Source organism: Tenacibaculum sp. ZH5_bin.1, assembly GCF_042865525.1.
Lineage (GTDB): Bacteria > Bacteroidota > Bacteroidia > Flavobacteriales > Flavobacteriaceae > Polaribacter > Polaribacter mesophilus.
The window spans coordinates 462948-520618 of the sequence record NZ_JBEGIO010000001.1; the positions used below are offsets into that span (position 1 = coordinate 462948).

General features: G+C 32.1%; 41 protein-coding genes (1 of these 41 only partly in view). 21 read left to right on the plus strand and 20 right to left on the minus strand.

Translation table 11 applies throughout. The annotated features are described in order from the left end of the window. The 4 genes from ABHQ57_RS02155 to ABHQ57_RS02170 all read right to left on the minus strand — a co-directional run. A protein-coding gene (locus ABHQ57_RS02155; protein WP_389862108.1) for a class I SAM-dependent methyltransferase crosses the window boundary here: on the minus strand, window positions 1-176 show its beginning. 718 nt of this gene lie to the left of the window's left edge; 176 of the gene's 894 nt are visible here — the first part of the coding sequence; its start codon is at window positions 174-176; the stop codon falls past the left edge of the window. A gap of 61 nt (window positions 177-237) precedes the next feature. After that, a complete protein-coding gene (mnmG, locus tag ABHQ57_RS02160) occupies window positions 238-2115 on the minus strand; it encodes a tRNA uridine-5-carboxymethylaminomethyl(34) synthesis enzyme MnmG (RefSeq protein ID WP_167712600.1) in 1878 nt (625 codons plus the stop codon). Window positions 2116-2146: 31 nt separating this feature from the next. Further along, on the minus strand, window positions 2147-2563 hold the full coding sequence (gene ybeY / locus ABHQ57_RS02165; RefSeq protein WP_159488693.1) for an rRNA maturation RNase YbeY: 417 nt from the start codon (window positions 2561-2563) through the stop codon (window positions 2147-2149). Window positions 2564-2593: 30 nt separating this feature from the next. Next, window positions 2594-5887: a DUF4175 family protein gene (locus tag ABHQ57_RS02170; protein ID WP_389862112.1), complete on the minus strand. Its 3294-nt coding sequence runs from the start codon at window positions 5885-5887 to the stop codon at window positions 2594-2596. 200 nt (window positions 5888-6087) lie between these two features. Between ABHQ57_RS02170 and ABHQ57_RS02175 the strand changes: the two genes are divergently transcribed. From ABHQ57_RS02175 to gltX, 3 genes are all read left to right on the plus strand, one after another. Then, window positions 6088-6321, plus strand: coding sequence for a hypothetical protein (locus ABHQ57_RS02175; RefSeq protein WP_167712602.1), 234 nt, complete (start codon window positions 6088-6090; stop codon window positions 6319-6321). A gap of 129 nt (window positions 6322-6450) precedes the next feature. Further along, complete coding sequence (locus ABHQ57_RS02180; protein WP_167712603.1) at window positions 6451-7296, plus strand: hypothetical protein; 846 nt, start codon at window positions 6451-6453, stop codon at window positions 7294-7296. Between the two features lie 354 nt (window positions 7297-7650). After that, window positions 7651-9168 carry a glutamate--tRNA ligase gene (gene gltX / locus ABHQ57_RS02185; RefSeq protein WP_389862115.1) on the plus strand — a complete coding sequence of 506 codons (1518 nt, stop codon included), beginning with the start codon at window positions 7651-7653 and terminating at the stop codon, window positions 9166-9168. 52 nt (window positions 9169-9220) lie between these two features. Here gltX and ABHQ57_RS02190 read toward each other — a convergent pair whose 3' ends face one another. Further along, a complete protein-coding gene (locus tag ABHQ57_RS02190; RefSeq protein WP_047788046.1) occupies window positions 9221-9814 on the minus strand; it encodes an outer membrane beta-barrel protein in 594 nt (197 codons plus the stop codon). 56 nt (window positions 9815-9870) lie between these two features. Beyond that, window positions 9871-10305 (minus strand): hypothetical protein, encoded by a 435-nt coding sequence (locus tag ABHQ57_RS02195; protein WP_047788045.1) that lies wholly within the window; start codon window positions 10303-10305, stop codon window positions 9871-9873. 404 nt (window positions 10306-10709) lie between these two features. Between ABHQ57_RS02195 and ABHQ57_RS02200 the strand changes: the two genes are divergently transcribed. The 10 genes from ABHQ57_RS02200 to ABHQ57_RS02245 all read left to right on the plus strand — a co-directional run bounded on the left by ABHQ57_RS02200 (window position 10710) and on the right by ABHQ57_RS02245 (window position 24298). Beyond that, window positions 10710-11207 carry a nuclear transport factor 2 family protein gene (locus tag ABHQ57_RS02200; RefSeq protein ID WP_159610582.1) on the plus strand — a complete coding sequence of 166 codons (498 nt, stop codon included), beginning with the start codon at window positions 10710-10712 and terminating at the stop codon, window positions 11205-11207. Between the two features lie 367 nt (window positions 11208-11574). Then, complete coding sequence (locus tag ABHQ57_RS02205; protein ID WP_389862119.1) at window positions 11575-15144, plus strand: hypothetical protein; 3570 nt, start codon at window positions 11575-11577, stop codon at window positions 15142-15144. 244 nt (window positions 15145-15388) lie between these two features. Further along, window positions 15389-16618 carry an RNA methylase gene (locus ABHQ57_RS02210; RefSeq protein WP_389862121.1) on the plus strand — a complete coding sequence of 410 codons (1230 nt, stop codon included), beginning with the start codon at window positions 15389-15391 and terminating at the stop codon, window positions 16616-16618. 153 nt (window positions 16619-16771) lie between these two features. Continuing rightward, window positions 16772-17071 (plus strand): GIY-YIG nuclease family protein, encoded by a 300-nt coding sequence (locus tag ABHQ57_RS02215; RefSeq protein ID WP_073182345.1) that lies wholly within the window; start codon window positions 16772-16774, stop codon window positions 17069-17071. 417 nt (window positions 17072-17488) lie between these two features. Next, window positions 17489-18181: a hypothetical protein gene (locus ABHQ57_RS02220; RefSeq protein WP_389862125.1), complete on the plus strand. Its 693-nt coding sequence runs from the start codon at window positions 17489-17491 to the stop codon at window positions 18179-18181. A 25-nt stretch (window positions 18182-18206) separates the two neighbouring features. Beyond that, complete coding sequence (locus tag ABHQ57_RS02225; protein WP_389862127.1) at window positions 18207-18347, plus strand: hypothetical protein; 141 nt, start codon at window positions 18207-18209, stop codon at window positions 18345-18347. A 41-nt stretch (window positions 18348-18388) separates the two neighbouring features. Beyond that, window positions 18389-19042, plus strand: coding sequence for an SLATT domain-containing protein (locus ABHQ57_RS02230; RefSeq protein ID WP_389862130.1), 654 nt, complete (start codon window positions 18389-18391; stop codon window positions 19040-19042). A 67-nt stretch (window positions 19043-19109) separates the two neighbouring features. Continuing rightward, on the plus strand, window positions 19110-22484 hold the full coding sequence (mfd, locus tag ABHQ57_RS02235) for a transcription-repair coupling factor (RefSeq protein WP_389862133.1): 3375 nt from the start codon (window positions 19110-19112) through the stop codon (window positions 22482-22484). Window positions 22485-22743: 259 nt separating this feature from the next. Next, window positions 22744-23037, plus strand: a complete 294-nt coding sequence (locus ABHQ57_RS02240; RefSeq protein ID WP_239178297.1) for a GIY-YIG nuclease family protein — start codon at window positions 22744-22746, stop codon at window positions 23035-23037. A 400-nt stretch (window positions 23038-23437) separates the two neighbouring features. Then, the gene (locus ABHQ57_RS02245) at window positions 23438-24298 is read left to right on the plus strand and encodes a DMT family transporter (protein WP_047788037.1); all 861 of its coding nucleotides are present in this window, start codon (window positions 23438-23440) and stop codon (window positions 24296-24298) included. On the opposite strand, the gene ABHQ57_RS02250 is transcribed toward ABHQ57_RS02245, so the two are convergent. Both ABHQ57_RS02250 and dprA read right to left on the minus strand, forming a co-directional pair. Beyond that, a complete protein-coding gene (locus ABHQ57_RS02250) occupies window positions 24295-25380 on the minus strand; it encodes a hypothetical protein (protein ID WP_047788036.1) in 1086 nt (361 codons plus the stop codon). The genes ABHQ57_RS02245 and ABHQ57_RS02250 overlap by 4 nt on opposite strands. A 12-nt stretch (window positions 25381-25392) precedes the next feature. Then, window positions 25393-26490, minus strand: coding sequence for a DNA-processing protein DprA (gene dprA / locus ABHQ57_RS02255; protein ID WP_196781597.1), 1098 nt, complete (start codon window positions 26488-26490; stop codon window positions 25393-25395). Between the two features lie 95 nt (window positions 26491-26585). Between dprA and ABHQ57_RS02260 the strand changes: the two genes are divergently transcribed. Beyond that, on the plus strand, window positions 26586-27476 hold the full coding sequence (locus tag ABHQ57_RS02260; RefSeq protein WP_047788034.1) for an SPOR domain-containing protein: 891 nt from the start codon (window positions 26586-26588) through the stop codon (window positions 27474-27476). A gap of 59 nt (window positions 27477-27535) precedes the next feature. Continuing rightward, window positions 27536-28048, plus strand: a complete 513-nt coding sequence (locus ABHQ57_RS02265) for an acyl-CoA thioesterase (protein ID WP_047788033.1) — start codon at window positions 27536-27538, stop codon at window positions 28046-28048. A gap of 6 nt (window positions 28049-28054) precedes the next feature. On the opposite strand, the gene ABHQ57_RS02270 is transcribed toward ABHQ57_RS02265, so the two are convergent. Genes ABHQ57_RS02270 through ABHQ57_RS02295 form a run of 6 tightly spaced genes read right to left on the minus strand, consistent with a single transcriptional unit; the run spans window position 28055 to window position 34863 of the window. Next, window positions 28055-29089: an AI-2E family transporter gene (locus ABHQ57_RS02270; protein ID WP_073182341.1), complete on the minus strand. Its 1035-nt coding sequence runs from the start codon at window positions 29087-29089 to the stop codon at window positions 28055-28057. Between the two features lie 54 nt (window positions 29090-29143). Next, window positions 29144-30361: a murein hydrolase activator EnvC family protein gene (locus ABHQ57_RS02275; RefSeq protein ID WP_389862140.1), complete on the minus strand. Its 1218-nt coding sequence runs from the start codon at window positions 30359-30361 to the stop codon at window positions 29144-29146. A gap of 2 nt (window positions 30362-30363) precedes the next feature. Further along, window positions 30364-31131 carry a DUF4292 domain-containing protein gene (locus ABHQ57_RS02280; protein WP_167712613.1) on the minus strand — a complete coding sequence of 256 codons (768 nt, stop codon included), beginning with the start codon at window positions 31129-31131 and terminating at the stop codon, window positions 30364-30366. Between the two features lie 20 nt (window positions 31132-31151). Next, the gene (locus ABHQ57_RS02285) at window positions 31152-32150 is read right to left on the minus strand and encodes a lipopolysaccharide assembly protein LapB (RefSeq protein WP_167712614.1); all 999 of its coding nucleotides are present in this window, start codon (window positions 32148-32150) and stop codon (window positions 31152-31154) included. After that, complete coding sequence (locus ABHQ57_RS02290; protein ID WP_125343892.1) at window positions 32128-33144, minus strand: sugar phosphate nucleotidyltransferase; 1017 nt, start codon at window positions 33142-33144, stop codon at window positions 32128-32130. Before ABHQ57_RS02290 ends, ABHQ57_RS02285 begins: the two co-directional genes overlap by 23 nt. Before the next feature lie 57 nt (window positions 33145-33201). Beyond that, entirely contained in the window at window positions 33202-34863 is a 1662-nt protein-coding gene (locus tag ABHQ57_RS02295) for an ABC transporter ATP-binding protein (RefSeq protein ID WP_159488671.1), read from the minus strand. Window positions 34864-35168: 305 nt separating this feature from the next. Here ABHQ57_RS02295 and ABHQ57_RS02300 point away from each other — a divergent pair, with 305 nt between their 5' ends. The 4 genes from ABHQ57_RS02300 to ABHQ57_RS02315 all read left to right on the plus strand — a co-directional run bounded on the left by ABHQ57_RS02300 (window position 35169) and on the right by ABHQ57_RS02315 (window position 47847). After that, a complete protein-coding gene (locus ABHQ57_RS02300) occupies window positions 35169-37865 on the plus strand; it encodes a GEVED domain-containing protein (protein WP_167712615.1) in 2697 nt (898 codons plus the stop codon). Between the two features lie 67 nt (window positions 37866-37932). Continuing rightward, complete coding sequence (locus tag ABHQ57_RS02305; RefSeq protein WP_167712616.1) at window positions 37933-41421, plus strand: M4 family metallopeptidase; 3489 nt, start codon at window positions 37933-37935, stop codon at window positions 41419-41421. A gap of 240 nt (window positions 41422-41661) precedes the next feature. Continuing rightward, the gene (locus ABHQ57_RS02310; protein WP_167712617.1) at window positions 41662-45909 is read left to right on the plus strand and encodes a GEVED domain-containing protein; all 4248 of its coding nucleotides are present in this window, start codon (window positions 41662-41664) and stop codon (window positions 45907-45909) included. A gap of 75 nt (window positions 45910-45984) precedes the next feature. Beyond that, a complete protein-coding gene (locus tag ABHQ57_RS02315) occupies window positions 45985-47847 on the plus strand; it encodes an ABC-F family ATP-binding cassette domain-containing protein (protein WP_167712618.1) in 1863 nt (620 codons plus the stop codon). 7 nt (window positions 47848-47854) lie between these two features. On the opposite strand, the gene ABHQ57_RS02320 is transcribed toward ABHQ57_RS02315, so the two are convergent. Together ABHQ57_RS02320 and ABHQ57_RS02325 are read right to left on the minus strand one after the other, a co-directional pair. After that, complete coding sequence (locus ABHQ57_RS02320) at window positions 47855-48571, minus strand: 3'-5' exonuclease (protein ID WP_073182336.1); 717 nt, start codon at window positions 48569-48571, stop codon at window positions 47855-47857. After that, the gene (locus tag ABHQ57_RS02325; protein ID WP_167712619.1) at window positions 48561-50318 is read right to left on the minus strand and encodes a DUF4153 domain-containing protein; all 1758 of its coding nucleotides are present in this window, start codon (window positions 50316-50318) and stop codon (window positions 48561-48563) included. Before ABHQ57_RS02325 ends, ABHQ57_RS02320 begins: the two co-directional genes overlap by 11 nt. A 172-nt stretch (window positions 50319-50490) precedes the next feature. Between ABHQ57_RS02325 and ABHQ57_RS02330 the strand changes: the two genes are divergently transcribed. After that, the gene (locus tag ABHQ57_RS02330; RefSeq protein WP_047788022.1) at window positions 50491-51189 is read left to right on the plus strand and encodes a response regulator transcription factor; all 699 of its coding nucleotides are present in this window, start codon (window positions 50491-50493) and stop codon (window positions 51187-51189) included. Window positions 51190-51334: 145 nt separating this feature from the next. Further along, window positions 51335-52381: a cell wall metabolism sensor histidine kinase WalK gene (locus ABHQ57_RS02335; protein WP_167712620.1), complete on the plus strand. Its 1047-nt coding sequence runs from the start codon at window positions 51335-51337 to the stop codon at window positions 52379-52381. A gap of 39 nt (window positions 52382-52420) precedes the next feature. Here the strand turns inward: ABHQ57_RS02335 and purD are convergent, their stop codons facing one another. The 4 genes from purD to rnpA form a co-directional block, all read right to left on the minus strand. After that, complete coding sequence (purD, locus tag ABHQ57_RS02340; RefSeq protein WP_159488658.1) at window positions 52421-53695, minus strand: phosphoribosylamine--glycine ligase; 1275 nt, start codon at window positions 53693-53695, stop codon at window positions 52421-52423. A gap of 150 nt (window positions 53696-53845) precedes the next feature. Beyond that, window positions 53846-55525 (minus strand): DUF6909 family protein, encoded by a 1680-nt coding sequence (locus ABHQ57_RS02345; RefSeq protein ID WP_047788019.1) that lies wholly within the window; start codon window positions 55523-55525, stop codon window positions 53846-53848. Window positions 55526-55565: 40 nt separating this feature from the next. Then, window positions 55566-57191, minus strand: coding sequence for a S41 family peptidase (locus ABHQ57_RS02350; RefSeq protein ID WP_167712621.1), 1626 nt, complete (start codon window positions 57189-57191; stop codon window positions 55566-55568). Next, a complete protein-coding gene (rnpA, locus tag ABHQ57_RS02355) occupies window positions 57181-57600 on the minus strand; it encodes a ribonuclease P protein component (protein WP_231128366.1) in 420 nt (139 codons plus the stop codon). Before rnpA ends, ABHQ57_RS02350 begins: the two co-directional genes overlap by 11 nt. Between the last annotated feature and the right edge of the window lie 71 nt (window positions 57601-57671).

Here is a 57671-nt window from a genome sequence, read left to right on the forward strand (position 1 = left end):
AAATTATTAGGTACAGGTGAAGTTACTAATATATCGTATTCTTCATTTTTCATTACCTCATAACTTTCTTTAGATACTGTATGATCGATACAATTTAAAAAAGGTTTTAAGTCTTTATATAACTTTTTTTCTGTAATCAAATTAATATGTTGTGTTGAGTGTTCCTTGTGGAACATTAGTTTTAATCGAACAATTATACATAAAAAAATAAAACGTTCCACATGGAACGTTTTATTTTTATCTACCCATATATACAAGTAATACAGATATATCACTTGGTGATACGCCACTTATTCTACTTGCTTGTGATATTGAAGTAGGTTGTATTTTAGATAACTTTTCTCTAGCTTCATATGATAAAGATTTCACTTTACTATAATCAAAAGTAGCGGGAATAGGCACGTTTTCTAATCTATTTAATTTGTCTGCATTATTCTTTTCTTTTTCGATATAACCAGAGTATTTTAAGTGGATTTCAACTTGCTCTATAATTTCATTATCAATTTCGTTTTCCTGAATATAATTTTCAAGCCTATCAATAGATCTAAAATCAGAAAACGTTAATTGAGGTCTAGCAGCAATTTTATACAATTTCATAGATTGATTAATTGTTGCTAAATTTTTCTCTTCTAGAATAGGGTTGATATCCTCTTTTGTTACACTCAATCCTTTAATATAATCGATTAAGTTTTGAGTCTTATTTTTCTTCTCTTCTACTCTATCCATTCTTTCTTGAGAAGCCAATCCTAATTTATAAGATTTTTCTGTTAAGCGTAAATCTGCATTATCTTGTCGTAAAAGAGTTCTATATTCTGCACGAGAAGTAAACATACGATAAGGTTCCTCGGTTCCTTTTGTGATTAAATCATCAATTAAAACACCTATATAGGCTTCGCTTCTTTTTAGAATAAAAGGCTCTTTATTTTGAGTTTTTAATGCTGCATTTACACCTGCCATTAAACCTTGAGCAGCTGCTTCTTCATAACCTGTTGTACCATTAATTTGACCAGCAAAAAATAAGTTCTCAATTAATTTAGTTTCTAAGTTGTGTTTTAATTGTGTTGGTGGAAAATAATCGTACTCAATTGCATAACCGTATCTAAAGAATTTTACGTTTTCAAATCCAGGAATAGAACGAATGGCTTTGTCTTGAATATCTTCAGGAAGTGATGTTGAGAATCCATTTACATAAATCTCAACAGTGTTCCACCCTTCTGGTTCAACAAAAATTTGATGACGTTCTTTCTCTGCAAAACGATTGATTTTGTCTTCCACAGATGGACAATAACGTGGTCCTGTAGATTTAATTCTACCATTAAACATTGGTGAGCGTTCAAAACCTTCACGAAGTAAATCGTGTACTTCAGGATTGGTGTAAGTAAGATAACAAGAACGTTGTTTTGTTAATGTTTTTGTAATTGGTAAATAAGAGAATTTTTCTGGAGCATCATCACCAGGTTGTTCGGTCATTTTACTATAATCTAATGAGCGACCATCTACTCGAGGAGGAGTTCCTGTTTTCATTCTGCCAGCTTCAAAACCTTTAGCTACTAAATCTTCAGTTATACCAGTTGAAGCTCCTTCTCCTGCTCTACCACCACCAAACGTTTTTTCACCAATATGAATCAATCCGTTTAAAAAAGTACCTGCTGTAACAATTACTGTTTTAGCTTTTATTTCTAAACCTAAGGCAGTTTTAACACCAATAATTGTATCGCCATCAAATAATAATCCATTAACAGAATCTTGATAAAAATCCAAATTATCAGTTTGCTCTAACATGGTTCTCCAGCACTCTGCGAATTGCATTCTGTCTGATTGAGCTCTTGGGCTCCACATAGCTGGCCCTTTAGATTTATTTAGCATTTTAAATTGAATCGCTGTCTTGTCAGTTACAATAGCGCTATAACCTCCTAATGCATCAATTTCACGAACTATTTGCCCTTTTGCAATTCCACCCATAGCAGGATTACAACTCATTTGAGCAATGTTTTGTAAGTTCATTGTAATTAACAAAGTGTGTGCTCCCATGTTTGCACTTGCCGCAGCTGCTTCGCTACCAGCATGTCCACCTCCTACTACAATTACATCGTATGTTGTATTAAATAAACTCATTTTTTTACAATCAGTTCCACGTGGAACTCTTTTATTTTTTATCTAAAATTTCTAAACATTCATTTTCTTTAGAGCGCATAATTTGCTTCTCTTCATCAGTCTTATCTTTGTATTTCATGTAATGTAAAATACCATGAATTATTACGCGGTGTAATTCATTTTCAAAAGAAGTATTAAACTCCTTTGCATTCTCTTCTACTCTTTCTACTGAAATAAAAATATCACCTCCAACTAACTTACCTAACGTGTAATCAAAACTAATAATATCAGTTAATGTATCGTGTTGTAAAAACTCAACATTTATTTTATGTAAATAAGCGTCATCACAAAAAATATAGTTGATTTCTCCCAATTCAAAACCTTCTCTTTCGATACATTCTTGTATCCATTTAGAAGTATTTTCTTCATTGTTTAATTGAAACTCGGTTTCGTAATTAAATGCGATCATTTTTTTATAATCTAAAGGCTTTTTAATACGTTATTTTCTATCCTTTGGAAGGCTAAAGTACTCTTGCACCTTCTTTTTGTAATTTTGGCGCAAAGGTAGTGATTGTCTGTTTAATATCTCAGTTTGGTTATAAAACAACTTTTTAAACTTCAATTCCTTAGTTGTATTGTTATTAAACTCTTGTAAATTGGTGTTTGATTTGCGTTGTTTATCTCTGTTTTGTTCAAATGTAGCTTTGTCTAATTTAAGTAGCTCGTAGTTTAATTGCTGCATTCTATTAATACTCTCTTGTGTAAAACCTTTTTCCAAAATTTGATTTTCTAACTCCTCCATCTTTTTTAAAGCTTTTTTAGCTTCTTTATTTCCTGCATTTCCTTCGTTAATAGCATTCTTTAATTGTTCTCTAAGTTGTGATTGTTCTTTGTAAATTTGATACAATTCACCATCTAAATCATCACTTTGTTCACCGTTTTGCCCTTCTTTTTCACCTTTATTTTTACCGTCCTTTCCATCCTTTGGGTTTCCTTGATTTTTCTTTTGCATGCCTTGTTTCATCTTTTCCATTAATTCACTTTGCTTTTGAATGATGTCTGGCAAGCTAAACGATTTACCTTTCCTCTTCCCTTTTCCATTTCCAGGTTTAGGATTTTGCATAGCATCTAAAGTATTACTCAACATATCCGCTAATGTATTTGCTGAAGTCATTACATACTGTTGATTAGAGATTCCGTTTTGAAAATAATTATCTGCAAAATTTTCTAAAGATTGATCTAAGTTATAATGTGCTTGTGCTAAGTGATCTTGAATTTTTGAAGATATACTAGGAACTCGCATTGAAAGCACAAATAAGCTATCATCAATATGTTCAAAATAGGTTTTAAGTTGGTGTTGTTTCTGAAGGTTTTTACCAAAGTTAGGATGTGATGAATTTGAGGAAGAAAACTCATTCATTAAAGCTTCCTGATCAAATGAAAAAGTAATAAGGTTTTCTAATATTTGGCGTAAACCTTCCATGTTTTCTTCTTCCATTTCTGCACTCATCGATTGCATTGATTGTTGCATCTTCTGACTCATTTGCTGCATTTTTTTAGCAGCTTTTTTTTGATTTTTCTTTGTTTCAGAAGCGTTATTTTTATCTAAATTTTCTTCAGCTTTATTAAGCTCTTCTTGAGTTTGTTTTTCTAAATCTTCCATAGAAGGCATTTCCATGGGTTGTTTTAAACCTTGATTATCTTTTTCTAAATCATCTAACTCTTTCTTTGCCTTTTGAAACTCTTCATTAATTTGTTGCTGTTCTTCTTTACTAGATTCTTTGTTACTTAACTCTTCTTGTTTTTTTGATAAATCTTCTAGTTTGTTTGCTAATTGATTCATCTTTTGTTCTACATAAAAGCGCTTAGTCATTTCTAAAATACGTTCCAAACTACGTTCTTGTTGTTTGTTTTGTTCAGCTAGTTCTTTTGTCTTTTTAATTAAATCTTCTTTTTTAAGTTTATCTGCTAGCTTGTGTAATTCATCTAATAATTTTTGTTGCTTTTCTAACTTTTTAAGTTCTTCAATACGTTTTTTAAGGTTTTCTTTTTTCTGCTCAAGAGTTTCATTTTCCTCTTTCTTTTCAGAAAAATTCTCTTGTAATTTTTGTGTTTGACGTTGCATCATTTGCTTGTATTTTTCCTGACGCTTTATTAAACTCTGAATTTTCTTTTGATCGTTCCAGTTAATATTCTTTTTGTTTTGTAAATCAAACTGTATTTTCTCTAAATCTTTCTTATTTTTTTGTTGTTGATCTAGTGAGTTAGTTATGTTTTCTATGTAGTTTTTTTGTTCTTGTAATAGCTCTTCCTCTATTTCTTCTTTTGTTTTTTGTTGGTAGCTAAACTTTCTACTCATGGCTTTTTTACTACCATTTACAAGATCATTATCGTATACTTGAAAGTACATTTCATAGTCTATTCCCTCTTTTAAATCCAAACTTCCAGGAAATTCAAAATAAAAGGTTTGAATGTTCTCTTTATTTATTTTAATTACTTGATTATTAATATTTTGATTATTTTTTTTATCATAATAAACTAATTCTAACCTCTTAAAACCATAATCATCAGCAATTTGACCAACAAACTGGGCATTTCCACGAGAAATACTATCAATATTTGAATTTACATTGATAGTTGGATATTCATCTTTAGTTACATTAATAGAAAACTGTAGCTGTTCGTAATCTGTTAGATTTTTGTTAGATGTTGTAATTTGATAATTAGTATTATTCAGTACACGTTTAGAAAGCTCAAATTCGTTATTTTCTTTTTGTTTAAAAATTGTTCTTTTTTCTTTTTCTATAAAGGTAACTGTATCGGTTTCAGAAGTTTTAATATCCCATTTTATAATTGTTCCTTGTGGAACATTTAAGTTTCCGGTGTTGTTAATTGTTTCAGAAGCTTTTCCTATGTATGATGGATAGGTTAGATTTAATGAAATATTTTGAATCGATGGGGTTTTAATAATCGTTATAGTATACTCATTAGATTCAATTCCATTGGCACTTGCATAAAATAAAATAGGATTTTGGACTTCAGAAAAGGTATATGAAAACAAACCATTTCCTTCATTTTCCATAAAATATTGTTGACCATTAAAATGAATTTTGGTTTCCTGTGGTATTACCTCCCCTTCTGTTTGTATATATACAGTTATATCTTTTCCTTTAATAACACGTAAATCTTTTGCGGTTAAATTAAAATAAAAAGGAGCTGGAGGATTATATGCTACTGAATGATTTACTACACGATTAAAACTTTGTGAGAGCTTTTTAGAGGTTCCTGTAAGTAATGAAATTCCCCAAATTAAGAAAGGAATTAAAACATATTTTACATACTTTCTATTTCTACTAAAGTCAATGGCCTTATTAAAAGAAACAGGTTGTAATTCTTTCGATTTTTGTTCAATACTAGCAGCTAATAAATCAGACTGCTGATTGTTTTGTTGTAGCTGTAAAACATTTAATAATTTATCTTTTACTTCAGGAAAGTGATTTCCGATAATTTTAGAAGCTTCTTCAAAAGAAATTCCTTTTTGTAAACCTACAATTTTAAAAATAGGAAAACAAATAAAACGGAAAAATAAGAACACTTCTACTATAATAAATAACCAAAATAAAAAAGTTCTGGCGGTTGGTTTTAACCACAAAAAGTATTCAATAAACAGAGTAAAGAGCAAATAAATTAATCCTAAAGAAACAAATAAAATGCTTCCTTTTATCAATTCATTTGTGTAAAATTTCTTACTAAACTGCTTTAGCTTTTGCTGTATTTTATTAAAATCTTCCATATCTAAGTATAAAAATACGTGTTTTAAGAGAGAATTTTAGTTAAAGATTTATTTAAACCCCTATTTTTCATTAATAACCCCCTTTAAATATGTTATTTGAAGAAAAAATAAGGATTTACCATACCTTTTATAAGGGAAAAAAGACGAAGAGTTTTTAAAGTTGAATTAAATTGCTGGTACTAATTTTAAAAACTTTAAAGATGTTAAAAAACATTTCAAGCTTAGGTGTTTTACTTAATAACGTAGCACAAAAAAACATAAAAGGAGGTTTCTTTTCAGGAAATAATGGATGTGATATTACAGGTTGTCATGAAAGGTATCCGGGAGGAAATGGATATGTAGGTTTTGGAGAAGGTAATCCATGTGCGTTTGATACACCGACAGGAATAAGTTGTACAGGGATTATACAAAATGATTTATGTTGTATAAGCTAAGATCCAGAAAATGTATGAAAGTAGTGTTAATTAAAATACTACTTTATTTTTTAGAAAGGTATTATAAAAAATAATGTCCTTTTGTAAGGAATGAAAGCTTTTGTAAACTAATTATAAAATCTTTTAAGCATGAAACAACTAATTTTACCAGCATTATTTTTAATTACATTTAATGCTTTTTCTCAAAGTCCATGGACAAAAAATAAAAATGAAGGATATCTTCAAGCTTCATTTACTACTATTGGAAGTTATGATAAAATCTATGGTAATCCAGACTACAAACCCCAACGAGAAATCACCGACAATACATTACAACTGTACGGAGAATATGGTGTAACAGACAAAACAACACTATTTGCTAACATTCCTTTGAAAATGGTTAAAACAGGTGACTTTACTGAAGATATGTCTGTAATTTTTCCTTCTTTTACTATTGAAGAAACTTCTGAAACCTTATTAGGAAATATTCAATTAGGAATAAAACACAACTTTTCTAATAACAAATGGTTGTTATCAGGACAACTTTCTATTGAAGCGAATACAAGCAGTTATAAAGAAAATTCAGGAATACGAAGTGGCTATGATGCGTGGACATTCACACCGTTGTTTTTAACAGGAAGAGGTTTTGATTCATGGTATATACAAGCATTTACAGGATTTGATATTAGAACAAACGACTATAGCTCTAACTATAAATTAGGAGGAGAAATTGGTTATAAAGCACTAAATTGGTTATGGGTAGCAGGCTTTTTAGACGGTGTTGCTTCTTTAAAAAATGGAGACGTTATATTGCCTCAAGAAAATTTGGCTACAGGTTTGTATGTAAACGATCAAAGCTATGCTGCCTTTGGACTTAAGTTTATAGGTGAGTTCAATAAATCTTTTGGAGCTAATGTTGGTTTCGGAGGTGCTTTTGCGGGAAGAAATGTAGCTAAAGCTCCAGCATTGAGTTTTGGATTGTATCATAAGTTTTAAAAAAGTAAGGCTTTTCCTTACATTTTGTAAGGTAAAATAAACGAAGAATTTTTAAAGTTAAATTAAATTGCTACTACTAATTTTAAAAACTTTAAAGATGTTAAAACACATTTCAAATTTAGGTACTACCTTAAAAAAGACAGAGCAGAAAAATATTAATGGAGGTTTCGGACTTACCAGGTGTAAATATGATCAAGACTGTCCAAGAAGAGATATGTATTGTTTTCATGGCTACTGCCAGTATAAATAAAATTTTAAAAGCGAGTTTAACTCGCTTTTTTCTTTTTTTCTCTTACCTCCCTTTTCTTTTCTATTAACATAAAACTATCTTTGCGCTTTCAAATCAATAAAAAAATGACTGAGAACGTAAGAGTACGCTTTGCTCCGAGTCCGACAGGACCATTACACATAGGTGGTGTAAGAACTGCTTTATTCAATTATTTATTTGCTAAAAAACATAACGGAACCTTTGTTTTACGTATTGAAGATACCGATCAAACACGTTATGTAGCTAATGCAGAAAAATACATAATCGATTCTTTAGAATGGTGTAACATTCCGTTTGATGAAGGTCCAGGTAAAAACGAAAAATTCGGACCCTATCGTCAGTCAGAACGTAAAGATTTGTATAAAAAATACGCAGATCAGTTAATTGAATCTGGTTGGGCATATTATGCTTTTGATACAGCTGAAGAATTAGATGCACACCGTAAAGATCATGAAGAAAAAGGAAAAACCTTTATTTATAATTGGCATAATCGTTTAAAGTTAAACAATTCGTTGGCTCTTTCTGCTAATGAAGTTTCAGAAAAAATAAATGCAGGAGAAAAGTATGTGATCCGTTTTAAAACTCCACAAGACGAGACCTTAATTTTACAAGATGAAATCCGTGGTACGATTAAAGTGGAAACAAATACCTTAGATGATAAAGTATTATTTAAATCTGATGGTATGCCAACATATCATTTAGCAAATATTGTAGATGACCATTTAATGGAAATTTCACATGTAATTCGTGGTGAAGAGTGGTTACCTTCTCTCCCTCTTCATGAGTTATTATATCGTGCATTTGATTGGAAAGCACCAAAATTTGCACACTTACCATTAATTTTAAAACCAGTAGGAAAAGGAAAATTAAGTAAGCGTGATGGTGATAAACTAGGTTTTCCAGTATTCCCATTAGAATATACTAATGAGCAAACAGGTGATGTTTCACGTGGATACAAAGAAGACGGTTATTTTGCTGATGCATTTATAAATATGTTAGCATTCTTAGGATGGAACCCAGGAACAGAACAAGAAATTTTTAGTTTAGAGGAATTAACAGAAGCGTTCGATTTAGCGCGTGTAAGTAAATCAGGAGCTAAGTTTAGTCCAGATAAAACAAAATGGTTTAACCAACAGTATTTACAACAAAAGTCTAACAAAGAGCTTACAGCCTTATTTATACCTATTCTTGAAGAAAAAGGCATAACAAAAGATAAAGATCAGGCAGAAAAAGTAGTTTCTTTAATAAAAGAACGTGCGACGTTTGTAGCTGATTTCTGGGAGTTATCTAACTTTTTCTTTGAAAACCCTTCAGAATATGATGAAAAAGCGGTTAAAAAACAATGGAAAGATACTACGAGTGAATTAATGCAAGAATTAGTAGAAGTAATTTCTAAAATAGAAGATTTTTCAATTGAAAATACTCAAACAGAAATCAAAGGATGGATTACTTCTAAAGAAATAGGATTTGGTAAAGTAATGCAACCACTTCGTTTAAGTTTGGTAGGAAAACTAGCAGGTCCAGATTTGTTTGATATCATGACAATGATAGGCAAAGAAACTACTATTACCAGAATACAAAACGCGACTAATGCGTTATCATAAAGCAAAAAAAAGCCGCTTTTAAAGCGGCTTTTTTGTATATTAAATTAGAAGATTAAAACATACAACCTCCTAAATGTTTTGCAGCATTACGAGCATTGTTATCACCTCCATTGTTCCAATTTAGTTTAAATACAACACCTAGAGTTCCTTGAATATGTGAACGCATACTTTCATAACCTTCAAAAGAATGTTTGTAGTATAGTTGTGGGTTAATACCAATATTATCACTAACCCAATAAATTCCACCAGCACCAACATTAAGTGTAGGTGTCATTTTACGTTCAGAATCTACTACACTACCTCCTATAAAAACATACGGAGCAAACTTGTTAAAAATAGCATTTAAGTTATAACGAAATGAAGCATCCATAGAAAAATACTTTGCAGAGTTTTTGATAAAACCAACGTCATCAATAGTATTAAAAGATACAGCACCATCTAAAGAAAAACGATCGCCAATAGGCATGGTTAAACTTACAGTAGGCACTTGAAATAAATATTGATCACCAATAAAAGCGGCGTCACTTTCACTAAATTTTGTTATTCCAAAACCTACACCTATTTGCCAAGAGTCGTTTAAATTTTGTGAAAAAACAGACGTTGTTAAACAGGTAAGTATTGCTATGAATAAAATTTTATGTTTCATCGGGAGATAAGTGTTTAGAGTAATAACTGGTTTAATAAGTTTTTAGTATAATTATTTTAATTGGCATTTACCTTTTTAATAGCTTCGGTAAAATTATCTAAGTCGTTATTGTTTAAAACTAAATGAACGGCTTCATCGCAAACTTTCTCAGCATTATCAGTAGAGAAATGTAAAGCTATAGCTATTTTACGTAGTATACCAACTTCTTCTTTGGCTACATTTTCATCAGCAAAAATCATTTTTGTTAAATGAAATAAACGTTCAATACGCTCTTCGTAACTAATAGGTGCATTTATTGGATACTTCTCAGGATTTTTTAAAATACCTTTATATTCTTCCTCGTTAATATTTAATTTTTTTGCAGCTCTGTCCAATAGCAATTGTTCTCCTTCAGAAATTACTCCATCAGTTTTAGCAATTTTAACTATACTAGCAAAGTGTCCTATTTCTTGTTTATGTTTTCCACTTGAATATAAATCTGATATTGACATAATTTTTTTTAAATTTTTTTAATTGAAAGTAAAGTGTATTTATTTAAAAACAAGTTTTAAATAAAGTCACAAAAATATCGCCGAAAGTTAACAATTCTAGTCAAAAACGAAGTATTATTTTTTCTTATCGTAATTTATAAATACATAAGATATGTTAATTTAAAACAGTGTTTTTTTATCTGATTTAAAGGCTTTTTATTTTTAGCTAATACAAATCCTTAGGGCAGCTTTTTTAAACCCTTTAAAACACCGATTACGTTAGTTTAAATAAAAAAGATAGAGAAAAAATAAAAGAATAAATAATACTTATAAAACTAAAAATAACAATTGATAAAACTTAAAGTAGTTTTTACTCTTTAAAAATCACTAACTTGTTAACAAATGAAATTCTAATCTTATCAAAAATGAAAACGGTATATACTATTTTAATTTTATTAGTTTCGGTTGCGTTGAGTTTTTCACAAAACAATGGAATAATAGAAAAAGAAGTTAATCAACAAATATGGCAACCATTTAAAAAATCTTTTGAAGCTAGAGATTGGGAATCATTTAATAATTTACATACTAACGATGTGTTAAGAGTAAATAAGTATGGAATTCGTATAGGAGAGGAATACAAGAATTCAATACAAACATCCTATCAAAAAACAACAACAAAAAAAAGACAAATAGATTTTTGTTTTAATCAAAGAATCTATAAAGAAAACACAGGTTATGAAGTAGGGTATTATCGGGTCATATATACTGAAAAATATAAAGAACCTCGCACAGTATATGGTAGGTTCCACGTGGTACTAAAAAAAAAGGAAAATACTTGGTTAATTACACAAGATTGGGATACTGACACTATAAATGGAAAATCAATTACCAAAGAAGATTTTGAGTCAGGTAAATGTTTGTGAATTAGATAATAACTTTTAAGTTCTCTTATTCTACATTTTTTATTTCGACTTTAAAGAGAAGTCTGTTTTAATTTTTAGTAGCAAACATCCTATGAAAACTGAAGCTGGCTTAAAAAAATGTATCTAATTCAAAACTAAATAACTAAGAAAAACACCTTTTTTTCATCTGTTAAAGTATTGTAAAATTTGAATTTTATTAAGTGTAAAACCTGAACGAAAACGTAAATTTGTGTAGAGTTTTGCGCAGAGTTCCCCACGATTGTTAATTACTTCAGCTTAAAAAAAGAATAGCAAAAACATTGCTGTAGTTTCTATTCAGTCACTCTTCTCAAAAAAATTGAAAAGAAAACTAAAAATTTTATTGTAAATGAATCAATTTGATAAGCATCAAATCATTCCTTTTTATTTAGGAAACGAAACCTCTATTAAAGAAGCTCTAGTAAAGTACAAAGAACTATTAGACAGCAATAAAGCAGTCGTAAACCAGGTGTTTGATGTAGAGTTTAAAATTATTGAAAACGATACTCAACGTCGTATTCAAGTAGCAGATACCAACAATCAAAAGTTGGTAAAAAATGCACTGAACATGGGACCAGATGGAGGTCCAAGCTATTACCCAAACCATATTAGAGATACTGATGAAATTTATATTTCAGAAGTACTCTTTTTTGCCATTGTACTAGAGTATCCTTCATTAAAAGAAGCGGTAGTTACCACCGCAAAAGCAATAGTAGCACACAGTAGGCGTTTTAATGATACTTGGAATTTATGGATAGACGATATGCGTGTTTTTGGTATCGAGGCGTTGTATATGCTAGCGCTAACAGATGCTAATTATACCTACTTATTATCGCAATTTTTAATTCCTTATTGGGATGATGAACACGCTGTAGGTTACGAAGAGTATTTACGCGATTTATTCCAAAAAAATGGATGGAATAGACCTATGATTAAAGCTTTTATTTGGTGTGATAATAGTTATTTTAGACAAGCAATTGTAACATCACAAGAAAAATCATTAGGAAATTATTTAAAAGCAAATCCAGAAGAATATACCTATTTTAAACGAGCGCTTCAAGAGCGATTTGTAGAAGAACCAGTACTATTACCTTACAGTGATGATGACCCAGAAGAAACACATCCTGTATTAGATATTTACTTCAGTTTAGTAGTTGTTGCTGAAGAATGGGCTGAGTCGATAGAGGATAATGAAGAGGTATTACAAGAACATTTTATTGAAGACACCTTAGAAAATGAGGCATTTGATTTAGAAAAAAAGATTAAAAATACACTTCAAAAACCTTTAAGTAAAATTAATGAAGAGGCGCAAAGAGAAAAGGACGAAGACGAAGAAAGAGAAGCCTATTTTGATAATTATGAATATGGAGACGGTTTAAAAAGTGTAAAAGAGTTAATCTTACATTTACATCGTGGTGCGGATCTTTGGAAATATGTACAAACAGGTCAACATAAAGAAGCTTTAAACGATTTACCACAGACAGATTTATTACCCTTAGCTAAAGAGCATGCTCGTGTTATGTACTTACGAATGCTGTATTTCACAGGTGGTTATCGTGATGAAAATGAAGTTCGTGAATCTCTAGAAAATATTATTAGCGATGTTACAGCAGAATTACTGTCATTAGAAGAAGAAGATGTTGAAGAAATTTATCAAAACGGTCTAATTCTTACCATTAAAACACGACCTACAGGTACACCAGAAGATACAGAAGTAGCACAAAGACAACAAGAACGTAACGCTATGTATTTACGTATACTAGATGTGTTTTATTACGCCTTTGGTAAAAAACCGTTTGATGACGATATTAAAGATGTTGTAACTAAAAACGATCCTTTATTAAGTGTCGAAGAGTATCAGCAACGTTATCATCCGCAGCTTTCAAAAGAAGCAACACCAGAAGAGAAAGAAAAGCATGAAAAAAATATCATAATAGAAGTATTACGAGAGTTTGTAGATCTTGATACAAAACTTTCTAAAAAGAATTTTGACGATGCAGCTTTTGTTTTTGAAGAAAAAAGAGAACGACGCGATTGCTCTTGGTGGCCAAAAGACAATTTAGGATGTTGTGCTTTAGCAACGCACCTACTCTTTCAAGACTTTCAACAACGTGTTGGAGATGATTATACACAAAGACTTTTTAACTACGTTAATGAAAATGTTTGGACGTTGATAGCTAAAATGGTAGAAGAATCATTGGTAAATCCTATTGATGAAAAAAATAAAGACTTAGATCCTATTAAGGAGCAAGCTTTAGGATATATCACTGAGGCAAATACCACGTTAACAGAAGAAGAAGCGTTAGAAGCTTTTAGTAGAATACTTTTGGTAGAAGAAGGAAAAGAAGCAAGTACTAAACAAAAAAAGTACGATTTATTCGATAATGCCTACGAAGACAATCAACGTACAGTACTTATTTGTTATTGGTTATCACAAATGCCATTACCAAGTCAGCATCAAGCAAAGCGATTGTGGAAACTATGGGTTGCTTTAGCTCCACAAAAAGTAATACAATTATTAGCAAAAATAACAGCAGACGATGAATACGACTATTCATTTGAAAACCCATTAAAAGAAATTGATTTTTACGACAGAATTGAAAAAAATGGAGTACCAAAATCACAAAGTATTGCTTTTCAAATGGTAGTAGCTCAAAAAATGTTTCATAATAGTTGGGAAGGAGATAAAGCCCCATATTTAGTATGGTTAGATAAATATAATGAAATAGACAGTACTGCAACAGGTATGTTTGATGTAATAGATAAAAAGCGTGCACTAGCCTTAGATGAAGGAATGCACTACATTGATGCATATAGACGAATTGAATATTTTATTGATTTATCGTTACAAAATGAACGTTTTCCTTTCAATCAACCAGAAGCATTTAAAGAAACAGTAAGTAAATTATTTCAAGAAAACCTAGTACCGTGGTATAAAAGATTGGCTACATACAATGCCACCGTCTGCAAAAGTTTTTATAATTACTACAACGATGAAAATAAAGAAACTTCTGCTTTAGAAAAATTACCAATATCATTTCATCCAAACGCAGTTACTAACCTTTCCACAAAAATTAACGACTATAACCAAGTTCAATTACTTCAAAAGAAAGGAGAAGAACTTGTTATTTTACAGTTAGATAAATCGTATAATGACCATAGGCTTGAAGACTCACAAATAACATCAAAAAAAGTATCATTACCATACGGTCAGTTTGTGTTATTTCCAGAAGAAATAGATACAGAAGCAATTTTAAACTCCATTCATAATAAAAATACTGATAAGGAAGATGTTGAAATGTTAGTTACCAAATTACAAGAATATTTAGATGATGAGGTGAGTTATGCAGATATGGCATCATTATGTAATAAAATGCTCAAAAAAGAAGATTTCAACGCCTATGATAGAAATTATTCAGCGATGACAATTCAGCAATTTATTTGGATGCTATCTGAGGAAAAACAACATCGTTTTATCAAACTTTTTGCAAATCACAGCCTCGAAGGAACCAAAATGTTGACGAGAGACTTTACCAAAGCATTTTTACGAATGAAAGTACGTGAAAAAGAAGTTAGTTTAGAAGAAATAAGAGAAAAATCAGAAGAAGAAGAGTACAAAGAAGCAGCATTTACATACCTACTAAACCTTTTGGATAGTTTAGAAGTTAATCCATTATACATTGCAGATATAGCACTTGATGAATATAATGAAGCCTCAAAACATTGGTTTATTGCTTTAGGAGCAGAAAAACTGTTTGATTTATCACAAAACTTTTCAGTTGACAAACGTGTAGAACTAATAGAAATGCTTTCCGAATCTGAAGAAGCTACAAATGTTTTAAAACCTTTTTTAGAAGATGTATCCAGAATGGTAAGAGATGCTGCAGAAAGTGTCTTAAATACTTCAGAAACGATGTAAAAACAAAAAGCTGTCTATTTTAGACAGCTTTTTTATTCATACCTTTATTGTCATTTAAACCGTCATTGCGAGTGCTAACGAAGCAATCTTTCAGTCGTTTGTTCCAAACAAACAAATTACTTCACCCCTCACCTACATCATAATAACATAGAGCAGGTATAACTGATTAAAATAAAGGAATAAAAGCGTAAAAATAATTTTCAAAATACCTTATTTTTATCAACATAAGCTCTAAAACCAGACTATGAATAACGAGAAAAACTCTGAAACTTGGAAAAAACTCTACCAAAACTCACAAGAACTCACCAAACCAACCTCTGTAGATAACATACTTTCTGATGACGATGTAATCTTTTTAAAACAAGAATTAAAAAACATCATCAATCGGTTTTTAGACAGAGGAGAATTGCACAAAGGCATCAAAGTATATATAAACCACGAACTTCAAAACGGAATAGCAGAAGAAATGGTAGCCAATAGACCAAAAGAAGAGGAAACTATTGAGCAATGGTGTAAGAAGCTCTTCGAAGATCAAAAATTCGGAGTTGTTTTTAATAGCTTGGAAAGCTTTAGTAATAAATTTACCGAGAGAATGTGTCACATTGTAGCTCCCTTACTTCAAAAAGCAGGAATGCCTTTAGGCGGACTCTCTTTTTTGTTTTTTATGGGAAACTATGGTTTTACACCTTTCGGAATTCATAAAGAAGCCAAAGGAGAAGAAGGTTTTTTGTTTCATTTAGGCCCCAACCATAAAGATTTTTACACTTGGGATATTGAAGAATACAACCAAATAGAACACAATACTCAGGTGTTCCACGAAGTAGATGCAATGTTACCAACATCTACAACATATCCGTTAAAAGCAAAATCGGCCATGTTTATTCCGCATCATGTATACCATATTGCAAAAACCGATGAGTTTTCACTAAGTGTAGTAATGGATTATATAAATCTGTCGAGAGATTATTTAGAAAAAACAATTGCCACACAAATAGCCTCAAAAGAGCTACAAAAAAATCCGAATGTAGGGTATTTACCACCAGTAGATGTAACCACCGAAGAATTGGATTGGAATAGCTTATTAAACCGTAAAACGTGGGAACAGCAATACAAAAAAACACTTTCAAAATATATTACTAGGCTAAAAAGTAACGCAGGAGTTTTACAACCTTCAATAGTTGAGAACAAAGAAAGTTTACCCAACCCGCCATTTCAAATTAAGGGAAAGACAATTTTTCCGTTGTTAATACATACAGAAAACACAGAGAAAACCTGTATAATGGCAAGAGGAAATGAAGTTGTTGTTAGCAACAACTCACAACTAAGCACAATTATAGAAAAACTAAATACAGGAGAAACCATAAGCTTTGAAGAATTACAAAACCACCTCACTCCTACTTGGGAATTGATGGATGTATTTGATTTTGTAAGTCAGTTAGCACGAGTTGAAGCGATTGTTATTCATAAGGGATAACCTTACTGTCATTTCGAGCGATAGCGAGAAATCTCTCTCAAGGGAGTCAGAAATACCTGTGAAAGTACCTAACACGCAATTTTAAGATTTCTCACTTTTGTTGCACTTCAGTTCGAAATGACGTTTAGAATTTTTCATATCTTTAAAAGAAAAATGCTAAACAAATACGTTGTATACATCATTACAAACAAGAATAAAACCACATTGTATATTGGTGTTACCAACAATCTTCAAAAACGATTATCTCAACATTATTTTGATAGCGAGCATGCTAAAAAATCATTTGCAGGAAAATATAATTGCTATTATTTGATTTATTATGAAGCTTTTGAAACGATAAACGAAGCAATTCACAGAGAAAAAGAATTAAAAAAATGGAGTAGAGAAAAAAAAGAAAACTTGATTAACAGTTTCAATCCTGAGTGGCGTTTTTTGAATAATGAAGTGTTTTAATTAATACTGTCATTTCGACCGCAGGGAGAAATCTCACTCACGGGAGTTACAAATACACTTGAAAGTGCTCAATACACAATTATAAGATTTCTCACTTCCGTTGCACTCCAGTTCGAAATGACGTTGAAGTTGCATGGTGTCCTGTCATTTCGACCGCAGGGAGAAATCTTTTTAAAGAGAGTTACAAATACTCTTAAAAGTAATAAATACCCTTACAAACTCACACACAAATAAATAACCCTTGCCTCTCTCCTCTTTTTTTACTATGTTTAACACGCTAAAAAAGTAAAAAGTAGTACAACCCCTTATCTCAACTATTTTTTTATTTAAAAAGTAACAACAAACACTTCTTTATGGATTGTCGTAAAGAATAGTGGTTGTATGTGTTTAATTTTGAATAATTTAAATGTTATAATTATGGAGAAGATAAGAGTTGTGGAATTAATAGATTTTAGGAATAAATCAGACAAAAGAAAGAAATCATTTGCTTTTAAATTAAAAAATAGAGAAGCAAAAATTAAAACAGAAACTAAAGAGACTGGAGGAGGTAATTATTGGGTTACAAGTACAAGTTGTATATACAATGTTTTTAAATATGAAAAGAAGGAGTTATATGATGTAAAAACAGAGGAATTATTTTCTAAATATAATGATTCTGAAGACAGAAGAATAAAGTCAATGTATCAAAGAAATATTGATATTTTAAATAGTTTTATTGATTTTGATCTTGAAAATTTAAAACCAAACTCTGAAATTAAATATGAAAAAATTCCTAAATCATATAAGGTTTTTAGAATAAATGAACTTCCTATTTATGTTAACCCAAGTGTAATTTACACTTTTGAAGAAAAAGGTATTTCTATGATTGGAGCATTGTGGTTGGTTCCTAAACTTTATGGATTTAAAAAAAGTGAGTTGGGGATGTTTTGTGAAATACTATACAGTTTCCTTGTTAGAAACTATTCCGATAACTATCAAATTTCTGAAGAGTTCAGTATAGTAGTGGATACCTTTAATGCACAAGAAATAAATTATAAAGAGTTAAAAGAAGGAGAAATTCCTTTTTTAGTAAACAAGACAATAGATGAAATAAACTCATTTTTTAGATAAAAAATTATACAATAAGATTAATAATATGGAAATTAAAGCAATCAAACCAGGACCAAAAAGAACAGCAAAAACAACCGGAAAACCAGATAGACGTCAGAGAGACAATAAGAAAACTCCTGGAAATACACCATCATTAAAACCGCACAAACATAAGAAAGGGGATTAAAATGAACCTGTTATAAAAAACATTTAAATATATTACGATAGATGACTAAAAGTTTTGAAAAAGGTAAAGGTAAGGAACATTTAGATAAGGATTTTTTAGAGGAACTTAAACACAAAATTTGGTCAACAAAGGGGACTAGGTTTACAGCAGACACAAGATTGAAGACAATAGCAAAATTTTCAACATTAAGTATTAGTTTTCTATCAGCTTACCTTATTATTTTTGGTTTAGTTTCTGTTTATAATCTTTATAACCCAGATACAATTAATCAGAATATTATTGCTTTTACTATTACAGCTCTTTCAATTTTAGTTTTAGTTTTTTCTTTAATTGAAAATGCTCAAAATTATCCAGTAAAAGCAAAAAACTTTCATGATTGTGCACTTGATTTAGCTGACCTCTATAACGAACTTCAGAATTTTAAATCTTACAAAACTGAATCTGATGAAAACGAAAAGTTAGAATTTTGCATGAATTTGCAAAAAGAATATCAAAATGTGCTTCGGAGATACTCTAACCATGACCCAATTGACAATAAAAAATTTAGATTAAAACACCCAGATTATTACAAAATTGATTGGTATGAGTGGGTTTTGACACCTATAATGTATTTTACTAATACTAGATTGGTTTATTTAGCAACAATGATTGTTCCTGGAATAATACTTTTTTTAATTTTAAAAAATTTAACTTAAAAAAGGCAAAAAACAAAACTCCCACACAAAAAATAATCCTCGTACATTTGCGTAAAATTTTTGTACGTTGAGCAAGCAAGCAATTGTAAATCACTATCAACAATCTGAGAATGTAAAACAGATTGTTCATCAGCTTCAACAAGATCCACACCATTTTCAAATTACGAATTTGGTCGGTTCTTCGTTGTCTTTTGTCATTTCCGAAACTTTTAAACAAGCCGACAAACCCTACTTGTTAATTTTTAACGACAAGGAAGAAGCTGCTTATTACCTTAACGATTTAGAGCAGTTATTGGGCGATAAAAACGTGTTGTTTTATCCGGGTTCGTATCGCAGACCCTACCAGATAGAAGAAACCGACAATGCCAATGTACTTTTGCGTTCAGAGGTGTTAAACCGTATCAATTCTCGTAAAAAACCTGCGATTATTGTTACCTATCCTACTGCCCTGTTCGAAAAGGTAGTCACCAAAAAAGAGCTGGAAAAAAACACACTTAAAGTGGTGGTGGGCGAGCAAGTATCGCTCGATTTTGTCAACGAAGTACTGTTCGAATATCATTTTAAACGTGTCGATTTTGTGACCGAACCAGGAGAGTTTTCGGTACGTGGTGGAATTATCGACGTGTTTTCGTTTTCACACGACGAACCCTATCGTATTGAGTTTTTTGGTGATGAGGTAGACAGCATCCGAACTTTTGATGTAGAAACGCAACTTTCTAAAGAAAAACTGAAGAAAGTGAGCATTATGCCCAATGTAGAAAACAAAACACTACAAGAAAGCAGAGAAAGCTTTTTAAAATACATATCAGCAAAAACCGCTGTTTTCGTTAAGAATTTAGATTTACTAAGTGATTCACTAGATAAATTCTATCGAAAAGCAGAACTATCGTTTAACGAATTATCTACCGAAATCAAACACGCAAAACCAGAAGAATTGTTTTGCAACGGAGAACTCATACGTAATCAACTACAAGATTTTACAACGGTTGACATTGGTAAAAACCGTCATTCTGAACGAAGTGAGAAACCGCAAGGTTCAGCGGAGCTAAATCTCACTAACGTAAGCATCAACTTCGATACCCACCCCCAACCCTCTTTCAACAAAAAATTCGACCTGTTAATTCAGAATTTCAATGAGTTTTCGGCCAAAGGATTTACCAATTATATTTTATGTTCTAACGAACAGCAAGCACAACGTTTCCACGATATTTTTGACGACCATGAAGAAGAGGTTTCTTATGAAACCATTGTGTTTCCGTTGTATCAAGGATTTGTGGATATTGATAGCAAAATTGTTTGTTATACTGATCATCAAATCTTTGAGCGTTATTACAAATTCCGACTCAAAAACGGATATGCGAAAAAGCAATCCATCACCCTACAAGAGCTCACCAAATTAGACGTAGGCGACTATGTAACCCATATCGACCATGGTATTGGAAAGTTTGGCGGACTTCAAAAAATAGATGTAGAAGGCAAAAAACAAGAGGCCATTAAGTTAATTTATGGCGATCGCGATATTTTATACGTGAGTATTCACTCGCTACACAAAATTTCCAAATTCAACGGAAAAGACGGAAAACCGCCTAAAGTATATAAACTAGGGTCGAATGCTTGGAAAAAAGTCAAGCAAAAAACCAAAGCCCGTGTAAAACATATTGCGTTCAACTTAATTCAGTTATACGCAAAACGAAAACTACAAAAAGGATTTGCTTTCGGACCCGACACGCATATGCAACACGAGTTGGAAGCGAGTTTCTTATACGAAGACACACCCGATCAGTTCTCTTCTACCCAAGAAGTAAAAGCTGATATGGAAAAAGAACAACCGATGGATCGTTTGGTGTGTGGTGATGTTGGTTTTGGAAAAACAGAAATTGCCATTAGAGCGGCTTTTAAAGCGGTAGATAACGGAAAACAGGTTGCGGTGCTTGTACCAACTACAGTTTTAGCATTTCAGCACTTTAAAACCTTTTCTAAGCGATTAAAAGACTTTCCGGTTACGATTGACTACCTAAACCGTTTTAGAACCACAAAACAGCGTAAAGGCGTGTTAGAAGGGGTTGCTGATGGAAGTGTAGATATTGTGATAGGAACGCACCAGTTAACCAATAAAGCAGTTCAGTTTAAAGATTTGGGATTGTTGGTTATTGATGAAGAACAAAAATTTGGGGTAGCAGCAAAAGACAAACTAAAAACCATTAAAGAAAATGTAGATACGTTGACTTTAACGGCAACGCCAATTCCGCGTACTTTACAATTCAGTTTAATGGCGGCGCGAGATTTATCGGTGATTAAAACGCCACCACCTAACCGTCATCCCATAGAAACCAATGTAATTCGCTTTAGTGAAGAAACCATTCGCGATGCGATTTCGTACGAGATTTCTCGTGGTGGACAGGTGTTTTTTATCCATAACCGTATTGAAAACATCAAAGAAGTAGCAGGATTGTTACAACGTTTGGTGCCAAGTGCTAAAATTGGTATTGGTCACGGGCAAATGGAAGGAAAAAAGCTAGAAGAACTTATGCTAGGTTTTATGAATAATGAGTTTGATGTATTGGTTTCTACCACCATTATTGAAAGTGGATTGGATGTACCGAATGCGAATACGATTTTCATCAACAACGCCAACAATTTTGGACTGTCTGATTTACACCAAATGCGTGGTCGTGTAGGACGTTCGAACAAAAAAGCCTTCTGTTATTTTATCACGCCACCGTATCATCACATGACCGATGATGCACGTAAACGAATTCAGGCATTAGAACTGTTTTCTGATTTAGGAAGCGGATTGAACATTGCCATGAAAGACTTGGAAATTCGTGGTGCTGGAGATTTATTAGGTGGAGAACAAAGTGGATTTATCAACGATATTGGTTTTGATACCTATCAGAAAATCTTACATGAAGCCATTGAAGAACTGAAGGAAAATGAGTTTAAAGATTTATATCCAACAGATGAAAATGCACCGAAAGAGTATGTGAAAGAGGTGCAAATTGATACCGATTTTGAAATTTTGTTCCCAGATGATTATGTCAACTCAGTTACCGAACGTTTGAGTTTATACAACAAATTAGGAACCTTAACTACGGAAGAGGAATTACAAACTTTTGAGACTGAAATTATCGATCGTTTTGGAGAATATCCAACGCAAGTAGCCGATTTATTAGACAGTGTTCGTATTAAATGGTTAGCGAAAGAACTAGGTTTAGAAAAGGTGATTTTAAAGCAAAAACGTATGTTGGGTTATTTTGTATCCGATCAGCAAAGCGCTTTTTATCAAACCGAAGCGTTTACCAAAATGTTGAGGTACGTACAGCAAAATCCGAAGAGTTGTGTAATGAAAGAAAAGAAAACCAAAAACGGATTGCGCTTACTCATCACGTTTATTAAAATTGATAGTGTACACAAGGCGTTAGAAACCTTACAGAAAGTATAAAACGTCATTTCTCGCTCGCAATGACGGTACAAAGAAGTTGTCAGTTCGAGTGGTTTTCACGATTAGAATGAGTGAAAATTGTATCGAGAACTAGTTTGTATACATCTCGATACAAATTTCTTCCTTCTATCGAAAAAGAAATTCACTCGATGTGACAATGTAAACTCATAACCAAAATATGGGCACGCTACTTCAGCAATAAAGGAATAAAGAATTGTCATTTTTGTAAAAAGTAACTAGTTTGTTGAAAAATTTTAAAATGAAAATATACTTTGTTTACATATTACAATGTTCAGACAAAACCTATTACACAGGAGTAACTTCAAACCTATCTCAACGAATATTTCAGCACCAAAATGGAACTTTTAAAGATAGTTATACTTCAAAAAGAAGACCTGTTGAATTGGTTTTTTATTGTGAGTTTACTAACGTAGAAATGGCTATTGAAAAAGAAAAACAAATTAAAAAATGGTCTAGAGCAAAAAAAGAAGCTCTTATAAATAATGAGTTTGAAAAACTACCGAACTTAGCAAAGAAGAAGTTTAATAATTAAGCTCTGTCTGTTCGAGTGGTTTTCACGATTAGAATGAGTGAAAATTGTATCGAGAACCAGCTTATATGCATCTCGATACAAATTTCTTTCCTCTATCGAAAAAAGAAATTCACTCGATGTGACAATGTAAGCTCATAACCGAAAGGTTACCGCGCTCCGCTCGCAATGACGAAAAAAGCAAACCATCATTACGAAGGAGGTACGACTGAAGTAATCTGTTTGTAGGTGACTAACAACCAAAAGATTGCTTCATTTCCACTTCGATTCCGCTCAGTGTCCATTCGCAATGACGAGAACAAACAAAACGTCATTTCGAGCGGTAGCGAGAAATCTCATTCAATTGAGTAACTCATCTTCTTAAGATTTCTTCCTCTGGTTGAAATGACATACATTTACCCTCATGCAAACTAACCATATTAAAAACCTTTCAGGGCTATTATTAGCTACCTTATTCATCAGTACATCGGGTGTGTTAGGTAAGTATATTGCAATGCCTTCAGAAGTTATTGTGTGGTTTCGTTCGGTGATTGCTATGGTGATTTTGTATGTCTTTTGCCGATTCAAAAAGATTGATTTAACCATACAATCAAGAAGGCACTTGTTCCCTTTTTTAATGGGGGGAATTTTTATGGGTGCACATTGGATTACGTATTTCTATGCGTTAAAACTGTCCAATGTAGCTATTGGAATGTTGTCATTGTACACCTTTCCGGTCATGATTGCCTTTTTAGAACCCCTGTTTTTAAAAATAAAATTCAACCCGATTCATATTGTTTTAGGGTTGATGGTGTTGCTAGGTTTATACATTTTAGCTCCTGATTTTGATATTAAAAACACACAAGTACAAGGCGTGTTATTTGGCTTACTTTCTGCATTGTGCTATTCTGTTAGAATTTTAATTTTAAAGCAATATGTACAACAATACAATGGAGTAATGTTGATGTTTTATCAAGTGGTAATAATTACCGTAACCTTAGTTCCCGTTTTATTTTTTATGGATGTTTCAGGATTTCAAGAGCAACTCCCCTATTTACTATTATTAGCCTTGTTAACTACGGCTATCGGACATAGTTTAATGGTACATTCACTACAGTTTTTTTCGGCATCAACCGCAAGTATAATTAGTAGCATTCAACCTGTTTTCGGAATTTTGTTAGCGTTTATTTTCTTAAACGAAATTCCCACGTGGAACACGTTTATTGGTGGAAGCTTAATTTTAGCAACAGTGATTATTGAAAGTATTCGAAGTAGAAAAGGCTAGTGTAATCTTTGCTGTTGTTGAATAATGGTTTTCATACTCACATCTTCGTAATTTCTACGAACAAAAGTTAATGCACTGTCTAAAACCTCTCCCATACCATCACTATCTCTAAAATTAATATCTCCTGTAAATTCAAAAATTTCTGATTTTAATTGTTCGATATTTTTTGGTATAGAAATATTATCTGATTTCATAGCGGAAAGCAAACGATTCAATCGAGAACGAGAACCTAAAATTCTTTTAGCAACAATTGATCGCTCTTCTATTTGATATTGCTCAATAGATTCTGAAGTAAGCTTATCTCCTACCAGTTGAACGAGCTTTAAATTTTCTTTAAAAAACTGTGGATAATACACTTTAAATTTACCTTCGTAACATTGCTGATCAAAATCTATCGGACGAATTTTATACACAACATTTTCAAAATCGTGTGTAGGTACTACTACGTAGTTATACGAACGCATATCGCCCAACAAACGAATCATACAACGCTCGTTAAATTTAACAAACTCTTTAGCTAGTTGTGCTTTTTCAATGTCTAAACAATCATCTAAATAATCATTGATGAAAACATCACCAGGAATTCCTGATATATGCTCTTCTATCAACGTGTCTTCATATACCAAAAAGTTTAGATTGTAAGGAGATAAAATATCCTCTAACTCTAGTCCGTAAATACGAGAAGCATCGGTTTTCTTTACGTAAAAATAGGTGTAGTTATCATTTAAAATATTTCGAATTTTTATACGAAAAGGTTTAGAGTTACCAAACGTACAAAAATCGATAGCATCAACATTTAAATGCTTAATACTGGCGTCAGAACCGTTAGAGTGTAAGATATTATATACTTTTTTTAGGTATAAATCAATTTCAGCCCGCTCAAACTCATTATAAAAAACACGTATCCATAAGGTATCATTATCGTGTTTATCATACACAGCAACCGAACCTTGAAAACGCAACAAATCATCATAAAAAATAGGAATTTTTATAGTTCTGTTATGTCTTTTTAAGTAGTTTCCTAGTTTTTTGGTAACAGGAAAAGCTGGTTTTTTTTGTGATATGAGTTTATATTCTGACATGCTTCAAAGGTACTAAACTTCAAACATTTTTCCGGGTAAAGGTTTTATAACCCCTTTTAATTCCATTTGAACCAAAATAGAGGATAGTTGATAAGTAGGAAGATTACAATCTAACGCAATAACATCTAACAACTGTTTACCATTTTGTTGTAAGTAATTGTGTATTTTTTGTTCGGTTTCATTCAAATCAACAAAAAGCTTGTTTTGAATAGGTGCCGAGGCTCTCGGCAGATCCCAATTAAGCATTTTTACAATATCTTCAGCAGAGGTTAATAAATGTGCTTGATTGTTTTTAATGAGGTTGTTACAACCTTTGCTATATATATCGGTTGCTCTACCCGGTAGCGCAAACACATCACGATTGTACGAATTGGCAATATCAGCAGTAACTAACGACCCTCCTTTTTTAGCAGATTCAATAATAATGGTTGCTTTAGATAGCCCAGCTACAATACGATTTCGTTTTAAAAAGTTTTCTCTCATAGGTTGCTCATCGTGCCAAAACTCGGTAATAAAACCACCATTCTCATTTACTTGATGAATATATTTTTTATGTGTTTTTGGGTATACTTCATCCAATCCGTGTGCTAAGACAGCAATAGTTTGCAGGTTGTTTTTCATTGCAGCTTTGTGCGCGCAAATATCTACTCCATAAGCAAAACCACTTACAATTATAGGATTGTATTCTTTTAAGTCTTTAATAAGTTGATTGCAGAAATCGCGTCCGTACGAACTCATTTTCCGAGTTCCTACAATCGAAATAATTTTATCATTGTTTAAGTTGAGGTTGCCGTCTTTAAAAAGTAAGATTGGAGCATCAATACAATGTTTTAGCTGTTGCGGATAATTGTCATCTAAAAAATAAGAAAAAGTAGTGTTGTTTTGTTGAATATAATACAGCTCCTCCTCTGCTCTTTTCAGGTTACTTTCATCAAAAAGATATTGAGTTACATGAGTTCCTATTCCGTTAATTTTATGGAGTACATTTTTCTTCTCTAAAAATACTTGTTCAACACTTCCTACAGAGGTAATTAGCCTTTTTGCCAAAATATCACCTATGTTTTTAGTTGCTTGTAAACGTAAAATAGCAAGTAATTTTTCTGTATTCATGATAGCAATAATTTGAGTATCAATATACAAAAAACTGTTGATAAAAATTACAAGATTACTTGAAAGTAATTCACTAAAAAACTATATTTGTTATTATGACATTAGCCAACTACATTAACGATTTATTATATAGATACGATTGCGTAATTGTTCCTAATTTTGGAGGATTTGTAACCAATAAAATTGGTGCTAGAGTAAATACAACTACTCACACTTTTTATCCGCCAAAAAAACAACTCACGTTTAATGCATATTTACAGCATAATGACGGTTTATTGGCAAATTATATAGCTTCGAGTAAAAATATTTCTTTTGAAGAAGCTACTGCTTTTATTGCAGAGGAAGTTGCACAATGGAAAGAAAAGTTAGCAACAGCAACTGTTACTGTTGCTTCTGTAGGAAGCTTGTCATTAAACGAGGCAAAACAAATTATTTTTGAACCAAATCCATCAAGTAACTTTTTAAAAGAATCTTTTGGATTAGCTGAGGTTTCAACACCTTCTGTAGAAAGAGTAAAAGAAGTAACAATTAAGTCATTACCTACTACTAAAGAAAACAGAAAAACAATTCCGTTGTATTTAAAAAGGACTGCTGCTGCAGCTGTTTTTGTAGGAATTGCCTATGTGGGTTGGAATGGTGTTCAAAATCAACAACAAGTATTAGCAAATCAAGAAGAAGCTGTTGAGAAGAAAATTCAATCAGCAACTTTTGTAATAGAGAATCCGTTACCAACAATTAACTTAAACGTTAGTAAAGAAGATAGAAACTTTCATATCATAGCTGGAGCTTTTCAAGAAGAGCATAATGCTGAAAACAAATTAACAGAGTTAGAAGATAAGGGCTATGATGCTTCTATTGTTGGAAAGAACAGATTAGGCTTAACTCAAGTAGCTTTTGCTAGCTATGCAACTAAAGAAGAAGCTAGAAAAGCTCTAGAAATTATTAAAGAATCTGTTAGCGAAGACGCTTGGTTGTTAGTTAAATAAACTACATTTATTTTAGGTAGATTTTTTTGTTGCTGTATCTTTGCATCAAAATTTAATTGATGAGAGCAAAATCACCAAGAGAATCGTTAACTGTACTTACCGATTTAGTTTTACCAGGAGAAACAAATTATTTAGATAACCTTTTTGGAGGAGAGTTATTAGCTCGTATGGATAGAGCTTGTAGTATTGCTGCACGCCGTCATTCGAGAAGAATTGTAGTAACAGCATCAGTAAATCATGTAGCATTTACCAAATCGGTACCTGTAGGAAGTGTGGTTACCTTAGAAGCAAAGGTTTCACGTGCTTTTAAATCGTCAATGGAGATTTATGTAGATGTTTGGATTGAAGATCGTCAATCGGGTGAAAAAACGAAGGTAAATGAAGGAATTTATACGTTTGTTGCTGTTGATGAAACAGGAAAACCAGTACCAATTCCTCAAATTGAACCAGAAACCGAATTAGAGAAACAACGTTATGAAGCTGCATTACGTAGAAAGCAATTAAGCTTAGTTTTAGCAGGTAAAATGGATCCTAAGGAGGCTTTGGAGTTGAAATCTATTTTTATGGATTAAAATCGTTTATATGTCATCAACATTGCCATTTTCTGATAGAAAGATGGCAATGTTTTTTGTTTTTTCAAACTGAGAGAAAATAATAATCATAATTACTGTAATTGGTACCGATAATATCATACCAGTTATTCCCCAAATTTCTCCCCAAACAGCTAAAGAAAGTATTGTTACAAGTGGGCTTAAGTTTAGCGACCTTCCAAAAACTTTTGGTTCTACAACATTACCAACAATAACTTGAACGGCTCCTACTGCTATAGCAACAATTAAAAAAGGAGCAAACTCTCCAAATTGTATTAGGCAAAAAATAGCAGGAAAAGCTGTAGCTACCAATGAACCAATAGTTGGTATATAATTTAAAAGGAAGATTAAGAAAGCCCAAAAAGGAGCGCCATCTACTCCAACCATTAATAAAATAAAGTAGCTTAAAACACCTGTTAGTAGGCTTACATATGTTTTTAATCGTAAGTAATTAGAAATAGAGGTTTCTACTTTTTTTAAAATTGCTTGAAAACCTTTTGAATTCTCTGAGGTATCTAAAAAAACCTTTTGTAACTTTTTTTTAAAGTTACTTTCCTCTAAAAAGATAAATAAAGCATAAATTATTATCATAAAGGTATCACCGAGCAAGCTGCTGATTCCGTTTGCGATATCACCTAAAACAGAGCCATAGTCAAAATCTCCAATAACAGATTTAAGTGATGTAACAATATCTATATGAAAGTAAGCATTAAAACGCTTTATAATAGCATCAATATTTGGTTCATATTTTGAATATGATGTGGTTAAGTTTGAAATACTATTTGTTATAATTTCAGAAATAAAACCAAAACCAAGTATAATTAATGTAAATACAAAAACATTACTTAACCAAAATGGAATAAATCGTTTTGCAAAAGGTATTCTATATATTGTTTTTCGGATTTCACGTGTTAAAAACCAAAAAATAATAGCAAAAATAAAAGGAATTAAAATCCCTTTGCCAATGACTAATGTTGCAATAATTGCTACAGTTACAATAATAAAGTTTGATGCGTTTTTCACACGTTTAAATTTGGTTACAATTTAAAAATAAAATTTATAACTGTTTTAATGGTGTTAAGAACGAATCCATTGTGCAGGGTTCAATCGGTTTCGGTCTTTATACAACATAAAACTAAGTTGTGTTTTACCTGTTACTTTGTTAGTGAATACTTTTCCTAGTTTGTCGCCAGTTTTAACAGCATCACCTTTTTTTACATAAACTTCTTTTAACTTATTGTATGCAGAAATATAGTTACCATGTTGTACTAAAACTGATTTTCTTCCATCAGGATGTAATTGAATAACTAAAACTTTTCCGCTAAAAATACTCTTTACATCGGTATTTGCTTTGGTTGCAATGTATAACCCGTGGCTATTGATAGTAATTCCAGGAAATGTAGGGTGTGGTTGAACTCCATATTTTCGTGTAATAACACCTTTAACCGGCCAAGGTAAATTACCTCTATTTTGCTCAAAGTTAGCAAGTAAAGCTTTTTCTTCGGCATTTAAAATAAAACCAGAGCTTTTGGTTTTACCTTTTGTAGTTTTTTTGCCTTTGTTTGCTTTAGCAATAGCATCTCTAATTAACTTATCAATTCTGGCAGCAATTCTTTTTTCTTCTCGTTGTTTCTTTTGTAAATCGCTTTTGTATTTTTTCTCTTCCTTTTTAATTTTTGAAATTAATTGCTCTTGATTTTTCTTATCGTCTTCAATTTCTTTTTTCTGACTTTTCTCGTCAGAAAGTAACGCTTCTTTTGATTTTTTTTGCGCAGTTAACGAGTCGTTTAGTTGTTCTACTTCTTTCGCTTTAACTATAATTTCTTCTCCTTGTTTTTTTCTGTAGTCTTTATATTGTTGCATGTATTTTAATCTCTTATAAGCTTGATAAAAGCTTTCTGAAGACAATAAAAACATGGTTTTACTTTGTTGCGATTTACTTTTGTAAGATTTAACGACCATATCTCGATAGTCATTTTTTAATTTTTCTAGCTCGTCATTATATTTTTTTAATTGCTGCTCGTTTGTATTGATTTCTTGAGAAAGTAATTTTGTCTCTAACTCAATAGTTTCAATTAAACGCTCTCTAACACTTATTTTTTGGTTTAAGTCTTTTAAATCGTCTAAAGCACTAGTCTTTTTTTTCTTTGTTGTGAACAAAAGATTATTAACTAGCTCTATTTCATTTTTAAGTTTCTTTCGCCTATTTTCAAGCTCTTTCCTACTTTGAGCAAAAGAAGAAATTCCTACAAAAAATAGGCATAAAAAAGAGATGTAAAAAACAGGGTACTTCATAATTATAATTGAATTTCTTTATAACCGTTAGGGATATTAAAACTTACATTTAACTTAGTGTTATATTCTACTGAACGAGTTGTAATATCAATAATAGTAAACTTATTTTTTTCTTTAGCTCTTATGTTAATTTTTTCAGGAAAAAAGGTAGTGTTTTTCTTATGATATTTTGGATAACTAATGTCTAAACGTTGGTCTTTTAACGAGTTTACTATTAATTGCTTGTTTAGTTTAAAGTGTTTAGGGTTTACATAAAAAAATAAGTCGAATAAAGTAGGTTGTTTTTTAGGAGACAATTGATATGATTTTTCTTGAATTTGAACTTCTTGACGTTCTGATTTTACATCCATCAACGCCTCACCTAATAACATGCTTTGTAACTGTTTAAAATTAATATCGGTTCCTAATAATTTTTTTAGCATCATAAAATCTCCATCAAAGTAGCTTTTTTCATATGGAGAGTAAAATTGCACTTTGGTAGGAGTGATTTTAGCTTTAAAAATAGAGATGATTTTGGTTCCTTTCAACCAAATAACTTCGTCTTTTTTAATCTTCATTCTTACTGAAAAGCCTAAACTTTCTTTATTGTTTTTGTAATTAACTTTTAAACGAGCATCTACCGTTTTTTTGTTAAAATTTGAGGCAATGTGTTTTTTAGCTACTTTGCGTGCCGATAATTCTTTAATAACGACATCACCAGTAACGTTTTTGGTAGATTTACATGAAGTTAAACCTAAAAATAATATAAGTAATAAAGTGGTGTATTTCATAAATTTTATACTAACGAAACCTATTTTAAAATTTTTTCAGCTTTGTTTTTATAAGAATTGGCTTTTTTAACATCATTCAATCCTTGGTAAGCTTTAGATATTTCTAAGTAAAATTTAGCTTCTATTTCATTATTGTCAATAACAAAATCAATGCCGTTCTGTAAGGTTTCTATTGCTTTTTTATAATCTTTATTGTTATTAAACGCTTTTCCGTTCATTAAATATACAAAAGGTTGCGCAGGAAAAAGAACTAAACCTTGTTCACTGTATTTTAATAAGTCAGTATCATTGTTTGCGGCCAACTTATCTAGTAACGTTTTTAAATTGGTATAAGATTTTTCTTTCTCAAAAAGTGATTTTGGATCAAGGTTTTCAGTGATTTTTTTTGGTTGTGCCTCGGTTGTTTTTCGAGCATTTATTTTTCTTTCAATAGAGCGAAGTCTGGCATTTAATAATTTAGCTTCTTTTAACTCTGTTAATACTTTTTTAGCAGAGGTAACATCTTTGTTTTGGAGATGTAAGAAAACAAGTAACTGTTTTTTCTTTGGGTTTGTTGTAGCTATTTTTTGTTGCGTAATAATAGCGTCCTCAAAATCAGCTAACTTTCTTAAAATAAACACTTTGTGTTCAAGCATCCAAACATTATTAGGTTCTGTTTCTAAAGCTAAATCAATGTAAGATAGAGCTTCAGGATTTCTACCTAATTTTTCATAGCTTTTAGAAAGTTCAAATAAAACAGCTTTATTATTTGGAAGTATTCTGTTACACTCTTCTAAATTTTGTATAGCTTTTTGGTAATTAAAAATAGCTTTGTTTGAAAGCGCTTTAAAAAAATATTGTTGAAATTCAATATTGTTTTTTTCAGCAATGTTAATTGATGCTGGAATGCTATCTTGAGCGTTTAGAAAGTATGAAAAGAAGAGAAAGAAAAAAGACAGTATTGCTTTAGAAAAAAACTTTTTTTCTCTCTTCTCTCTTCTCTTTTCTATTGAGTTTTTATGTAAGTTCTGTATAATCACCTATACTTACCGATGTATAATTAGCATTGTATTTTGCATGGTTACCAACCATAGCATTATCTAAATTGGCATTCGAAATATGAACATTTGTTTGAATTAAAGAGTTAGTAATTGTTGAGTTTTCAACAACACTGTTTTCACCAATTGAAACAAAAGGACCTATTTTAGTGTTTTTTAACACTACATTTTTTCCAACATAACAAGGTTGAATAATTTCAGCGTTCTCTAATACAACGTCTTCAGATACTAAATTGTTGCCGTCTGCTTGTTCAAAGCCTAAAACTTGTTTGTTGGTATCTACTGTAGGGTCTTTCTTACCGCAATCCATCCAAGTATTTACTTTTCCAGGAATAAACTTGGCTCCTTTTACTTTTAAAGCTTCTAGAGCTTCTGTTAGTTGATATTCACCAGAAGGTCTGATATCGTTATCAATTAAATATTTTATCTCTTCTAATAATTTATCAGCATCTTTAAAATAATAAATACCAATAATTGCTAAATCAGAGACAAATTCTTTTGGTTTTTCAACAAAATCAGTAATAAATCCGTCTTTTAATTTTACTACACCAAAAGCACTTGGATCTTCGACTTGCTTCACCCAAATAGCCCCATCAGCGTTAGCATCTAATGTAAAATCAGCCTTAAATAACGTATCAGCAAAAGCTACTACGCAAGAACCACCTAATGATTCTTTAGCACAATAAATAGCGTGAGCAGTTCCTAATGCTTCTTCTTGCACGTATACAGAACCCTTTGCACCTAAGTTTTCTGCTATTTTTATTAATTTATCTTTTGTATCTGCAGGAAACCCTTTAGCAGCAGGTCCAATTATAAAAGCAATTTCCTCTATAGGTTGATCTACAACAGAAGTGATATCTTCCACTAATCGTTGTACAATTGATTTACCAGCAATAACTGTTAATGGCTTAGGAGTTGTTAATGTATGAGGTCTTAAACGAGACCCAATTCCTGCCATTGGTACTATAATCTTCATATTCTTTCTTTTCGTTTTTAACGGTGCAATATACCATTAATAACGCAGTGAAAAAAGTTACAGCCCTTTTGGGATGGCTTCTATTAAAGTTTGGGTGTATTTTGTCTTTGGATGTTGGTAAATTTCGTCAGCATCAGCTATTTCTTCAATTCTACCCTTGTTCATTACAACTAATTGATCTGCCATGTATTTTACCACAGATAAATCATGAGAAATAAATATATAAGTAAAATTAAATTCTGTTTTTAATTGATTCAATAAGTTTAATACTTGTGCTTGCACTGATACATCGAGTGCAGAAACCGATTCGTCACAAATAATTAGTTTTGGTTGTAGAGCTATAGCACGAGCAATTCCTATACGTTGGCGCTGTCCGCCAGAAAATTCATGTGGGTAACGATTAAAGTGAGTTGCTTCTAAACCTACTTTTTCTAATAGGTTGCAGACATATTCTTTTCGCTCTTTATTAGAATTTAAAATGTTATGAACTTTCATCGGTTCTAAAATAGCATCACCAACAGTAATTCTTGGATTCAATGAAGAAAACGGATCTTGAAATATAATCTGAATTTCTTTTCGAAGTTTTTTAAAGTCTTTTCTCGAGAGTTTAGTAATATCTTTTCCGTTATATAGAATACTTCCCGAAGTGGCTTTTTCTAGTTGTAAAATAGTCCTACTTAAAGTGGTTTTTCCACAACCACTCTCTCCTACCAGTCCTAAAGTTTCACCTTTATAAATTTTAAAAGAAACGTCATTGACGGCTTTTACAACAGTTGGTTTTGAAAACCATGAAGCATTGCTGATAAAATCTTTATGCAAATCAATAATTTCTAACAACGGAGGTTTATTATATATTGTTTGATGAAAAGCAGTGCGCTCCTCATTTGTATACACTGTAGAGTTTATAGTTTCATTAATAAAATCGTTAACTGTAGGTAAAGTTTTTAATCGTTTTTCTGTATTTGGTTTTGAGTTGATTAAAGCTTTTGTATAACTTTCTTTTGGGTGTAAAAAAACATGATTAGCACTTCCCTTTTCTACTATTTTTCCTTTATGCATTACCACAACAGAATCTGCAATTTCAGAAACCAATGCTAAATCGTGTGAAATAAAAATAATTCCCATTTCAAACTCTTGTTGTAGTTCTTTCAAAAGTAAAATAATTTCTTTTTGTACGGTTACATCCAATGCTGTTGTAGGCTCATCAGCAATAAGTAATTGTGGCTTGCAGGCAATTGCCATAGCAATCATCACACGTTGCTTTTGCCCGCCACTTATTTGATGAGGATACGAATCGTAAATAGTTTCAGGTCTGGGAAGTTTTACCTTTGAGAATAAGGAAATAACTTCCTCCTTAATTTCTTGATTAGATAATTGTGTATGCTGTTGTAGCATTTCAGCAACTTGAACACCACAAGTTAATGTAGGGTTCAGAGAACTCATAGGTTCTTGAAAAATCATGGCTATTTGGTTACCACGTATTTTTTGAAAATCTTGCTCATTAAAACCCAACAAAGATTGTTTGTTAAAAAGTATCTCCCCTCTTATGGAAGCAGTTTTAGGAAGTAATCCTAAAATAGCTAAAGAACTTATTGATTTTCCACTACCGCTTTCACCAACAATTCCTAGTATTTTGTTTTTTTGAAGGCTAAAAGAAACTTGTTGAACTATGGGTAGAGAGTTTTTAAAGGATATTTCTAAATCTTTAACTTGAAGCATTAATTATAAATTTTAATAAAAATACGATTAATATTTCCATTTTCTTTCCTTGAAAGAAGATTTTGCTATAACTGTTTGATAGTGAGTAATAATAAAAAACTTTCTCTATATCTTATAAAACCTAGTGTTTAATTGGTGTAAAACAATGTTTTTGTTTTGTAAAGTGAATATAAACAGTTAATTAACTATTTTAAATTTATATTTTTTTATCTTTTTTTATATATTTGTCAATGTTTTAACAAATAATTAAGAGTCGAAATAAAAAAGCTCTTAAATTTTATTAACTCAATTAAAAACCCTTCAAAATGAAAAACAAAATTACTCTAGCACTTATGTGCTTATTTTTTGTTGGTGCTTTGTATGCCCAAGAAAAAAGAAACTGCCACTCAATGGAAAACCTTGAGTACAGACAATCCCTCAATCCTTCTTTAAAAAGTAAAATGCAAGAAATAGAATCCTTTACCCAGAGGAGACTAGCTGAAAAGAAGAATCAACAAGGAAAAATAGTAGGAAATATAATTCAAATTCCTGTAGTTGTCCATGTAATTTATAATAATTCTCAAGAGAATATTAGTGTGGCACAAATTCAATCACAAATGGATGTTTTAAATGAAGACTTTAGAAGAACTAATTCAGATAAAACAAACAAATGGTCACAAGCAGCTGATACAGAGATAGAGTTTTATTTAGCTCAAGTTGATCCAAGTGGTAATCCAACAAATGGAATAACAAGAAAGTCTTCTACTAGAACTTCATGGGGAACTAATGATGCAATGAAAAAATCTTCACAAGGAGGAGTAGATCCATGGGATACTTCTGAGTATCTTAATATGTGGGTATGTAATATTGGTGGTGGAATTTTAGGATATGCACAGTTTCCAGGAGGTAGTGCATCTACCGATGGAGTTGTAATGAGTCCACAATATTTTGGTAGTTCAGATAAAGGATCAGGTTTTTACTTATCAGCTCCTTTTGACAAAGGAAGAACAACTACGCATGAAGTAGGTCACTTTTTAAACCTAAGACATATTTGGGGTGATGGAGGCTGTGGTGTTGATGATTTTGTTTCTGATACTCCAGAGTCTGACGCTGCAAATTATGGATGCTCAACAGGACACACATCTTGTGGTTCAGAGGATATGGTTGAAAATTATATGGATTACTCAGATGACTCTTGTATGAATTTATATACACTTGGACAAAAAAACAGAATGCGTGCTGTTTTAGAATCTGGTGGCGTACGTAGGAGCTTAGCATTATCTGATAAAACAGGAGGTTCTACTTCATGTACAGCAACTGTACCAACAGGAGTAACAGTATCTGGTGTAACTTCATCTGAAGCATCAGTTTCTTGGACAGTAGTTTCAGGAGCTACTTATGATGTAAGATACCGCCAAACAGGAACATCATCTTGGACAACTAATGCAGTTTCAGGAACATCAACATCTTTAAGCGGATTATCAGCTTTAACTCAATATGAAGTACAGGTGCGTAGTAAGTGTTCTGATGGATCAAACTCAGCGTATAGTGCATCTTCAACTTTTACTACTCCTGAAGTTACACTTTCTTATTGCTCCTCAAAAGGAAACAGTGTTTCTGATGAGTATATTGGAAGAGTACAATTAGGAACTATTGATAATAGCACAGGAGGAGGAAATGGATATTCAGATCATACAGCCATTTCAACAAATTTAGCAAAAGGAACTTCTCATACAATTACTATTACACCAATTTGGACAGGAACAGTGTACAATGAAGGATATGGTATTTGGATAGATTATAACCAAGATGGTGATTTTGCTGATGCCGGAGAAACAGTTTGGACAAAGGCACCATCAAAAGACACACCAGTTAGTACATCTTTTACAGTGCCAGCTACAGCTACAGATGGAGCAACAAGAATGCGTATAGTTTTAAAATATAATGCAACTCCAACGGCATGTGAAGCTTCATTTTCTTACGGTGAAGTAGAAGATTATACAGTAGTAATAGGAGCAGGAACAGCAGATACAACAGCACCAACTGTACCAACAAACTTAGCAGCTTCTAGTGTAACACAAACATCATTAACACTAAATTGGTCTGCTTCAACAGATAACGTTGGGGTAACAGGTTATGATGTTTATCAAGGAACAACAAACATAGGATCTGTAACAGCAACTACAATGAATGTAACAGGATTATCAGCTGCTACTGCCTATACTTTCTCAGTAAGAGCAAAAGATGCAGCAGGAAATGCTTCTGCTTCTAGTAGTGCAATAAACGTAACAACTTTATCAAACTCCGTTTCATACTGTGACTCAAAAGGAAATAATTCTTCGTATGAGTGGATTGATAACGTTGAGTTAGGAGGAATGACGAATGCAACTGGAAATAATGGAGGGTATGCAGACTTTACCTCTAAAACAGCAACATTGGCAGTTGGAAGTTCAAACCAAATGACTGTTAGCGCAGGATTTAATAGCTCTTCATATACAGAACATTGGGCTGTTTGGATTGATTTTAATCAAAACGGAACATTTGAGAACAGTGAAAAAGTCGTAACAGGATCTTCATCAAGTGCTAATAACTTAACATCTACGGTTGATGTTCCTGCAGGAGCCGCTTTAGGAACAACAAGAATGCGTGTTTCTATGAAGTATAACTCTGCTCAAACAGCGTGTGAAACATTTACTTATGGAGAAGTTGAAGACTACACTGTAAATATTGTTTCTAGTACAAGACAAAACCATTCAGCTAGTGTGAGTGGAGAAAGATTGGGTAATGAAAACAATTTAGACTTCATGGCATACCCTAATCCAGCAGTAGATTTTATACAAGTAAAATTAGCTTCTAGGGCTGATAATATGACTTATAAAATTGTAAATACAATTGGTAGAGTAATGAAATCAGGTCGTTTAAATTCATCAAATATCGACGTTTCTAAACTAAATACAGGTATGTATATCTTAGAAGTTAATGATGGTCAAAAACTACTAACTACTAAGGTATTTAAAAAATAAATCTTACAAAAGCCTGAGAAATAACTCAGGCTTTTTAATTAAAATCAATTAACTAAACCCTTCAAAAATGAAACACAATTATGCAAGAACTGTGTTTTTATCTGCTTTTCTATTCGCAGGAGTTTATACAATAAATGCCCAAGAAAATAGAGAGTTAAAACACCTTAAGTTCAACAAATCTTCAAAACTGTCTTTACAAAAGGCACCAGATTTAATTAGAAAAAAATTAAAGCTATTTAAAAATGATGGCTTACAAAAAATCCAATCAAATAGAGATGATTTAGGTTTTACACACGAGAAATTTCAACAAAAATTTAAAGGAATAAAAGTAGAATTTGCCACTTATACAGCCCACGCAAAAAATGGTGCTTTAATGAGCATGAATGGTGAGTTTTACGATGTTGGAAAGGTTAATATAAGCCCAAAATTATCCAAAGATCAAGCATTTCGAAAAGCTTTATCGCATACAGGTGCAGAGAATTATTTATGGGAATATCCTGAAGCAGCTAAAGAAATGGATAATTATGAGAAACCTAAAGGAGAGTTATTAATTCTTCCAAGAGAAGTTATAGGGAAAAAAGAAGCAAGGCTAGCTTATAAATTCGACATTTTTGCTACAAAACCGCTAAGCAGAGGGTATTTATACATAGATGCTCATACAGGAGAAACGTTATTTTATAACGCTATAATTAAGCATGCAGATAAATTTGGTCATGTAGGAGAGCTTACTAAGCATGCCAAAAAAAGTAAAAAAGTAGCAGAAGCTATTACTACCACATTAGCATCAGGTACTGCACAAACTCGTTACAGTGGAACTAGAACAATAGAAACATCACTAAGTGGAGGGAATTACATTTTGAGTGACTCCGGAAGGAAAATCCATACAAGAGATGCAAAAAACCAAGCTCCAGGTTCTACTTATCCCTATGTTACAAATTATGACCAGTTTACTGATAATGATAATAATTGGACTACAGCTGAACATAGTGCAAATAAAGATGATGCAGCCTTAGATGCTCATTGGGGAGCTATAATGACATATGAGTACTTTTTACAAAAACACAATAGAAATAGCTATGACAACAGTGGAGCTCAAATTAGAAGTTATGTACATGTTGATACTAACTATGATAATGCCTTTTGGAATGGTTCTGTAATGTCTTATGGAGACGGTTCTTCTAACGGACAAGAAGGAAATGGAAACTTTGATGCGTTAACTTCTATTGATGTAGCTGCTCATGAAATAGGCCACGCAGTTTGTACCCATACAGCAAACTTAGCCTACCAAAGAGAATCAGGAGCTTTAAATGAAGCTTTTTCAGATATTTGGGGAGCAGCAGTAGAACATTTTGCTAAAGGGAATGGAAATGATTCAAACCCAGACCTTTCTGTATGGTTAATTGGAGACGAAATAGACAGGCGTAGTGGTTCTGCTGCTTTACGTTCTATGAACGATCCAAAATCACAAGGGCAACCAGATACTTACGGAGGAACTTATTGGAAGAACCCAAACTGTGGAACACCTACAAGATTTAATGACTACTGTGGAGTTCATACAAACTCAGGAGTTTTAAATAAATGGTTTTATTTATTAACTGTTGGAGGATCAGGAACAAATGATGCGTCTGATACATACAATGTTATTGGAATTGGTATGGCAAAAGCTGCAAAAATAGCGTATCGTACCGAAGCTAATTACTTATCAGCCAATTCAACATATGCTGACGCAAGAACAGCAGCAATTCAAGCAGCTACCGATTTATACGGAGCAAACTCTCAAGAAGTAATTTCAACAACAAATGCTTTTTATGCAGTAAATGTAGGAGAAGAATTTGTACAAACTTGTGCTTTAGCAGCACCAACAAACTTAAATTCATCAAATATTGGTGATAATGGATTTACAGTAACTTGGACGGCAGTTTCAGGAGCAGCTTCTTACGATGTAACCATTGGAGGAAATACAACAAATGTAGCAGGAACAACATTTAATGCTACAGGGTTATTAAGCGGAACAGAATATATTGTATCTGTAGCTGCTAAATGTACAGCAGGTGGAACAGGAACACCAGCAACATTAAATGTAACGACAACAGGTACACCACCACTTAATTATTGTTCTTCAAAAGGAAATAGTGTTGCTGATGAATATATAGAAAGAGTTCAATTAGGAAGCATAGATAACACTTCTGATGGAGGTGGAGGATATTCTGATTTCACTACAATTTCAACTGATTTATCTATTGGTGAATCTAATACAATAACTATCACTCCAAAATGGACAGGTACTGTTTACAGTGAAGGTTATGGAGTATGGATTGATTATAATCAAGATGGAGATTTTTCTGATGCTGGAGAAACTGTTTGGACAAAAGCAGCATCGAAAGATACTCCTGTAAGTACATCATTTACAGTGCCAGCTTCAGCAACTCAAGGAACTACTAGAATGAGAATTGTATTAAAATACAATGCTATACCAACAGCTTGTGAAGCAACATTCTCTTATGGTGAAGTAGAAGATTATACAGTTAATATTACAAATGCTACACCAGATACAGAAGCACCCACAGCACCTTCTTCAGTAACAGCATCTAATATTGAAGAAACAACAGCAACATTAAGTTGGACAGCATCAACAGATAATGTTGGAGTAACTAGTTACGAGATATTTAATGGAGCTACAAGTGCAGGAACTGTTAGTAGTGGTACATCAATGAACTTAACTGGATTAACTACAAATACTACATATAACTTTACAGTAAAAGCTAAAGATGCTGCAGGAAATGTTTCAGCAGCAAGTAATACAGCCACTTTTACAACCAAAGATGTATCTGTAGTAGAATATTGTACTTCTCAAGGAAACAATTCTTCTTACGAATGGATTGACAGAGTTTCTATGGGAGGAGTTGATAACACTACAGGAAATGATGGTGGTTATAAAGATTATACAAACTTAACTATGAATGTAGCCCAAGGAGCTAATCGATTATATGTGAGTGCTGGATTTAATAGCTCTTCTTATACCGAGTACTGGAAAGCATGGATTGACTACGATAAAGATGGTGTTTTTGAAGATACAGAAGTTGTGTTAAGTGGTTCTTCATCAAGTGCAGGAGATATTTATGAAGACTTTACAATACCATCGAATGTTTCAGGAACTACAAGACTCAGAGTTTCTATGAAGTACAATAGTGCTCAAACGGCATGTGAAACATTTACTTACGGTGAGGTAGAAGATTATACTGTTAACATTTCTTCTGGCTCTTCAGTAACTACAATAGCTGGTTTTGCAGCAAATATTAATGGAGAAGCAATAGGAAATGAAGAAAGTTTAGACTTACTAACATATCCTAATCCAGCAGTAGATTTTGTACAAGTTAAACTTGCTTCAAAAGCAGAAAAAATAAGTTATAAAGTTATAAATACTACTGGTAAAGTAGTAAAAGAAGGTCGTTTAAAATCTTCTAATCTAGACGTTTCAAAATTAAATACTGGAATGTACATTTTAGAAATAAATGACGGACAAAAACTACTCACAACAAAACTGTTTAAAAAGTAAGTTTTAAAAACATTAAAGAAAAACAAAAGTCTGAGTTTTTACTCAGGCTTTTGCTTGTTTTAAATTGTAAATACCATTGAGAATAAAATCTTTGACTTAGCTAGGGGTGGCTGAACTATTAAAGTTGGTTTATAAAGGGTTAAAAAATGAGTCTATTCAAAAAGGTAAGAGACGAAGAAAAGGTAGTATTATAAAAGAGCTAGGAAATAAAAACTTAATTATTTAATTAAATTAATTCAAATGAACAAAAAGTTTAAATTTCTGATTGGAGGGCTGTCTGTTGCAGCAGTTTCAATTATTGGTTCAGATTATCTTAAAAAGCAAGATGTTGCTGATAAACTGGCCGAACAACGTAAAGTACACAGTACTTTTTTAAAGGAAAGCCCTTTAAATGAATCGTTAAAATGGGGGAAAAAAGAAAGAAAACTTAGAGGGTTACCACCTAATAGGTATTTTGATCAAATGCAATTACTTACCATGAATCCAGCTACAGGAAAAATGGAAGATGGAAGTCTAGCAGGATTGAGAGAAGATCTGTTAAAAAAGAGAGCACAACAAAAAAATCCTGGAGACAATGGAAATTCTTGGACAGAAAGAGGTCCTAACAATGTAGGAGGACGTACAAGAGTTGTTTTATTTGATCCAAACGATGCTACAAACAATACCGTATATGCAGGTGGAGTAAGTGGAGGTTTATGGAAAAATACAGACATAAGTAATGCGAACTCACAATGGACAAGAGTACAAAATGTACCAGGAAATTTATCTGTAACCTCTATCACAGTAGATCCAAGAAATTCTAACAGATGGTATGTAGGTACAGGAGAACAATATACAGCAGGAGACGTAGTAGGAAATGGCGTTTATGTAACTACCGATGGAGGTACAACATGGAATGCAGTTAATATACCAGCAGCTGGAGAAGCAATTATTAATCACAATGCAAGTAATGTTTTCTTATCAGGAATTCATTATGTTAACGATGTATTAGCATGGGATAATGGAGCTTCAACAGAATTATTTGTTGCAGTAGGAGCACATGTGTATGGAGATTCTTCTAGTCCTAGAAATTGGTTAGGTTTACAGTCTGCAGGATTGTACCGATCTACAGATAATGGGGCTACATGGAACAGAATAGAATCTGCTAACATGAAGTATACCTTCGGTGGAAAAGATTACTATTACATAGCTAATGATTTAGAAGTAAGTGCAAATAATACACTATGGATGGGAACTATCGGTTCTGCTTTAGGTCAAGGCGGAGGTAGAGTGTTTAGCTCTACAAATGGAGGTACTTGGACAGAAGCAGCTGCATCTCCATTAACTGAATCTAATAGAGTAGAAATTGAACCTTCTGCTACCGATGCAAATAAAATTTACGCATTAACACAAGGTACAACAAGTACAGCGCCTGTTCATATTTATAAAACAACCAATGCTTTTTCAACAGCAAGTGCAACATCATTACCAAATGATGCTGATACTGGAATTGCAGCGAACGATTTTTGTCGTGGACAAGCATTTTATGATTTAGTAATTGAAGCAGATCCAACAAATGACAACATAGTATATGTTGGAGGTATTGATTTATTTAAAACGACAAACGGAGGCTCTTCATGGTCACAATTATCACACTGGTATGGAGGATTTGGTTATCAAAATGTTCATGCAGATCAACACTCAATGGCCTTTGGAAATAATGACTCTTCTAAAATATTATTCGGAAATGATGGAGGAATCTATTATTCAGGAAATTCTGGAAGTACAATTAGCGTAAGGAACAAAGGTTATAATGTAACTCAGTTTGTAAAAGCAGGAATTGGTCCTGATGGCGCAGGAGATGTTAATGGAATTTTTAGTGCAGGTGCGCAAGATAACGGTACACAAGCATTTAGAAATGCAGTTGCAGGAATTAATAGTTCAACTGAATTAAGTGATGGTGATGGGTTCTATACCTTTGTTGATAAAGATGGAGACTATATGATTGCTACTTATGTAAATAATGTAATATATAGGTTTAACTTACCTTGGAATGGATTAGGTAGACGACAAGGAGGAGCAACAACATTATCAAGTGATCAAAACACAGGAGATTTTGTAAACCCAATGGGGTATGATAATGATGCAAATCGTCTATTATCGAACGCATCAACAAGTTCGGCTAAATCAATTTTGAGTATTAATGTAGCATCAAATTCAAAAGGAAATATTACAAATACATTATTAGACGCAAGTCCAACAGCTTTTCAAGCATCTCCTTTTACAAATAACGCATGGTTTGTGGGATTAGCGAATGGTAAACTATTAAAGTTAACAAATGTTACTAATTCTAATGCTACATGGTCAAATATCAATACACCTTTTGTTGGTTCGGTATCTTCAGTAAGATTCGGAGCCACTGAAGATGATATTTTCGTAACAATTCATAACTACGGGGTAACAAGTGTTTGGGCTACCTCAGATGGAGGTGTAAATTGGGTGAGTAAAGAAGGAAACCTACCAAATATTCCTGTAAGAGATATTTTACAGAACCCATTAGATAGAACAGAAGCTATTTTAGCAACACAACTAGGAGTTTGGTCAACATCTAACTTTAATGATGCAAATCCTAATTGGAGTCAAGCGTATAATGGAATGAGTGATGTTAGTGTTACTTCATTTGATTATTGGAACGTAAGTGGAGATCATGTTACTAACAAAGTAATTGCATCTACCTACGGTAGAGGAGTGTTTACAGGTTCATTTACAAGTAATGCAGCTGCCGATACAGAAGCACCTTCTGCTCCAACTAATTTAGCTGCGAGTTCTATAACAGCAACAAGTTTAACGTTAAATTGGACAGCATCAACAGATAACGTAGGTGTTACAGGGTATGATGTGTACCAAGGAGCAACTAAAATAGGAAGCTCAACAACAACTACATATAATGTAACAGGTTTAACAGCAAGTACAGCATATACATTTACTGTAAAAGCAAAAGATGCTGTAGGAAATATTTCAGCAGTGAGTAATACAGCAAATGCTACTACTACAGCAGCAACAATTACGTATTGTACCTCTAAAGGAAATAGCGTTTCAGATGAGTATATTGGGAGAGTTCAGTTAGGAAGTATCGATAATTCTTCAGGAGGAGGAAACGGATACTCTGACCATACTTCAATTTCTACCGATTTAGAAAAAGGAAAATCAAACACAATTACAATTACTCCAAAATGGACAGGAAATAGTTATGACGAGGGGTATGGAGTTTGGATTGATTATAACCAAGATGGAGATTTTTCTGATGCCGGAGAAACGGTTTGGACAAAAGCTAAATCGAAAGATACTCCTGTAAGTACATCATTTACAGTGCCTAGTTCAGCGGTAGATGGAGCTACAAGAATGAGAATCGTTATGAAGTATAATGCAACACCAACAGCTTGTGAGGCATCATTCTCTTACGGTGAAGTAGAAGACTATACAGTAAATATTACAGCTGCTGTAGCAGATACCCAAGCACCAACAGCACCTAGCAGTTTAGCTTCATCAAGTGTAGCACAAACTACGTTAACTTTATCTTGGACAGCATCAACAGATAATGTAGGTGTTACAGGATACGATGTATACCAAGGAACAACTAAGTTAACAACTGTTACAACAACATCTTACAACGTAACAGGATTAACCGCTAATACAGCTTATACATTCTCTGTAAAAGCAACAGATGCAGCAGGGAATATTTCTGCAGCAAGCAATACAGTAAATGTTACTACATTAGATAATGTTGTTACTTATTGTGCTTCAAAAGGAAATAGAGTTTCTTATGAGTGGATAGATTATGTTTCTTTTGGAGGAATGACCAATACAACTGCTGCAAATGGAGGATATGGTGATTTTACAAACAAAATAGCAACAGTTACTCAAGGAACAACCAATCAAATTATTGTAAGTGCAGGATTTAGCGGTTCTTCATATACTGAGTATTTTACCGTTTGGATTGACTATAACCGTAACGGGACTTTTGAGGCAAGTGAACAAACTTCTCTAGGTTCGTCTAGTACTGCAGCAAACAGATCAGCTAATATCTCTATTCCAGTAGACGCGTTATTAGGACAAACAAGAATGCGTGTTTCTATGAAATATAACGGAGCATCAACAGCTTGTGAAACTTTTGCAGATGGAGAGGTAGAAGATTATACAGTGAATATTGTTAACTCATCATCTTCAGTAGCAGTAGCAGGTACAAGCGATGAGTTTGCTGAACCATTAGATAAAGAAGCAAAATCAAGCTTAATAGCATATCCAAATCCAGCTGTAAGTAACATTACTGTAAAATTTGGAAGCAACGAAAATGTAAGTTATAAAATAACAAATACCATTGGTAGAGTTGTGTTAACAGGAAAAACAGTTAATGGTACTGTAAATGTTTCTAACTTAAAAACAGGAATATATTTATTAGAAGCAAATGATGGTAAAAAATCAGAAACCATTAAATTAATGAAGAAATAAAAGCATTTCTTTTAATTATAATAAAACCCGAGCAATTGCTCGGGTTTTTTGTTTCTTTGCATAAAATTATAGAGAATGAATTACCTATCAGTAGAAAACATAGCAAAATCGTACGGTGAAAAGGTCTTATTTGAAGATATTTCTTTTGGAATTAATAAAGATCAAAAAATAGCCTTTGTTGCTAAAAATGGTAGCGGAAAAACCTCTATTTTAAACATTATTGCTGGAAAGGATACACCAGATGAAGGACAAGTTATAAGTAGGAAAGGAATTAATATTGCTTATTTGGCGCAAGATGATGACTTGAATCCAGATTTAACCATTGAAGAAACGATTTTTTCTACAGAAAACACTATTCTTCCAATTATTCAGCAATACGAAAAAGCATTGCAAAATCCTGATGATGCAGAAGCATATCAAAAGGCATTTGAATTGATGGAGCAACACAATGCATGGGATTTCGAAACACAATACAAACAAATTTTATTCAAGTTAAAACTTGATGATTTATCACAAAAAGTAGGAAATCTTTCTGGAGGACAAAAGAAGCGATTGTCGTTAGCAATTATTTTAATTAATAAACCAGATTTATTAATACTAGATGAGCCAACTAACCATTTAGATTTAGAAATGATTGAATGGTTAGAAGCCTTTTTTGCGAAAGAAAAAATTACGTTGTTTATGGTTACGCACGACCGTTATTTTTTAGAGCGTGTGTGTAATGAGATTATTGAATTAGACAACGGAAAACTATATAAATACAAAGGAAACTATTCCTACTATCTTCAAAATAAAGAAGAACGAATGGCTTTAGAAGCCACAAATTTAAGTAAAGCTAAAAGCTTATTTAAAAAAGAGTTGGATTGGATGCGTCGTCAACCAAAAGCCCGTACAACCAAATCTAAATCACGTATTGACGACTTTTTTGAAATAAAAAAGAAAGCACATCAACGTAGAAAAGAACACGAAGTTCAGTTAGAAATTAACATGGAGCGTTTAGGAAGCAAAATTGTAGAGCTTCATAAATTAAAAAAGAACTTTGGAGATAAAGTTATTTTAGATGGATTTGATTACGTTTTTAAAAGAGGAGAACGTATAGGAATTATTGGGAAAAACGGAACAGGAAAATCTTCTTTCTTAAATATGTTAACAGGTAAAATTTCTGTTGATGGTGGAAAAGTAATTGTAGGTGAAACGGTAAAGTTTGGGTACTACACTCAAAAAGGAATCCAAATAAAAGAAGGGCAAAAAGTAATAGAAGTCATCAAAGAATTTGGAGAAGAAATTCCGTTAACTAAAGGAAGAAGAATTTCTGCAGCTCAATTATTAGAACGTTTTTTATTCGACCGAAAAAAACAACACGATTTTGTTGAAAAGTTAAGTGGAGGAGAGCAAAAGCGTTTGTATTTATGTGCGGTGTTAATTCAAAACCCTAACTTTTTAATTCTTGATGAGCCTACCAACGATTTAGATGTAGTAACGTTAAATGTGTTAGAAAGCTTCTTATTGGATTATCCCGGAAACTTAATGGTAGTATCGCACGACCGTTATTTTATGGATAAGATAGTTGACGGTTTATTTGTTTTTAAAGGAAATGGAGAAGTAGAGAATTTTCCAGGAAATTACTCAGATTACAGAGCATATGAAAGCTCTTTACCATCAGAACCTAAAGAAGAAAAGAAAGTAGCTGAAAAGCAAGAAAAAACACCACAGAAAGGGAAGTTAAGTTATAACGAAAAACGAGAGTTTGGTCAATTAGAAGTAGATATTGAAAAGTTGCAAAAAAAGAAAGCAAAATTAGAATCGCAATTTACCAACGGAGAAATAGCGATGGACGATATCAATGAAAAATCACTCGAATTACAAGAAGTTATAGATAGTTTAGAGGAAAAAGAAGAACGTTGGTTTGAGCTTTCCATGAAACTGGAAGGAGAATAGGTTGAAATTACACTTTTATAATATCAATTTCCTCCACCAAAGGCTTATTTAAAAACCGCAATAAAAGTTGAGCTACCGCTACGGTATCTCGTTCACAATACTCAACAATACGCGATAGGTTTTTTTCTTGGTAATATACATTAGCAACTTCACTTCCATCGATATCTTGCTTGGGTGATGGAATTCCTAAAATAGCAGTCAGTAATTTTAAAGAAGTGTAGTGCTTATAATCGCCAAATTTCCATAAATCCATCGTATCTAAATGCGGAACCTCCCAGGGTTTTTTACCAAATAAATTGAGTTTATTAGGCAATTCAATTTGATTGATAATCATACGTCGTGCGATATACGGAAAGTCAAATTCTTTACCGTTGTGTGCACATAAAAGGTGGTTTGGGTGATTAAAGTGTGTGTCTAACAAATTTTTAAAATCAACCAAAATTTTGTGTTCATTATCACCATAAAAAGAGGTAACTCGAAGTTGGTTTTCACCTTTACGTTCTACAAAATACCCGACTGAAATACAGATTATTTTCCCAAACTCAGCCCAAATACCAGCTCGATGGTAAAACTCTTCAGGAGTAAATTCATCTTTACGTTGATATTGTGTTTTTAAAGCATACAACTCTTTCATTTCAGGAGATAAATCAGCAAACAATTCTACTTCAGGAACGGTTTCAATATCTAAAAACAAGATGTTTTGTAAGTTGATTTTATTTAGCATTTTTTTCTTTGATTAAAACATAAGCGTTAGCATTAGATAAATATTCTTTGGTAGTGTTATTATCACTTTTTGATAGGTTTATGTTTTGAAAAATGAATTTTATATTCAGCGTTTCAAAGTCGTGTTTAATTGTCATTAAATTAGGAGCTACATTGTAATTCCTTTCAAGATTTTTAAGTTTTTTTATCATTTCAGAACAATTAACTTTCCCTATTAAGATCTCATTTTTAGTTATTTCAATAATATTTGATTCTTTACTTAAAGAAAAATGATATCCATTTATAGAATTTTGTTTTTTATATCTGTTGATATAAAGTTTCTTTAAAATATCGTAGTTTTTAATGTTAATAGCATTATTTTCATCAATACTATAGTAATGATTTGTATAGGGGTGAGTTACATTATCAGTTACTTTTATATCTAAACTATCCATTAATCTATTTTGTAATTGCCAACGGCTATCAGTTTTAAAAGTTGTTTTTGGGTTATAACCTAAGATGTTCTTTACTTTATGCAATTCATGTTTATTGTTTAAGTATCTAATAATAGAACGAAGTTGATTTTTCTTTTCAAACGTGGTAGAAAAGTTATCTTTTTTAATATCAGTATATACCTTTTCAAATCGAAGAAGTTGACTTTTAGTTGATACCGAAAAAACGCCCCAAAACCCAAAAGAAACTAGAAAAGTAATAAGAGCCAAACTAAAAGGAAATACCTTAATTTTTTTACGTTTACTGAAAAGTATGTAGAGGCACATGGCCAAAATCCAACAAGCTAAAACAAATACGAAATAACGGTTTTCGGTGATACCATATTCATTAATACGTCTAAAAATAGCAACAAAAAGTAAAACAATTAACGGTAATAATAAATAATAAAACCATGGATAAAACTTTTTAATTGTACGAGAATTTATAGTTTTTTGAATAGGATTGGTAAGTATTTGAACAATAAATCCTAAGAAAGAAAGAGCAATAACTAAATAAGAAACCCATCCTTTAGGCAAGTTCCAGTTGATTACTATTTTTAAGCTATAAGCATATAAAATGATGAGGTATAAAATTACTAGCGGAATTAAGATGTACTTAACCAATACCTCTAAAGATTTGGTGTAGTTAATAGCAAGTTGATTATGAACATCTTTTGGAAAATCAGAAAGATAAATCCAGGTATTTATAATTCCTATACAAAACACAAAAACCTGAAAAAACCGTTCTCCTTTAAAATCAATAGCAAACAAATGTTTAATAGCCAGAAGTGCTAATACAATTCCTAAATATAAAATCAGAGAGAAAAAAAGACTTCTAACTAAGGCTATAAAAAGGGATTTTAAATAATTAAAATACGCAGATTTATTCCAACTAAACATAAAAGGAGCTACCATTACAAGTAAATGCCCAGTTATGAAGTAAAGAGCAAAACGAATGATTGAGTTTTGATGAATTTCAAAACCATCAACCTCAATACTAATATAGAATAGGCTTAGAAAACCTAAAGTTAGTAAGAATATCCAAGTTTTATCTTTTTTAAATTGTTCTTCAAAAAAACGAGTTGCAATCAACCAACTAACTCCTAAGATAAAAGTTAAAATAACCTTGCCGTAAAAAGCATTATCAAAAGTATCAGTTTCAATTGCAAATAACGTAAATAAAGTACCTACAATTGCCCAGAACAATGTTATAGGGAATCGCTTAAAAGTATTTTTAGCTCTGGAAGTAATTTCCCCAAGAGAAGAAATGATTTTCATAGTAAACAATTTGTATAAAGATACAAAAACGACAAAAAATGAAAAACAAAAGATTTCTTGTATTTCTTTTAAGCAAAAGTTTAGTAAATATTAAATGAACGTTAAGTTAAGCATGCATATAAAGGGTTTATTTTTTTATGATTACTTTTGAGTAACACAATAAAAATGAATAATGAACACTAGCGACATTAAAATTTTACTAGTTGATGATGAACCAGATATCTTAGAAATTGTAGGATACAATTTAAAATCAGAAGGATATCAGGTTTTTACTGCAAATAATGGTGCAGAAGCTGTTAAAACAGCAAAAAAAGTAACTCCACATTTAATTTTATTAGATATTATGATGCCTGAGATGGATGGTATCGAAGCGTGTGAAAAAATTAGAAACGTAAAATCTCTCGAAGACGTTATAATTTCTTTTTTAACCGCTAGAGGAGAAGACTACTCGCAAGTAGCAGGTTTTGACGCTGGAGCAGACGACTACATAACTAAACCAGTAAAGCCAAAAGTACTGATAAGTAAGGTTAAATCGTTATTACGTCGTTTAAAGACAGAAGAAAAAGCAGATACTACTACAAAAATTGGAGATATAGTCATCAATAGAGATGAATATGTAGTTTTTAAAGGAGAAGAAAAAATATCTTTACCAAGAAAAGAATTTGAACTATTCTCTTTATTAACTTCAAAACCAGGAAAAGTATTTAAAAGAGAAGTTATTTTAGACAGCGTTTGGGGAAATGAAGTAGTTGTAGGAGGTAGAACTATAGATGTACACATACGTAAACTCCGAGAGAAAATAGGAGATCACTATTTTAAAACAGTAAAAGGAGTTGGATACAAGTTTGTGCTAGACGAAACAGACAAATAATTTTTAAACTCAAAAATTAATAAGTAGATTGCTAGCTAGCAATCTATTTTTTTATCATGAAATGAGCTATAATAATTCTTGATATTATGCAAGATAACTATTAGCGAATTACATCTGATATTTAAAAACAATAGAAAATAAACAGATGAAAAAAATAAAAAAAACATATAACTACGCACTTTGGTCGGCTTTATACTCAACATTATTATCTATAATTATAGCAGTATTATCGTATTTATTTTTATTAAATAGCTTAGGAGTAATAACTATTGTAATTTTTGGTATTGTAATGTTTATCATCTCTTTTTTCGTAATTCAATATAGAGCAGAACACTTTATTTATCAACGAGTAAAAAAGATGTATGAAGATATTTCTATTTTAGATGTGAATGACTTAAAAAGAAATAAAGTAACTACAGATATAGAAGCGTTAACCAAAAGTGTACAAGAATATGTAGAAGGTAAGAGTGAAGAAATTGCTAGTTTAACACAACGAGATTCATTTCGTCGAGACTTCTTAGGTAATGTTGCTCATGAGTTAAAAACGCCACTTTTTACCGTACAAGGCTATATTTTAACCCTTATTGAAGGAGCTGCTGAAGACAAAGAAATTCTTGAAAAATATTTAGAAAGAGCTAATAAAGGAGTGGAAAGATTAACCTCAATTGTGAAAGATTTAGATATGATTGCTAAGTTAGAAACAGAGGGAATGAAAATGAATATGCAAACTTTTAACATTATTGAGCTAATTCAAAACGTATTTGACTTGTTTGAAATGAAAGCAAAAAAGAGAAATATTACATTACGTTTTGACCGTGTGTATGACTTTCCGCATTTGGTAAAAGGTGATGTTGAGCGAATAGAACAAGTGTTAATTAACCTTGTTGTAAATTCTATTAAATATGGTAGAGTGGGAGGAATTACTACTGTAAGTGTTGAACCCTATAATCAGCATAAGCTTATCATTAAAATAAATGATAATGGTGAAGGAATAAAGCAAGAACACCTTTCACGTTTATTTGAGCGTTTTTATCGTGTAGATCAAAGCAGGTCTCGTGAACAAGGAGGGTCTGGATTAGGACTTTCTATTGTTAAGCATATTATTGAAGCACATAATGAAACAATTCTTTTAAAGAGTGTACATGGTCAAGGTTCTGAATTCTCGTTTACGCTAGAAAAAGCAATGAAATAAAAAAAGGAGTTGACTATCAACTCCTTTTTTTATTGTTATTTATTTTAAATCGAACCCAATATCTTTTCGATAATTCATTTTATCAAAAGTTATTTTATCAATGTTTTTGTATGATTTTTCTAAGGCTTCTTCCATAGAATCTCCAAAAGAAGTAATTGCCATAACACGTCCACCACTAGTAACTACTTTACCATCTTTTAAAGTAGTTCCTGCATGAAAAACAATAGAATCTTCCACAGTATTAAAACCTGTAATTTCTTTTCCTTTTTCGTAAGCTTCAGGATATCCACCAGAAACTAACATAACGGTAGTTGCTGTTTGTGGAGTAACCTCATATGATTTTTCTCCTAAAGTTTGCGTTGCAACTCCTTCAAATAAATCGACTAAATCTGATTGTATACGAGGTAATACTACTTCTGTTTCAGGATCTCCCATACGAACGTTGTATTCAACAACAGATGGATTTCCATTATCATTCATCAATCCGATGAAAATAAATCCTCTATAATCAATTCCGTCTTTTTGCAAACCGTCTATCGTTGGTTTAACGATTAATTCTTCCACTTTCGTTAAAAAATCATCCGTTGCAAAAGGAACAGGAGAAATAGCACCCATACCGCCTGTATTTAGCCCTGTATCGCCTTCTCCAATACGTTTGTAATCTTTAGCAGAAGGTAAGATTTTATAATTTTTTCCGTCAGTTAAAACGAAAACAGATAATTCAATTCCTTTTAAAAACTCTTCAATAACGACTGTTGATGAAGCGCTTCCAAATTTTTGATTAGAAAGCATTTCTTCTAATTCAGCTTTGGCTTCGTCTAAATTATTTAAGATTAAAACTCCTTTTCCAGCAGCTAATCCATCCGCTTTTAATACATACGGAGCATCTAATGTTTCTAAGAATTTTTTTCCTTCAGCTAAAGTATCAGTAGTAAAAGATTGGTAGCGAGCTGTAGGAATGTTGTGTTTTTCCATAAATTGCTTTGAAAAATCTTTACTTCCCTCTAATAAAGCACCATCTTTTTTAGGTCCGATTACAGGAATGTTTTTCAACTCTTCATCTGCTAAGAAAAAGTCGTGAACTCCTTCAACTAAAGGTGCTTCAGGACCTACAACTACCATGTTGATGTCGTGTTGTAAAACGGTTTCTTTTACCTGTGCAAAATCAGTTGGATTAATGGCTACATTTTTAGCAATTGCATCAGTTCCTGCATTACCAGGAGCTACAAAAAGGTTGTTGATTTTCGTGCTTTCTGAAAGTTTTTTAGCAAAGGCGTGTTCTCTACCGCCCGATCCTAAAATTAGAATATTCATTGTGTGTGTTGTTGTATTGTAGGTGCAAATATAAAATAAGAAAAAAGGCTATGAACAAAACCAGTCTTTAAAATTGCATAAAAAAGCATCATTTCAAATGAAATGATGCTTTTTTGTAGTATAACTAAGTTTTTGATAGTCGTTCTATGACTAAAATATTTGTTCTAGTATCTTTTGTGTAATAGCGTAAGTTGGTGTTACTCCACTCATTCCAAGACCTCCAGAAGCAAGTGTAGCACCAGTTTCTAGCGGGTTGTCAGAAGCATAATACGCATAACGTACTTTCACATTTTCTGAAATATTTCCTCTAATTTTCGAGGCAGATTGAATGGCTTTTTGGTAGTGTGCACCTTCCATTTCTAATCCAATTACATCCCAAGTTGAATCGTGGAAGAATCGTAGTAAATCTTTGTTTTGTAATGAAGTTCCTAACACAGTAATCATTGCACCATCAAAAACGTGAACACCAAAACCTTCTAAATCTTCTTTTGATAATTCGTTTTTAAATGGATAGTTATCAGCAGTTCCCTCAAAAATATGTGAAGAAGGAATCATAATATCTCCTTTGCCACCTTCTAAAATACCTGCTTTTCCCATGATAGAAACAGATTGAACATCTAAATGAATTTTTTCTCCTTTTGTTTTATAAGGCTTTAACAATTCATCCATAGTTTCAAAAGCCTGTTCACCAAAGGCATAGTCCATCACAATAATTACAGGGTCTTTTCCAATAGAATTAACTTTGTTAAAAGAGTTCGTTTCAAAATTAATTTTTTGGGTATCAATTACCTGAACATTAATGTTAGTCCCAGATGTATCTTTGATATATATCAGTCCGTTTTCGGAAGCATAATTTTTAACGGCAGACTGTAAAGTACTGCTATTAGCATTACTCAATACTTCAAAAAGTTGAAAATCTTTATGTTTTTTAGCTTCTTTTGGTAAAGCATTTTGAGCGTAAATACTATTCATTACACTGTGCATGTTTGCACTAATGATATGGATAGGACGTTCTATTAACTCGTTGTCTAACAATACTTTTTTAATATTGTTAGCCCACATTTCTCCATAATAATGGTGTCCTATTTCTTGAGTTAGAACAGAACTGAATTTAATAGAACGTTTTTGGTCATACAGTGTTTCATTAATAGCTAATTTACCTAACCAGTAAATTAGATGGAAAAACCTGTTAGGGTTCTCTTTTGTTGAAAATGTGTTATAAGCATCATATACCTCATCGTAAGTTCTTCCTAAAATATTACCAAGATGTACAACAATTACATCTTTTTCTTCATCCGTAAGTGTTTTATTGTGTATTACAATATCTTCTAATAATAGCCATTCACGAATAAAGCTTTCTCCATTATTAAAAACTACACGGTCTTTAATTTTGTGAGATTCAATAAATAAAAAAGTTAAGTGTGTAAGAATATCGTAAATTTCTGAGCGTCCTCTAGTAATTTCAATATTCATTTGATCTTTATCAATGCGATAGCAATTTCTCCTTCTTTTAGGAGGAACGATAGCCTTAAATTTTGAGTTACGATATCCCTCATCTGCGGTTAAATATATAAACTGACATTCTTCAATTCCTTCAGGTAAGCGTTCAATAACGTATACCAGTCCGTTTAACTCAGTTTTGTTTTCTGCAATAGAACCATAAATTTCTGGACGTAAAGATAATAGTGATTTTCGTAAGGTTTCACCAGAAACACCCATTGGTTTGTAAAAACCGCGACTAAATAAGTGTCGCATTGAAATGTATAAACGCTCAATAGCATTTGTAGATTCTTGGGCTCTTGTACGTTCTTTTAGGATAGGTTTTGACATATGTTTTTAAAGTACAAATATACAAATTATGTTAAAGAAGCTATTTTTTTAAAATACTGCTATATTTTTTAGGATTATTTAGCAAGTTAACAGCATTTTTTATAGTTATATCATTTTTAAATAAATGCTTATACATTCCTTCTTTGTACGCATAACGCTCAATAATTTCATTTTCAATTTCTTTTGATAAAAGATCTTCATTTACCAAAACTTTAGCAACTTTAGCTGCTTTTAATTGTTGGATAATCGCGTTATATTCAGAAGTGATTTTTTTGTTGTTTTCTACTGATTCATATGCTTCTTGGAAAAGCTTTTCTTCTTTAGATACAAAAGCAGTGTCTTTACGAAGTAAATATTCTTTAAAGTTATTGAAATCAGAAGAAGAAAAAGTATAGTTTTCAGTAGATAAATTAGGATTTTGATATGTGAAATCTGTTACAAAATTGAATATTGCTCTTGATTTTAGTAAATCATCTGTTTCTTCTGTTTTTTTAGAAAACTCACTTGTTATATCTGGAGTTACCCCTCCACCATCATATACTTTTCGTCCGTTTTGAGTTGTGAACTCATTAAGAGTAGTATCAGAAAACTTAGGTACTTCACCTGTTTTTGGATCTCTATTGGCATAATCTAATTCTTGAATACAACGTCCGCTTGGGGTGTAATATTTAGAAATTGTTATTTTCATTTGTGTTCCATAACTTAAATCAAAGTAACGTTGTACCAAGCCTTTTCCAAAAGAACGCTCTCCCATAATTACTGCTCGGTCGTAATCTTGCAAAGCACCTGAAACAATTTCTGAAGCAGAAGCCGATCGACCATTAATTAAAACTACAATAGGAATTTCAGCATCTAAAGGAGCTTTATTTGTTTTATAGGTTCTACTGTTTTTTTGAGTTTTTCCACGAGTATCTACAACTTTTAAACCTTTAGGAATAAATAAATTGGTAATGTTTATTGCATCAAATAAAGAACCACCAGGGTTATATCTTAAGTCAAAGACTAACTTTTTCATTCCTCTTTTTTTAAGATCACCAAATGCGTTCACAACACTTTCAGTAGCTTTTTGACTGATAAATCGTGTTAAAACTATATATCCTGTTTCAGTGTCAATCATATCGTAAAAAGGGACAGGGTCTAAAATAACTTTGTCAAGTTTAACTGACACACTTTTTGTTTGACCGTTTCTTTCTACCTTTAAAGAAAGCTCTTTTCCTGGTACACCTTTTAGCATTTGTGAAAATTGACTTCTTTCCAAAGAAGCTAATTCTTGTCCGTTTACATTGGTAATAATATCACCTGCTTTTAAGCCAGCTTTATCTGCCGAAAAACCTTTATAAATTTCAGAAACCACAATTCCTCTTTTGGTGTAAAATGTAGAAATACCAATACCTCCATATTCACCTTCACGACGAATGCGTGCATCTTCAACATCTTGTTCGTTGTAAAAATTAGTATATGGATCTAAATTTTTAAGGGTGTTTTTTATCGCTTTGTCAGTTAAATCACCAGGGTTGATTTCATCAATATAATTAATGTTCAACTCTTTAAAAAGGTTGTTATAGATTTCTATTTGTTTAGCAATCTCAAAAAAACGAGATTGAAAAGAAAAGAAAAGGGAGATGACTATAAGTGAACCAAAAAAAAGGAGTTTTTTATTTTTCATCTTGAGTAACTTCTGTAATAAATTGTGTTAATAATTTCTTCATTTTATGCTCAATATCGGCATATTTCCATTCATCTCTTGCAAGATAAGAAATCATAAACACATACGGTTTATCTACAGTCTCATAAATAGTATGCTTTTCTTTACGGTAAGTTTCACGAAGTAATCGTTTAATACGATTTCTATCCACCGCTTTTTTAAAATTACGTTTAGGTACAGAAACTCCAACTTGTGCAGGAAACTTAGAGGTATGTTCGGTTTGTACATATACCATTCTTAGTGGAAAAACTTTTATCACTTTTCCCTCTTCATATAGTCTTTCTATGAGCTTTTTGCTTTTTAAGCGCTCCTCTTTTCCTAAAGTAAATCTCATTAGTACAAACATACGCAAACCTGCACGAATAACCATTTTTTTAAGTATTTTTGAAACAATTCTTTTAAGAAATCACATAAAATCAAACCGCGATTAATTTTACACTT

Excerpts from the sequence above, each read along its gene's own strand:
- mnmG (WP_167712600.1), bottom strand. The coding sequence starts at position 2,115 with ATGAGTTTATTTAATACAACATACGATGTAATTGTAGTAGGAGGTGGA.
- ybeY (WP_159488693.1), bottom strand. The coding sequence starts at position 2,563 with ATGATCGCATTTAATTACGAAACCGAGTTTCAATTAAACAATGAAGAA.
- ABHQ57_RS02170 (WP_389862112.1), bottom strand. The coding sequence starts at position 5,887 with ATGGAAGATTTTAATAAAATACAGCAAAAGCTAAAGCAGTTTAGTAAG.
- ABHQ57_RS02175 (WP_167712602.1), top strand. The coding sequence starts at position 6,088 with ATGTTAAAAAACATTTCAAGCTTAGGTGTTTTACTTAATAACGTAGCA.
- ABHQ57_RS02180 (WP_167712603.1), top strand. The coding sequence starts at position 6,451 with ATGAAACAACTAATTTTACCAGCATTATTTTTAATTACATTTAATGCT.
- gltX (WP_389862115.1), top strand. The coding sequence starts at position 7,651 with ATGACTGAGAACGTAAGAGTACGCTTTGCTCCGAGTCCGACAGGACCA.
- ABHQ57_RS02190 (WP_047788046.1), bottom strand. The coding sequence starts at position 9,814 with ATGAAACATAAAATTTTATTCATAGCAATACTTACCTGTTTAACAACG.
- ABHQ57_RS02195 (WP_047788045.1), bottom strand. The coding sequence starts at position 10,305 with ATGTCAATATCAGATTTATATTCAAGTGGAAAACATAAACAAGAAATA.
- ABHQ57_RS02200 (WP_159610582.1), top strand. The coding sequence starts at position 10,710 with ATGAAAACGGTATATACTATTTTAATTTTATTAGTTTCGGTTGCGTTG.
- ABHQ57_RS02205 (WP_389862119.1), top strand. The coding sequence starts at position 11,575 with ATGAATCAATTTGATAAGCATCAAATCATTCCTTTTTATTTAGGAAAC.
- ABHQ57_RS02210 (WP_389862121.1), top strand. The coding sequence starts at position 15,389 with ATGAATAACGAGAAAAACTCTGAAACTTGGAAAAAACTCTACCAAAAC.
- ABHQ57_RS02215 (WP_073182345.1), top strand. The coding sequence starts at position 16,772 with ATGCTAAACAAATACGTTGTATACATCATTACAAACAAGAATAAAACC.
- ABHQ57_RS02220 (WP_389862125.1), top strand. The coding sequence starts at position 17,489 with ATGGAGAAGATAAGAGTTGTGGAATTAATAGATTTTAGGAATAAATCA.
- ABHQ57_RS02225 (WP_389862127.1), top strand. The coding sequence starts at position 18,207 with ATGGAAATTAAAGCAATCAAACCAGGACCAAAAAGAACAGCAAAAACA.
- ABHQ57_RS02230 (WP_389862130.1), top strand. The coding sequence starts at position 18,389 with ATGACTAAAAGTTTTGAAAAAGGTAAAGGTAAGGAACATTTAGATAAG.
- ABHQ57_RS02240 (WP_239178297.1), top strand. The coding sequence starts at position 22,744 with ATGAAAATATACTTTGTTTACATATTACAATGTTCAGACAAAACCTAT.
- ABHQ57_RS02245 (WP_047788037.1), top strand. The coding sequence starts at position 23,438 with ATGCAAACTAACCATATTAAAAACCTTTCAGGGCTATTATTAGCTACC.
- ABHQ57_RS02250 (WP_047788036.1), bottom strand. The coding sequence starts at position 25,380 with ATGTCAGAATATAAACTCATATCACAAAAAAAACCAGCTTTTCCTGTT.
- dprA (WP_196781597.1), bottom strand. The coding sequence starts at position 26,490 with ATGAATACAGAAAAATTACTTGCTATTTTACGTTTACAAGCAACTAAA.
- ABHQ57_RS02260 (WP_047788034.1), top strand. The coding sequence starts at position 26,586 with ATGACATTAGCCAACTACATTAACGATTTATTATATAGATACGATTGC.
- ABHQ57_RS02265 (WP_047788033.1), top strand. The coding sequence starts at position 27,536 with ATGAGAGCAAAATCACCAAGAGAATCGTTAACTGTACTTACCGATTTA.
- ABHQ57_RS02275 (WP_389862140.1), bottom strand. The coding sequence starts at position 30,361 with ATGAAGTACCCTGTTTTTTACATCTCTTTTTTATGCCTATTTTTTGTA.
- ABHQ57_RS02280 (WP_167712613.1), bottom strand. The coding sequence starts at position 31,131 with ATGAAATACACCACTTTATTACTTATATTATTTTTAGGTTTAACTTCA.
- ABHQ57_RS02290 (WP_125343892.1), bottom strand. The coding sequence starts at position 33,144 with ATGAAGATTATAGTACCAATGGCAGGAATTGGGTCTCGTTTAAGACCT.
- ABHQ57_RS02295 (WP_159488671.1), bottom strand. The coding sequence starts at position 34,863 with ATGCTTCAAGTTAAAGATTTAGAAATATCCTTTAAAAACTCTCTACCC.
- ABHQ57_RS02300 (WP_167712615.1), top strand. The coding sequence starts at position 35,169 with ATGAAAAACAAAATTACTCTAGCACTTATGTGCTTATTTTTTGTTGGT.
- ABHQ57_RS02305 (WP_167712616.1), top strand. The coding sequence starts at position 37,933 with ATGAAACACAATTATGCAAGAACTGTGTTTTTATCTGCTTTTCTATTC.
- ABHQ57_RS02310 (WP_167712617.1), top strand. The coding sequence starts at position 41,662 with ATGAACAAAAAGTTTAAATTTCTGATTGGAGGGCTGTCTGTTGCAGCA.
- ABHQ57_RS02315 (WP_167712618.1), top strand. The coding sequence starts at position 45,985 with ATGAATTACCTATCAGTAGAAAACATAGCAAAATCGTACGGTGAAAAG.
- ABHQ57_RS02320 (WP_073182336.1), bottom strand. The coding sequence starts at position 48,571 with ATGCTAAATAAAATCAACTTACAAAACATCTTGTTTTTAGATATTGAA.
- ABHQ57_RS02325 (WP_167712619.1), bottom strand. The coding sequence starts at position 50,318 with ATGAAAATCATTTCTTCTCTTGGGGAAATTACTTCCAGAGCTAAAAAT.
- ABHQ57_RS02330 (WP_047788022.1), top strand. The coding sequence starts at position 50,491 with ATGAACACTAGCGACATTAAAATTTTACTAGTTGATGATGAACCAGAT.
- ABHQ57_RS02335 (WP_167712620.1), top strand. The coding sequence starts at position 51,335 with ATGAAAAAAATAAAAAAAACATATAACTACGCACTTTGGTCGGCTTTA.
- purD (WP_159488658.1), bottom strand. The coding sequence starts at position 53,695 with ATGAATATTCTAATTTTAGGATCGGGCGGTAGAGAACACGCCTTTGCT.
- ABHQ57_RS02345 (WP_047788019.1), bottom strand. The coding sequence starts at position 55,525 with ATGTCAAAACCTATCCTAAAAGAACGTACAAGAGCCCAAGAATCTACA.
- ABHQ57_RS02350 (WP_167712621.1), bottom strand. The coding sequence starts at position 57,191 with ATGAAAAATAAAAAACTCCTTTTTTTTGGTTCACTTATAGTCATCTCC.
- rnpA (WP_231128366.1), bottom strand. The coding sequence starts at position 57,600 with ATGGTTATTCGTGCAGGTTTGCGTATGTTTGTACTAATGAGATTTACT.